Annotated in this window: 56 protein-coding genes (2 of these 56 only partly in view); 23 read left to right on the forward strand and 33 right to left on the reverse strand. The window is 71.0% G+C overall.

The window, feature by feature from the left end:
- A protein-coding gene (locus tag IH26_RS0131345; protein ID WP_157437481.1) for a hypothetical protein crosses the window boundary here: on the reverse strand, window positions 1-44 show its 5' end (the start). The gene continues 418 nt to the left of window position 1, outside the view; 44 of the gene's 462 nt are visible here — the first part of the coding sequence; the start codon lies at window positions 42-44; its stop codon lies off the left edge, out of view.
- A gap of 181 nt (window positions 45-225) precedes the next feature.
- Window positions 226-1080 carry a S1 family peptidase gene (locus IH26_RS0131350; RefSeq protein WP_030439863.1) on the reverse strand — a complete coding sequence of 285 codons (855 nt, stop codon included), beginning with the start codon at window positions 1078-1080 and terminating at the stop codon, window positions 226-228.
- Window positions 1081-1259: 179 nt separating this feature from the next.
- Between IH26_RS0131350 and IH26_RS0131355 the strand changes: the two genes are divergently transcribed.
- The 5 genes from IH26_RS0131355 to IH26_RS0131375 are packed head-to-tail and all read left to right on the forward strand — an operon-like array spanning window position 1260 to window position 8965.
- The gene (locus tag IH26_RS0131355; protein WP_245665693.1) at window positions 1260-2564 is read left to right on the forward strand and encodes a hypothetical protein; all 1305 of its coding nucleotides are present in this window, start codon (window positions 1260-1262) and stop codon (window positions 2562-2564) included.
- Window positions 2565-2581: 17 nt separating this feature from the next.
- A complete protein-coding gene (locus IH26_RS54215) occupies window positions 2582-3733 on the forward strand; it encodes a sensor histidine kinase (RefSeq protein ID WP_051808817.1) in 1152 nt (383 codons plus the stop codon).
- Complete coding sequence (locus tag IH26_RS0131365) at window positions 3730-4155, forward strand: response regulator (protein WP_030439866.1); 426 nt, start codon at window positions 3730-3732, stop codon at window positions 4153-4155. The genes IH26_RS54215 and IH26_RS0131365 overlap by 4 nt, the downstream gene beginning before the upstream one ends.
- A gap of 5 nt (window positions 4156-4160) precedes the next feature.
- Window positions 4161-6041 carry a hybrid sensor histidine kinase/response regulator gene (locus IH26_RS0131370; protein ID WP_030439867.1) on the forward strand — a complete coding sequence of 627 codons (1881 nt, stop codon included), beginning with the start codon at window positions 4161-4163 and terminating at the stop codon, window positions 6039-6041.
- Between the two features lie 32 nt (window positions 6042-6073).
- Window positions 6074-8965, forward strand: a complete 2892-nt coding sequence (locus IH26_RS0131375) for a beta-galactosidase (RefSeq protein ID WP_051808850.1) — start codon at window positions 6074-6076, stop codon at window positions 8963-8965.
- On the opposite strand, the gene IH26_RS0131380 is transcribed toward IH26_RS0131375, so the two are convergent.
- The 3 genes from IH26_RS0131380 to IH26_RS0131390 all read right to left on the reverse strand — a co-directional run bounded on the left by IH26_RS0131380 (window position 8962) and on the right by IH26_RS0131390 (window position 12317).
- Window positions 8962-10761, reverse strand: coding sequence for an L-lactate permease (locus IH26_RS0131380; RefSeq protein WP_245665695.1), 1800 nt, complete (start codon window positions 10759-10761; stop codon window positions 8962-8964). The genes IH26_RS0131375 and IH26_RS0131380 overlap by 4 nt on opposite strands.
- A 126-nt stretch (window positions 10762-10887) precedes the next feature.
- Window positions 10888-11172 (reverse strand): hypothetical protein, encoded by a 285-nt coding sequence (locus tag IH26_RS0131385; protein WP_030439870.1) that lies wholly within the window; start codon window positions 11170-11172, stop codon window positions 10888-10890.
- Window positions 11172-12317 (reverse strand): WXG100 family type VII secretion target, encoded by a 1146-nt coding sequence (locus IH26_RS0131390; RefSeq protein WP_051808820.1) that lies wholly within the window; start codon window positions 12315-12317, stop codon window positions 11172-11174. Before IH26_RS0131390 ends, IH26_RS0131385 begins: the two co-directional genes overlap by 1 nt.
- A 122-nt stretch (window positions 12318-12439) precedes the next feature.
- On the opposite strand from IH26_RS0131390, the gene IH26_RS0131395 reads away from it, so the two are divergent.
- From IH26_RS0131395 to IH26_RS0131410, 4 genes are read left to right on the forward strand one after another with little or no spacing between them, the layout of a single operon-like run.
- On the forward strand, window positions 12440-13510 hold the full coding sequence (locus IH26_RS0131395; protein WP_034216350.1) for an ABC transporter substrate-binding protein: 1071 nt from the start codon (window positions 12440-12442) through the stop codon (window positions 13508-13510).
- Between the two features lie 2 nt (window positions 13511-13512).
- A complete protein-coding gene (locus IH26_RS0131400; RefSeq protein ID WP_245665696.1) occupies window positions 13513-14292 on the forward strand; it encodes an ABC transporter ATP-binding protein in 780 nt (259 codons plus the stop codon).
- Window positions 14289-15029 (forward strand): ABC transporter permease, encoded by a 741-nt coding sequence (locus IH26_RS0131405; protein WP_030439874.1) that lies wholly within the window; start codon window positions 14289-14291, stop codon window positions 15027-15029. The genes IH26_RS0131400 and IH26_RS0131405 overlap by 4 nt, the downstream gene beginning before the upstream one ends.
- Complete coding sequence (locus IH26_RS0131410) at window positions 15026-15820, forward strand: ABC transporter permease (protein ID WP_034216377.1); 795 nt, start codon at window positions 15026-15028, stop codon at window positions 15818-15820. Before IH26_RS0131405 ends, IH26_RS0131410 begins: the two co-directional genes overlap by 4 nt.
- A 5-nt stretch (window positions 15821-15825) precedes the next feature.
- Here IH26_RS0131410 and IH26_RS0131415 read toward each other — a convergent pair whose 3' ends face one another.
- From IH26_RS0131415 to IH26_RS0131480, 14 genes are read right to left on the reverse strand one after another with little or no spacing between them, the layout of a single operon-like run.
- Window positions 15826-16380, reverse strand: coding sequence for an isochorismatase family protein (locus IH26_RS0131415; protein WP_030439876.1), 555 nt, complete (start codon window positions 16378-16380; stop codon window positions 15826-15828).
- A 10-nt stretch (window positions 16381-16390) separates the two neighbouring features.
- Entirely contained in the window at window positions 16391-17143 is a 753-nt protein-coding gene (locus IH26_RS0131420; protein WP_211268784.1) for a DUF6390 family protein, read from the reverse strand.
- Window positions 17118-18161 carry a hydrogenase expression/formation protein HypE gene (hypE, locus tag IH26_RS0131425; protein ID WP_030439878.1) on the reverse strand — a complete coding sequence of 348 codons (1044 nt, stop codon included), beginning with the start codon at window positions 18159-18161 and terminating at the stop codon, window positions 17118-17120. The genes IH26_RS0131420 and hypE overlap by 26 nt, the downstream gene beginning before the upstream one ends.
- Window positions 18158-19261: a hydrogenase formation protein HypD gene (gene hypD / locus IH26_RS0131430; RefSeq protein ID WP_030439879.1), complete on the reverse strand. Its 1104-nt coding sequence runs from the start codon at window positions 19259-19261 to the stop codon at window positions 18158-18160. The genes hypE and hypD overlap by 4 nt, the downstream gene beginning before the upstream one ends.
- Window positions 19245-19499: a HypC/HybG/HupF family hydrogenase formation chaperone gene (locus IH26_RS0131435; RefSeq protein WP_030439880.1), complete on the reverse strand. Its 255-nt coding sequence runs from the start codon at window positions 19497-19499 to the stop codon at window positions 19245-19247. Before IH26_RS0131435 ends, hypD begins: the two co-directional genes overlap by 17 nt.
- Window positions 19500-19507: 8 nt before the next feature.
- Window positions 19508-22012 carry a carbamoyltransferase HypF gene (gene hypF / locus IH26_RS0131440; protein ID WP_084599203.1) on the reverse strand — a complete coding sequence of 835 codons (2505 nt, stop codon included), beginning with the start codon at window positions 22010-22012 and terminating at the stop codon, window positions 19508-19510.
- 1 nt (window position 22013) lies between these two features.
- A complete protein-coding gene (locus IH26_RS0131445; protein ID WP_030439882.1) occupies window positions 22014-22478 on the reverse strand; it encodes a hydrogenase maturation protease in 465 nt (154 codons plus the stop codon).
- Window positions 22475-22597, reverse strand: coding sequence for a DUF6893 family small protein (locus IH26_RS64030; protein ID WP_030439883.1), 123 nt, complete (start codon window positions 22595-22597; stop codon window positions 22475-22477). Before IH26_RS64030 ends, IH26_RS0131445 begins: the two co-directional genes overlap by 4 nt.
- Window positions 22598-23842, reverse strand: a complete 1245-nt coding sequence (locus tag IH26_RS0131455; protein WP_030439884.1) for a hypothetical protein — start codon at window positions 23840-23842, stop codon at window positions 22598-22600.
- A complete protein-coding gene (locus tag IH26_RS0131460) occupies window positions 23839-24465 on the reverse strand; it encodes a DUF6084 family protein (protein WP_030439885.1) in 627 nt (208 codons plus the stop codon). The genes IH26_RS0131455 and IH26_RS0131460 overlap by 4 nt, the downstream gene beginning before the upstream one ends.
- The gene (locus IH26_RS0131465; protein WP_030439886.1) at window positions 24462-25028 is read right to left on the reverse strand and encodes a DUF5947 family protein; all 567 of its coding nucleotides are present in this window, start codon (window positions 25026-25028) and stop codon (window positions 24462-24464) included. Before IH26_RS0131465 ends, IH26_RS0131460 begins: the two co-directional genes overlap by 4 nt.
- The gene (locus tag IH26_RS0131470; RefSeq protein ID WP_051808824.1) at window positions 25025-25471 is read right to left on the reverse strand and encodes a hypothetical protein; all 447 of its coding nucleotides are present in this window, start codon (window positions 25469-25471) and stop codon (window positions 25025-25027) included. The genes IH26_RS0131465 and IH26_RS0131470 overlap by 4 nt, the downstream gene beginning before the upstream one ends.
- 2 nt (window positions 25472-25473) lie before the next feature.
- The gene (locus IH26_RS0131475) at window positions 25474-27225 is read right to left on the reverse strand and encodes a nickel-dependent hydrogenase large subunit (RefSeq protein ID WP_030439888.1); all 1752 of its coding nucleotides are present in this window, start codon (window positions 27223-27225) and stop codon (window positions 25474-25476) included.
- Entirely contained in the window at window positions 27222-28232 is a 1011-nt protein-coding gene (locus IH26_RS0131480) for an NADH-quinone oxidoreductase subunit B family protein (protein WP_030439889.1), read from the reverse strand. Before IH26_RS0131480 ends, IH26_RS0131475 begins: the two co-directional genes overlap by 4 nt.
- A gap of 140 nt (window positions 28233-28372) precedes the next feature.
- Here IH26_RS0131480 and IH26_RS0131485 point away from each other — a divergent pair, with 140 nt between their 5' ends.
- Both IH26_RS0131485 and hypB read left to right on the forward strand, forming a co-directional pair.
- The gene (locus IH26_RS0131485; protein ID WP_030439890.1) at window positions 28373-28702 is read left to right on the forward strand and encodes a hydrogenase maturation nickel metallochaperone HypA/HybF; all 330 of its coding nucleotides are present in this window, start codon (window positions 28373-28375) and stop codon (window positions 28700-28702) included.
- Window positions 28703-28737: 35 nt separating this feature from the next.
- Window positions 28738-29370, forward strand: a complete 633-nt coding sequence (gene hypB / locus IH26_RS0131490) for a hydrogenase nickel incorporation protein HypB (protein WP_245665698.1) — start codon at window positions 28738-28740, stop codon at window positions 29368-29370.
- A gap of 3 nt (window positions 29371-29373) precedes the next feature.
- Here the strand turns inward: hypB and IH26_RS0131495 are convergent, their stop codons facing one another.
- Both IH26_RS0131495 and IH26_RS0131500 read right to left on the reverse strand, forming a co-directional pair.
- Complete coding sequence (locus IH26_RS0131495; RefSeq protein WP_030439892.1) at window positions 29374-29904, reverse strand: hypothetical protein; 531 nt, start codon at window positions 29902-29904, stop codon at window positions 29374-29376.
- A gap of 297 nt (window positions 29905-30201) precedes the next feature.
- On the reverse strand, window positions 30202-31194 hold the full coding sequence (locus IH26_RS0131500; protein WP_030439893.1) for an NADH-quinone oxidoreductase subunit B family protein: 993 nt from the start codon (window positions 31192-31194) through the stop codon (window positions 30202-30204).
- A 141-nt stretch (window positions 31195-31335) separates the two neighbouring features.
- On the opposite strand from IH26_RS0131500, the gene IH26_RS0131505 reads away from it, so the two are divergent.
- Together IH26_RS0131505 and IH26_RS0131510 are read left to right on the forward strand one after the other, a co-directional pair.
- A complete protein-coding gene (locus tag IH26_RS0131505; protein WP_030439894.1) occupies window positions 31336-31872 on the forward strand; it encodes a helix-turn-helix domain-containing protein in 537 nt (178 codons plus the stop codon).
- A gap of 41 nt (window positions 31873-31913) precedes the next feature.
- Entirely contained in the window at window positions 31914-33041 is a 1128-nt protein-coding gene (locus IH26_RS0131510) for a type III PLP-dependent enzyme (protein ID WP_034216353.1), read from the forward strand.
- Here IH26_RS0131510 and IH26_RS0131515 read toward each other — a convergent pair.
- From IH26_RS0131515 to IH26_RS0131525, 3 genes are all read right to left on the reverse strand, one after another.
- Window positions 33007-33855, reverse strand: coding sequence for a helix-turn-helix domain-containing protein (locus IH26_RS0131515; protein WP_051808826.1), 849 nt, complete (start codon window positions 33853-33855; stop codon window positions 33007-33009). The two genes, IH26_RS0131510 and IH26_RS0131515, sit on opposite strands and share 35 nt — an antisense overlap.
- Before the next feature lie 85 nt (window positions 33856-33940).
- Window positions 33941-34798: a helix-turn-helix domain-containing protein gene (locus IH26_RS0131520; protein ID WP_051808828.1), complete on the reverse strand. Its 858-nt coding sequence runs from the start codon at window positions 34796-34798 to the stop codon at window positions 33941-33943.
- A gap of 201 nt (window positions 34799-34999) precedes the next feature.
- Window positions 35000-35872, reverse strand: a complete 873-nt coding sequence (locus IH26_RS0131525; protein ID WP_030439898.1) for a helix-turn-helix domain-containing protein — start codon at window positions 35870-35872, stop codon at window positions 35000-35002.
- 203 nt (window positions 35873-36075) lie between these two features.
- Between IH26_RS0131525 and IH26_RS0131530 the strand changes: the two genes are divergently transcribed.
- Genes IH26_RS0131530 through IH26_RS0131540 form a run of 3 tightly spaced genes read left to right on the forward strand, consistent with a single transcriptional unit; the run spans window position 36076 to window position 37162 of the window.
- Entirely contained in the window at window positions 36076-36279 is a 204-nt protein-coding gene (locus IH26_RS0131530) for a DUF397 domain-containing protein (protein ID WP_030439899.1), read from the forward strand.
- A gap of 5 nt (window positions 36280-36284) precedes the next feature.
- Window positions 36285-36494 carry a DUF397 domain-containing protein gene (locus IH26_RS0131535; protein WP_030439900.1) on the forward strand — a complete coding sequence of 70 codons (210 nt, stop codon included), beginning with the start codon at window positions 36285-36287 and terminating at the stop codon, window positions 36492-36494.
- 11 nt (window positions 36495-36505) lie between these two features.
- The gene (locus IH26_RS0131540) at window positions 36506-37162 is read left to right on the forward strand and encodes a phosphotransferase (RefSeq protein ID WP_051808831.1); all 657 of its coding nucleotides are present in this window, start codon (window positions 36506-36508) and stop codon (window positions 37160-37162) included.
- Window positions 37163-37166: 4 nt separating this feature from the next.
- Here the strand turns inward: IH26_RS0131540 and IH26_RS0131545 are convergent, their stop codons facing one another.
- From IH26_RS0131545 to IH26_RS64035, 5 genes are all read right to left on the reverse strand, one after another.
- Entirely contained in the window at window positions 37167-38150 is a 984-nt protein-coding gene (locus IH26_RS0131545) for a pectinesterase family protein (RefSeq protein WP_030439902.1), read from the reverse strand.
- 100 nt (window positions 38151-38250) lie between these two features.
- Window positions 38251-39327 carry a DNA glycosylase AlkZ-like family protein gene (locus IH26_RS0131550; protein WP_030439903.1) on the reverse strand — a complete coding sequence of 359 codons (1077 nt, stop codon included), beginning with the start codon at window positions 39325-39327 and terminating at the stop codon, window positions 38251-38253.
- Window positions 39328-39338: 11 nt separating this feature from the next.
- Window positions 39339-41036 carry a RiPP maturation radical SAM C-methyltransferase gene (locus tag IH26_RS0131555; protein WP_030439904.1) on the reverse strand — a complete coding sequence of 566 codons (1698 nt, stop codon included), beginning with the start codon at window positions 41034-41036 and terminating at the stop codon, window positions 39339-39341.
- Window positions 41033-41344 carry a hypothetical protein gene (locus tag IH26_RS0131560; protein WP_030439905.1) on the reverse strand — a complete coding sequence of 104 codons (312 nt, stop codon included), beginning with the start codon at window positions 41342-41344 and terminating at the stop codon, window positions 41033-41035. Before IH26_RS0131560 ends, IH26_RS0131555 begins: the two co-directional genes overlap by 4 nt.
- A gap of 44 nt (window positions 41345-41388) precedes the next feature.
- Window positions 41389-44151, reverse strand: coding sequence for an AfsR/SARP family transcriptional regulator (locus IH26_RS64035; protein WP_030439906.1), 2763 nt, complete (start codon window positions 44149-44151; stop codon window positions 41389-41391).
- A 116-nt stretch (window positions 44152-44267) separates the two neighbouring features.
- Between IH26_RS64035 and IH26_RS0131570 the strand changes: the two genes are divergently transcribed.
- Window positions 44268-44621 carry a hypothetical protein gene (locus IH26_RS0131570; RefSeq protein ID WP_030439907.1) on the forward strand — a complete coding sequence of 118 codons (354 nt, stop codon included), beginning with the start codon at window positions 44268-44270 and terminating at the stop codon, window positions 44619-44621.
- Between the two features lie 17 nt (window positions 44622-44638).
- Here the strand turns inward: IH26_RS0131570 and IH26_RS0131575 are convergent, their stop codons facing one another.
- On the reverse strand, window positions 44639-44854 hold the full coding sequence (locus tag IH26_RS0131575) for a hypothetical protein (RefSeq protein WP_211268785.1): 216 nt from the start codon (window positions 44852-44854) through the stop codon (window positions 44639-44641).
- 101 nt (window positions 44855-44955) lie between these two features.
- On the opposite strand from IH26_RS0131575, the gene IH26_RS0131580 reads away from it, so the two are divergent.
- Window positions 44956-45795, forward strand: coding sequence for a helix-turn-helix domain-containing protein (locus IH26_RS0131580; protein ID WP_030439909.1), 840 nt, complete (start codon window positions 44956-44958; stop codon window positions 45793-45795).
- Between the two features lie 9 nt (window positions 45796-45804).
- Window positions 45805-45993 (forward strand): DUF397 domain-containing protein, encoded by a 189-nt coding sequence (locus IH26_RS0131585; RefSeq protein ID WP_030439910.1) that lies wholly within the window; start codon window positions 45805-45807, stop codon window positions 45991-45993.
- Here the strand turns inward: IH26_RS0131585 and IH26_RS0131590 are convergent.
- Both IH26_RS0131590 and IH26_RS60185 read right to left on the reverse strand, forming a co-directional pair.
- Entirely contained in the window at window positions 45990-46442 is a 453-nt protein-coding gene (locus IH26_RS0131590; protein ID WP_030439911.1) for a DUF6232 family protein, read from the reverse strand. The genes IH26_RS0131585 and IH26_RS0131590 overlap by 4 nt on opposite strands.
- 974 nt (window positions 46443-47416) lie before the next feature.
- Window positions 47417-48517: an RICIN domain-containing protein gene (locus IH26_RS60185; RefSeq protein WP_030439912.1), complete on the reverse strand. Its 1101-nt coding sequence runs from the start codon at window positions 48515-48517 to the stop codon at window positions 47417-47419.
- 169 nt (window positions 48518-48686) lie between these two features.
- On the opposite strand from IH26_RS60185, the gene IH26_RS0131600 reads away from it, so the two are divergent.
- Window positions 48687-51329, forward strand: a complete 2643-nt coding sequence (locus IH26_RS0131600) for an exo-rhamnogalacturonan lyase family protein (protein WP_030439913.1) — start codon at window positions 48687-48689, stop codon at window positions 51327-51329.
- Here the strand turns inward: IH26_RS0131600 and IH26_RS0131605 are convergent.
- Window positions 51297-54059: an ATP-binding protein gene (locus IH26_RS0131605; protein ID WP_030439914.1), complete on the reverse strand. Its 2763-nt coding sequence runs from the start codon at window positions 54057-54059 to the stop codon at window positions 51297-51299. The two genes, IH26_RS0131600 and IH26_RS0131605, sit on opposite strands and share 33 nt — an antisense overlap.
- A gap of 90 nt (window positions 54060-54149) precedes the next feature.
- Here IH26_RS0131605 and IH26_RS61525 point away from each other — a divergent pair, with 90 nt between their 5' ends.
- The 3 genes in view from IH26_RS61525 to IH26_RS0131620 are tightly spaced (each overlapping or abutting the next) and all read left to right on the forward strand, a layout consistent with a single transcriptional unit that may run on beyond the window.
- Entirely contained in the window at window positions 54150-54671 is a 522-nt protein-coding gene (locus tag IH26_RS61525) for an SAM-dependent methyltransferase (protein WP_030439915.1), read from the forward strand.
- A complete protein-coding gene (locus tag IH26_RS0131615) occupies window positions 54599-54979 on the forward strand; it encodes a hypothetical protein (RefSeq protein WP_169789848.1) in 381 nt (126 codons plus the stop codon). Before IH26_RS61525 ends, IH26_RS0131615 begins: the two co-directional genes overlap by 73 nt.
- Window positions 54976-56217, forward strand: partial view of an aminotransferase class V-fold PLP-dependent enzyme gene (locus tag IH26_RS0131620; RefSeq protein WP_051808832.1) — the 5' portion only. The gene runs 108 nt beyond the window's last position; the window shows 1242 of its 1350 coding nt (coding positions 1-1242); it begins with the start codon at window positions 54976-54978; its stop codon lies off the right edge, out of view. Before IH26_RS0131615 ends, IH26_RS0131620 begins: the two co-directional genes overlap by 4 nt.

The following is a 56217-nucleotide window of genomic DNA, read 5'->3' on the forward strand; positions in this document are numbered from 1 at the left end:
ATCGCCATTCCGGTCATGACCAGCATACGAGTTGCTTTATTCATCGATTCACCTCTTCGTGTCCGGATATTGCCGATGTGAAGATCATAGGAAAAATGCGGCATTTGTCCGGTCGAAAACGCAAACACGATTAGGTGAAATGAGTGGGTGACATTTCGATTTACGGAAATGTAGTCCGGCGACAAAATGCCGCCGGACCTGCGGTGATTCGTCCGTTCGGACGGGTCAGGCTGCCGGTTTGGTCAGAAGACAGCCCGAGATGGTCAGATCGATCGTACGAGCCGAGTTCAGACATGTGGTGAACCAGTACGTCTCTTCGCCGTAGCTCTGTCCCTGGTACGCGTGGGTGGTCCCGTTCGCGTCCACCTCGCACGGGTTGTCCAGCGTGCACATCTCGCCGTCGTCGTTGCCGGTGTTGTTGATCCCGACGATCTGGCCGGAGGACGAGTCCACGATCGGCGAGCCCGAGGTGCCGTGGATCGTGTCGCAGTTCGCGTCGTACCGGATCGAGTCGTGCCAGGTCCACTGGTCCTCGCGGAGCGTGCTCACGAACTTGTCGATCTTGCAGTTCCAGATCTCTTTCCAGTAGCCCGACGGGATGTCGATGCTCGCCCCGGCGGCCGGGTGGGAGGCCGAGATGGTCAGCGCGGTGGCGCCGTAACGGCTGCTCAGCGTGGCGTAGGTGGAGGTCAGGCGGTACAGGGTGACGTCGGTGCCGGTCATCGTCGCGTACAGGACGCGGTCGGCGCGGACCGTGCCCAGCGATCGGCCGCCGGCGTTCAGCAGCGTGCCCGACCGGCTGCTGGACCGGTTCTGCAGCACCTGGCCGGCGCTGAGGAAGCCGCCCTCGTAGCAGTGCCCGTTGGTGAGCATCATGGCCCGGTCGCTGCTGACCGAGCTGGGGTAGCGCACGAGCGACGCCGAGCAGTTGCTCAGCGCGATGGTCGAAGCGAGTGTGGTGGCCGCCAGCCTGGGTATTCCTTGAGCTGGTGCGGCCTCGGCCGGGGCCGAGCCGGCGATGACGCCGGTGGCGGCCGCGAGCGCGGCGGCGCCGAGGGCGAGTGCCCGACGGAGACGCATGGGGGATCCCTTCTGCTGGGTGGCGGCAGGGGATCGCCCCGCCGCCGTGTGGGGTGGCCGGGCGTGCCGGGTCGGCGACACGCGTACACCGGTGCCCGTACCCTCGCATCGGTTTTCATCGATGTCAACGCTTAAGAATCCCGACCACCCGGTCGATAAGGGGGTAGGGGTGATTCGACTTGGATCTGCGGCAGGTGGGTGACTGGCTCGACGACGAGCTGCCCCGGCTGAACCGGGCGATCCTCTCCGGTGACGCCCCGCCCGGCACGCTCGCCGACCAGGCCCGCGACGTTCTTCCGCACCTCCCGGTGGTGGACCGGCTGACCACCGAGCAGGCGCGGCGGTTCGTGGTCCGGCTGGGCTTCGTCGGCGCCTCGGTGGCCCGCCACTATCAGGAGTGGAATCCGGGCGGCAAGGCCACGCCCGAGCGGGCCTTCGACGGCCTGTCCGCCGACGGGCGGCCGTTCCGCGACTATTTCGCGGCGCTGGCCGACCGCACCGGGCTCGGGCACTACAGCCGGGACAGTTACGCCTCGCTGGTGCGCTGGAACGTGGGCACGGTCGAGGTACGCCGCCGCGACGAGCTGATGTCCGTGCTGCCCGGCGTGTTCGACGACGGCCGGATCCGCAGCTACACCGGCACCCCCGGGGAGGAGCGCTTCTTCCTGCTGATCAAGCAGAGCGAGGCGATCGAGCTCGCGGTCAACGACGTGCTCGACCCGCTCGGCCGGGCCGGGAACGGCCTGCTCACCGAGGCGGCGATCGAGCGGGTACGGATCGCCACCGACCTGATCGACGCGATGCGCCGGCTGTTCCTCGCCTTCGCGTCGCTGCCCCCGGAGCAGACCATGCCGGCCGACCACTTCCTCGACGTGTTCCGGCAGTTCGCCGTGCACTGGACCCGCGACGACATCCCGCCCAGCGGCGCGCTCGACCCCGAGGCGCTCAAGCGTGACTTCCTGCTCGGCGTCGGCCTGCCCGGCTATGACCGGCACGTACGCCGGCTGTTCCCGGCCCTGCTGCGCCACGAGCGCGCCGCGCTGGAGGAGCTGATGACCCAGCCGACGCTGCCCGAACGGCTGCTCGCTGGCCTCGGCCGGGACGCCGCCGAACTGCGCGCGGACGCGGCCGGCGGCGGCGCCGAGCTGCGTCGGCTGATCGGGCAGCACCCGGCCCTCATCGACTGGTACCGGCTGCTGAACGCGCACGCCCGGGCGGCCGGCGCGCACCTGATGCTGAGCAAGAAGTTCCTGTTCAAGCCACAGCGGAGGCGCGACGAGGCCGGACAGGGCGACCAGCCGCTGGTGTCCAACCGGCGGGGCACCACCGGGATGAACGAGCTGTTCCTGGAGAGGCTGACCCGGGCCCGGCAGGAGCACGTGCTGGCGCCGCTGCGCGGGGTCCTCTCCGGCGAAACAGCCGAAAAGGTACCCGATGCGGAGGTACCGTCGGCCGCACTGGTCTCTGTCTCACTGATCGGGTGACGGGAGAGGAGTCGCGGGTGAGCACCGGCACCCGGCCGCCCGTTCGGGTCGGCCACGAGCAGCTGATGGCGCTGATCGACCACACCTCGGCGGTCATCTACATGCGCGACGTCGACGGCCACTACCTGCTGGTCAACCGCGAGTACGAGCGGCTGTTCGACCTGCACCGGGAGGACATCGTCGGGCTCACCGACCACGACCTGTTCGACGGGCCGATCGCCGACGAGTTCCGGGCCAACGACCTGGCGGCCATCGCCCGGGGCATCCCGCTGCAGGTCGAGGAGCAGGCGCCCGGCGAGGACGGCATGCACACGTACGTGACGGTGAAGTTCCCGCTGCACGACGAGGCCGGCCACGCGTACGCGATCTGCGGCATCTCCACCGACATCACCGCGCGCAAGCGGGCCGAGGAGGAGGTGCGCCGGCTCAACGACGAGCTGGAGCTGCGGGTCCGGCAGCGCACCGCCGAGCTGGAGGCGTCGACCCGGGAGCTGGACGCGTTCGCCTACTCGGTCTCGCACGACCTGCGCGCCCCGCTGCGCTCGCTGGAGGGCTTCAGCCAGGTGCTGCTCGAGGACTACGCCGGCGACCTGGCCGAGGAGGCGCAGGGCTACCTGCGGCGGATCCAGGCGAACACCGGCCGGATGGCGCAGATGATCGACGACCTGCTGCACCTGTCCCGGGCGACGCGCTCGCAGCTGCGGCGGGACCGGTTCGACCTGAGCGCGCTGGCCCGGGAGGTGGTCGCCGAGATCGCCGATCCCGAAAGATCGGTTACCTGGAACATTTCGGACAATATGGCGGCGCAGGGCGATCCGCATCTGGTGCGGCTCGTGCTGCAGAACCTGCTGGGGAACGCCTGGAAGTTCACCGCGCACACCCCGGAGCCGGTGATCACGGTGAGCGTGCACCCGCAGTCCGGGGTCGATGTCTTCGAGGTGCGCGACAACGGTGCCGGTTTCGATATGAAATATGCGGACAAGATGTTCGATCCGTTCCAGCGGCTGCACTCGGCCGGCGAGTTCGAGGGCACCGGGATCGGGCTGGCCATCGTGCACCGCGTGATCACCCGGCACGGCGGCCGGATCGTCGCCGAGGGAACGGTCGGCGAGGGCGCGGCGTTCCGGTTCAGCCTCACCCCGGCCCCGGCGGATTGGGAGCTGAGATGACCGAGCGGCCGATCCTGCTGGTCGAGGACAACCCGGACGACGCGCTGCTGACCGTCCGGGCCTTCACCAAGAACCGGATCCGCAACGAGATCGTCGTCGCCACCGACGGCGAGCAGGCACTCCTGCGCTTGCTGCCGGCCGAGGGCGAGGCGCTGCGGCCGGCGCTGATCCTGCTGGACATCAAGCTGCCCAAGATCGACGGACTGGAGGTGCTGCGCCGGATCCGCGACGACGAGCGCACCCGGAACCTGCCGGTGGTCGTGCTCACCACCTCCAACGAGGAGCGCGACGTCGTGACCAGCTACACGCTCGGGGCCAACAGCTTCGTCCGCAAGCCGGTGGTGTTCGAGGAGTTCGTCGCCGCGGTCAACGCCCTCGGCGTGTACTGGCTCATCGTCAACGAACCAGCCCCATTGGGGTGACTGCGATGCATCTGCTGATCATCGATGACAGCGATGACGATGCCGTGCTCATCGTGCGGCAGCTGATCAAGGCTGGCCTGCAGGTCAGCCACGTCCGGGCCGACACGCCGAGCGGCGTCGCCGAGGAACTCGCCCGCCGCGCGCCGGACATGGTCATCTGCGACTACAACATGCCGGTGTTCCGTGCCGAGGAGGCCCTCGACCAGGTCCGCGAGCACGACGCCGACATCCCGTTCGTGCTGGTCAGCGGCCAGGTCGGCGAGGAGGCCGCGGCCGCGATGATGCGGGCCGGGGTGCGCGACTTCGTGCTCAAGGACCGGCTCGCCCGGCTCGCCCCGGCCGTGCAGCGGGAACTGCACGAGGCGGCCGAGCGGCGGCAGCGGCGCCGGGCCGAGGCCGCGCTGCGGGAGAGCGAGGAACGGTTCCGGCTGATCGCCGAGCACGCCCAGGACGTCATCTTCCGCTACCGGCTGGCACCCGACCCGGCGATGGAGTACCTGAGCCCGGCGATCGAGGAGATCACCGGACGCCGGCCGGACGAGTTCTACGCCGACCCCGAGCTGATCTTCCGGACCGTCGACACCGAGGACCGGGCCACGCTCGAGGCGTCCTGGCGCTCCCACGAGCCCGGCACCTTGATCATTCATGTCCGCCACCAGGCCGGCCGGGCCACCTGGGTGGAGCAGCGGGCCAGCTCGATCTGCGACGACGCCGGCCGGGTGGTGGCGGTCGAGGGCATCCTGCGCGACATCACCGAGCGCACCCGGCTCGAGCAGCAGCTGCGCCAGGCCGAACGGCTCGACTCGCTGGGCCGGCTGGCCGGCGGCATCGCGCACGACTTCAACAACATCCTGGCGATCATCTCCGGGTACGCCGACATCCTCGGCGAGGAGCTCGCCGAGCACCCGTGCCGGCCCGACGTGCAGGCCATCGAGCAGGCGGCGGCGCGCGGCAGCGGGCTCACCCGGCAACTGCTGATCTTCAGCCGGCTCGAACCGTCCCGCCCCGAGACGCTCGACCTCAACACGGTCGCCGCGGACATGCAGCGGCTGCTCGCCCGTACGCTCGGCGAGGACATCGAGCTGACCACGATGCTCGCCCCCGACCTGCCGCCGATCACGATGGACCGCAGCAAGCTCGAACAGGTCCTGATGAACGCGGTGATGAACTCGCGGGCCGCGATGCCCTCCGGCGGCCGGCTGGCGATCGCGACCGGGGTCGAGCCGGGCGGCGACTTCGTCGGGCTGAGCATCACCGACACCGGCGTGGGGATGGCGCCCGAGGTGGCGGCCCGCGCGTTCGAGCCGTTCTTCACGACCAAGGGGCGGGGCAAGGGAACCGGGCTCGGGCTGGCGACGGCGTACGGGGTGGTCACCGACGTGGGCGGGACGATCACGCTGGAGTCGCAGCCCGGGCAGGGCACGACGGTCCGGGTACGGCTGCCGGTCAGCAGCGAGGCGCCGGCCGTGCCGGTCGCGGCCGGGTCGCGCGTCTCCTCCGACGGCGCCGGGCGGCGCATCCTCGTGGTCGAGGACGAGGACGGCGTACGGGACATCGTCTGCCGGATCCTCACCAAGGCCGGCTTCGAGGTGCACGCGGCCGGCGACCCGCAGGAGGCGCTCAAGCTGGTGCTGGACCGGGATCTCCAGGTGGACGCGCTGCTCAGCGACGTCATCATGCCCGGCATGTCGGGCACCCAGCTGGCGGTCGAGCTGCGCCGCAGCCGGCCGGACCTGCCGGTGCTGTTCATGTCCGGCTACACGAGCGGGCCGGCGCCGGGCGGGCAGGAGCTGCCGCCCGACGCGCCGCTGCTGCACAAGCCGTTCCAGAACGACCAGCTCCTGCAGGCGATGAGTCAGCTGCTCGACCGCTCGCGGGACGCTTGACGGGAGTTGCTCTCGCGCATCAGCATGTGTCGATGCGCTTGAACAGGGTAAGGGCTTTCCTAGGGGCTTGCGCCCTCGGGCTCGGCCTCGCCGCGGTCGTGCCCGCCGGGCCGGCCGCCGCGGCCGCACCGCGGCACACCATCGCCTTCGACCAGTACTCGATGATCATCGACGGGCAGCGGACCTACGTCTGGTCCGGCGAGATGCACCCGTTCCGCCTCCCCAGCCCCGCCCTGTGGCGCGACGTCCTGCAGAAGATGAAGGCGATCGGCTTCAACACCGTCTCCGTCTACTTCGACTGGGGCTACCACTCCCCGGCGCAAGGCGTCTACGACTTCACCGGCGTACGCGACATGGACCAGCTCCTCGACATCGCCGACGAGGTCGGGCTCTACGTGATCGCCCGGCCCGGCCCGTACATCAACGCCGAGACCGACGGCGGCGGCTTCCCGGGATGGCTCACCACGCAGGCCGGCCGGGCCCGCAGCGACGCAGCCGACTACCTGGCCGCCACCGACGAGTGGCAGTCGGCGATCGACGCGATCATCGCCCGGCACCAGCTCAGCAACGGCACCGGCTCGGTGATCCTCTACCAGATCGAGAACGAGCTCGCCGCGACCGGCACCGCGCAGCGCAACTATCTCCAGCACCTGCGCGACAAGGCTCGCGCGGACGGCATCCAGGTCCCGATCTTCCACAACGACCGGGGCCGCAACGGCTACTGGGTGCCCGCCTCGTCGACCGTGCCCGGCACCGTACCCGGCCCGGTCGACCTGTACGCCTTCGACGGCTACCCGGGCGGCAGCTGCCACACCGACGGCAGCGTCGGCTCGCCCAGCAACGCGCCCGACTGGGGCATCCAGGGCGCCGGCGGGGCGAAGGGCGGCGCCTCCGCGTCCAACACCACGCCCGGCTTCGCGGCCGAGTTCGGCGGCGGCTGGTTCGACTACTGGGGGAGCGTCGGGACCTACCCGTGCACCGCGGTCCGCGAGGGCCCCGGCTACGAGCGGGTCTTCTACGGCACCAACATCGCCAACCGGCTGACCATCCAGAACATCTACATGGTCTCCGGCGGCACCTCCTGGGGCTGGCTGCCGGCGCCGGTGGTGTACAGCTCGTACGACTACGGCGCGGCGATCGACGAGGGGCGGCAGCTGCGGCCCAAGGCGCAGACGCTGAAGACGCTCGGCTACTTCGTGCAGAGCGTGGCGCCGCTGACCAAGGTGGACAAGGGCGCCGACGTGGCGGCCTCGTCGCCGGCCGTACGGATCGAGCACACGGTCAACGCCGACACCGGCACCAACTTCTACCTGGCCGTGCACAACCCGTCGAGCGCGACCACCGACGACAGCTTCACCTTCCCGATCACGACCGCGGACGGGTCGTACACCGTGCCGCTGCGGCTCACCGGGCAGGACGCCAAGACCCTGGTCGCCGACTACGACCTGGAGGGCAACCACCTCGTCTACTCCACCTCGGAGATCGAGACGCACCTGCCCGGGGTGGCGCTGCTGCACGGGCGGGACGGCGAGGCGGGCGAGACGGTGCTGCGCTACCCGGCCGAGCCGGCGGTCCGCTTCCTCGCCGGGTCGGGGGAGTCCGCGTACGACCCGGCGACCGGGGACCTTCGGCTCACCTACACCCATCATGGGCTGATCAAAATCCAGATCACCGCTCCGGACGGCCCGGCGCTGACCCTGCTGATCGCCGACGAGGACACCGCGGCCCAGTTCTGGCGGGTCGACGACCTGCTGGTCCGGGGGCCGGAGCTGGTGCGGACCGCGAAGGTGCGCGGCGGGCGGCTGGCGCTCACCGGGGACACCAAGGCGGCCGCACCGCTGGAGATCTGGGGCGCGCCGGCCGTGCACCGGGTCACCTGGAACGACCGGCCGGTGGCGGTCCGGCCGGCGGTCGGGGGCTCGCTGGTCGCCGTACGGGATCTGGCCGGGGCGCGGCAGATCACCCTGCCGGAGCTGACCACCTGGCGGTATGCGGCCGAGTCGCCGGAGGCGACGCCCGGGTTCGACGACAGCGGCTGGCGCACGGCCGACCAGACCGTCACCAACAGCACCACCAAGCCGCCCGCCGGGCAGGTCGTGCTCACCGCCGACGACTACGGCTTCCACCACGGGGACGTCTGGTATCGCGGGCACTTCGACGGCGCCGCGCCGACCACCGCGAGCGTGACCTGGGGAGGCGGCGGCGCCGGCCTGATGCAGGCCTGGCTGGACGGCACCTACCTGGGGCAGAAGGTCCTGCCGAACGCCGTCGCCACGCCACCGACCCGCGCCACCGACACCTTCGCGATCCCGCCCGAGCTGCAGGTGACCGGCTCGCACGTGCTCTCGATCATGGTGCGGAACAACGGGCACAACGAGGACGGCGGGGTCAACGACGCGCACAAGGAGGGGCGCGGGGTGATCGGGGCGACCTTCGACGGGGTCGTACCGTCCTCGGTGACCTGGCGGATTCAGGGCGCGGCCGGGGTGGACCCGGTTCGTGGCCCGCTCAACAACGGTGGCCTCTACGGCGAGCGGAACGGGTGGTCACTGCCCGGCTTCAAGGATCGCTCCTGGTCGACCCGCTCGCTTCCCGACAACTCCGCTATTTCCGGCACGGCGTGGTATCGGACGACCTTCGGGCTGAAGATCCCGGCGGACATCGACGCGTCGCTCGGGCTGACCATCGGCGACCCGGCCGTGCCGCACAACGCCAGGCACTACCGTGTATTGATCTTCGTGAACGGCTGGAACATGGGCCAGTACATCGCCGACGTCGGCCCGCAACACACCTTCGCGCTGCCCACCGGCGTGCTCAACCCGCGCGGCCGCAACACCATCGCCCTCGCGGTGACCAGCGACGGCGGCGAGGCGAACGCGCTGGAGACGGTCCACCTCACCACGCTGGGGGTGGCCCGCCGCTAAGGGATCATCCAGCTCAGCACCGGGGTGCCCTGCAGCGTGACCAGCACGCACATGGCGGCCAGGAGGACGGCGCTCCACCCGATCACGCGGCGGAAGATGTCGCCCTCCCGGCCGGCCATCCCCACCGCGGCCGCGGCGATCGCCAGGTTCTGCGGGCTGATCATCTTGCCGAGCACGCCGCCCGACGAGTTCGCGGCGGCGAGCAGCAGCGGATCGAGCCCGGCCTTCGTCGCGGTCTGCACCTGCAGGGCCCCGAACAGCGCGTTGGACGAGGTGTCCGACCCGGTCACGGCCACCCCGATCCAGCCGAGGATCGACGACAGGAAGACGAAGAAGCCGCCCGCCTGCGCCAGGAACCCGCCGAGCGTGTTGGTCTGCCCGGACTGGTTCATGACGTAGGCGAGCGCCAGCACGGCCATCACCGTCACGATCGCGTGCCGCAGCGACCAGTAGGTCTCGCGGTACGCCTTGATCGCCCGCCCCGGCCGCACCCGCAACACGATCGCGGTCAGAATCCCGGCAATGATCATCAGGGTGCCGGCCGCGGGCAGCCACCCGAACGTGAAGGTGGTCGACGAGACCGGCTTGCCGGTGGCGCCCAGCACGTGCAGCCCCGGCCAGGCGAAGACGACGGTCCACGGCTCCTTCGCCAGGGCGGTCTTGATCGGCCCAAGATTCACGATCGAGAACAACAAGATCACGATCAAATACGGGGCGTAGGCGCGGAGGATCTCCGCGGGCCGGTCGCGCTGGTCGAGCATTCCACCACTTCGGCCGTACGTATCGAAGCCCTCCCCAACCGCAGGCTGTTCCGCCTCACCCCCACCCAACATTCCCGATTTATCCCCATTTTGCGGCGCGGTGTCGTCAGTGCCTCCGGCACCCTTACGCCCATTCCCCTCGACGGTCCGCCCGTCTCCGGTCGCCACCGTGCCGACCGTCGCCGCCGCCGGCTCGTGCAGCGGCGGCACCTCGCTCGGCCGCCAGACCCGCAGCAGCAACACCACGGCCGCCGCCGACGCGAGTGACGCGACGATGTCGGTCAGCGGCACCGAGATGTAGTTGGACGCGGTGAACTGCGCCCCCGCGAACACCACCCCCGCCACCGCCGCCGCCGGCCAGGTCTGCCGCATCCCCCGCCGCCCGTCGATGACCGCCACCAGCACCAGCGGCACGATCAACGCCAGCACCGGCGTCTGCCGCCCGACCATCGCCCCGATCGTCTCGGTGTTCAGCCGCGGATCCTCCGCCGCCCCCGACGCGACCGTCCCCAACGTCACGATCGGCGTGGCCAGCGCCCCGAACGCGACCGGCGCCGTATTGGCGATCAGCGCCACCGCCGCCGCCCGCACCGGCGGAAACCCGAGCGCCATCAACATCACCACGGTGACCGCCACCGGCGTCCCGAACCCGGCCAGCGCCTCGAGCAACGCCCCGAAACAGAACGCCACGATGATCGCCTGAATCCGCATGTCCGGACTGACCCGAGCCATCGACCGCCGCAGCACGTCGAAGTGCCCGCTCACCACCGTCAGGTTGTAGACCCAGATCGCATTGAGCACGATCCACAGAATCGGGAAGAAACCGAACGCCGCCCCCTCGGTCGCCGACAGCAGCGCCTGCCCCACCGGCATCGAGTACCCGATGATCGCCACCGCCAGGCTGACCACCAGCGAGATGACGCCGGCGAGCCACGCCCGCATGCGCAACACCCCGAGCAGCACGAACAACGTAAGAAGCGGCAACACCGCAAAAATGGCCGACAACGCCAGCGACCCACCCACCGGGTCAGTCACGATCCTGAACTGCTCAGCAAGCACAACAGCCACCCACTCAGCCACGCCTCAATCGATCACCTTCCATGAACCTAGCCCGCCCCCGGCACCACCGCACCCGCTGCGGCGATCGCACCGCCACAGAGCTCAGTAGACCAGCCGGAAGTTCGGAATCCTGGGCAGTCTCTCCTCGCGCGGGAGATGGATGTCCCGCGCGACCGCACCGTCGGGAATCGGGGCCTGCGAGATGCCGATTCCCAGCAGGCAGGTGTCGCACCAGAACGAGGCGTAGCCCACCGCGCGGTCGAGGTCACCGGTGAAGACCAGCCTCAACGTGTGATGCCCGCAGTTGGGGCAAGCGAGGTCGGCATCCCGCGGAATCGCCTCGTAGGCCTCCTCGTAGACGTCGAGCCATTCGTCAAAGGTCGCCATCACTTCGTCCTCGGCTCCGGCCGGATCGGCTGCCTGTCCCACCATTCGTTCTCGTAGGCGTAGGCCCGAGTCTCCCACTCTTCCCGTTCGTTTTCGTCGTACGGGAACGGCGCTCCGGCCGCGAGTTCGTCGTGGTGCAGCTTCTCGTGGACGAGGGTCCGGGCCAGGAGTTCCTCGCTCTGGAATCCCGGCGAGAACAGGACGATGCGCCCGTCCGGGAGAGTGTTCCCGCAGACGCCGCGCAGTCTGGTGGAGCCCAGCGTGATGGTCAGGCCGGAGATGTCGATGCCATATTTTTGGGCGATCGCCCGCACCGACTCGAGGCGGAAGAACTGCGGTTTGCCGGCGCCGCGTCCCTTGGCTCGTTCGAGGGCCACCTCCGCGGGCCGGTTCTGGAGGCGGCGGAGCAGGGCTTTGATCGCGTCGAGGGACTCGCGGAGGCGGTCGCCCAGGGCGCCCAGTCGCCGCAGGCTGGTCAGTAGGTCGCGGACCCAGTGGGAGATGCGCTGCGACCAGATTGAGCACAGGACTGCCGCCTGGTTGGCTACCACCGCTGTTGCGGCGCCGAGGCTGGCCAGTTCCTCGATCGCGTAGTCGATCAGGTGGGCGACCACGGTGGCGATGGCGTCGCGGACCATTTGGCGTACGCCGGCGATCAGGGAGGCGGCGGCGTCGGCCATCACGGCCATCGTGTCGGCGGCCTGGGCCAGGGCCGTGATGGTGTGCTGCTGGTTGGTGGACCAGGCGCGGTAGGCGTCGCCGGCCTCGCCCTCCCAGTCGGTGGTGTCCCAGCGGACCGCGCGGATCAGGGTGTCGGTGTTGTCGCGCAGGGCGGCGGCGATGTTGCGCCAGGTCTGCGTCTGGGCGGCGATCGCGTCCGGGTCGCCGGCCAGCCAGTCGAGCGCCTGGGCGAGCGGGCGCACGTGCTCCATCAGCCAGGCGACGCCGTACTGCAGCAGCGAGCCGAACGGGTCGGCCACGAATGAGAGCACGTCCATGCTCGCCGACGCGCCGGCCACCGAGAACTCCACCCAGCTGCGGTCCTGGACGGCGCTCCGGATCGACTCCACGTCCTCGGCCAGCCAGACACCCGCCCACGGGCTGACCGGGGAGTCCACGGTCGGTGCCACCAGCGGGTTGGTCATGCTCCCCAAACGACGCCGAAGCGTGTTGGGTTCAGCTCGCGGGAAGCCGCCATAAGCTGGCCATACAGCCGAAACACCGGGTGGTTAGCGTCGTGCCCTCTCCAGGGAAAGTGAGTCCACGCGTGACCCCCTACATAGATCGACGTTCCTTGCTTCGTGGCGGCGCCGCCCTCGGGCTGTTCGGGGCGACCTCCGCCGTGCTTGCCGCGTGCGGCGGCGGTGATGACAAACCGGCCACGTCGGCCAGCACGAGCAAGAGTTTCGGCGCGCTCAGCTATCAGCTCTCCTGGGTCAAGAACGTGGAGTTCGCCGGGGCCTATATCGCGGACACCAAGGGCTACTACACCGCCGCCGGGTTCGGCAGCGTCAACCTCATGGCGGGCGGCCCGAACGTCAGCCAGGACGCCGTGGTCGCCTCGGGCAAGGCGCTGCTGGGCATCTCGTCGCCGGACATCACCGCGGCCGCCGTTCTCAAGGGCGCCGATCTGGTCATCGTGGGTGCGCAGTACCAGAAGAACCCGTTCTGCATCATGAGCCTGGCGAGCGCGCCGATCAGCACGCCGCAGGAGATGATCGGCAAGAAGATCGGCGTGCAGGCGGTGAACGAGCCGGTGTGGAACGCGTTCCTCAAGGCCAACAGCATCGATCCGGCCAAGGTCACCAAGGTTCCGGCCCAGTTCGACCCGTCGCCGCTGGTATCGAAGGAGGTGGACGGCTGGTTCTCGTTCTTCACCAACGAGCCGAACCTGCTCAAGACCAAGGGCGTCGACACCACGATCATGCTGCTGAACGATCACGGCTATCCGATGGTCTCCGAGACGTACGCGGTGAAGAGGAGCACACTGACCGGCGACCGGGACAAGCTCAAGGCCGCCCTGATCGGCGACATCAAGGGCTGGACCGACTCGATCGCCGACCCGAAGCTCGGTGCCGGCCTCGCCGTCACCAAGTACGGCAAGGACCTCGGCCTGGACGAGGCGGAGCAGACGCTCGAGTCGACCGCGCAGAACACCGTGGTCTCGACCGCCGACACCAAGGCGAACGGGTTGTTCACGATCACCGATGAACTGATCGACGAGACGATCAAGACGCTGGCGCTGGGCGGCACGACGATCACCAAGGACAAGCTGTTCGACCTGTCCGTTCTCAAAGAGGTCTACGCCGAGAACCCGACCCTCAAGGGGGTGGCCTGACCGTGCCGGACCGGGGGATCGTCCTGAGCCGGGTGACCAAGCAGTTCACGATCCGCCGGTCCACCGTCACCGCGCTCGAACGGGTCGACCTGGACACCCCGGCCGGCGCGTTCGTCGCACTGCTCGGCCCGTCCGGCTGCGGCAAGTCGACGATCCTGCGCATCCTCGCCGATCTCGACAAGCCGACGAGCGGCGAAGCGTACATCCACGGCGAGGCGCCCGAGGTCACCCGTCGCAACCACCACCTCGGCATCGCCTTCCAGGACGCGGCGCTGTTGCCCTGGCGCTCGGTGACCGCCAACATCCGCCTCCCGTTGGAGGTCGGCGGGATCGAGGTGGACGACGCCGCGATCACCGAGCTGATCCGCCTGGTCGGCCTCGAGGGCTTCGAGCAGGCCCGCCCGGCGCAGCTGTCCGGCGGCATGCGGCAGCGGGTGGCGATCGCTCGTGCGCTCGTGGTGGAGCCACGCATCCTGCTGCTCGACGAGCCGTTCGGCGCCCTCGACGAGATGACCCGGCAACGGCTCAACCTGGAGCTGCAGCGGATCTGGACCGAGCGCTCCACCACGACGCTGCTGGTCACCCACTCGATCGCGGAGGCGGTGTTCCTCGCCGACACGGTCGCGGTGATGAGCGCGCGCCCGGGCCGGATCGTCGCCCGGGTGGAGATCGACCTGCCGCGTCCGCGTACGCCAGAGATGATGCGTACGGCTCGTTTCCACGAGCTCGAGGACGAGCTGAGCGCGCTCCTGTTCAGCAGCGAGCGGGAGACGGTCGGGTGAGGCGCGGCGCGATCGGCATCCTCGCCCTGCTCGTGCTCTGGGAGGTCCTGGGCCGTACGGTCTTCGCCGGTACCCGTGCCGTTCCGCCACCCACCGCGATCGTCCAGCAGCTGACCCGGGACGGCTTCGCGTTCTACTGGCCGAATGTGCGCACAACGCTGCGCGAGGCCGGCGAGGGCTGGCTGTGGGGCAACGCCATTGCGGTCGTGCTGGCCCTCGTGCTGATCCAGTTCCCGCTGATCGAGCGGGCCGGCATGCGGCTCGCCCTGGTCAGCTACTGCCTGCCGGTGATCGCGATCGGCCCGGTGCTGGCCGTGCTGTTCAGCGGCGACGCGTCCAAGGTGATCCTGGCTGCGATCTCGGTCATCTTCACCACCCTGGTCGGCGCGCTGGTCGGCCTGCGCAGCGCCGACCGCACCAGCCTCGACCTGGTCCGCGCGTACGGCGGCGGCAGGTGGACCCAACTGTGGCGGGTCCGTCTGCGGTTCAGCCTGCCCAGCCTCTTCGCCGGCCTGCGCATCGCCGCGCCGGCCGCGATGCTCGGCGCCATCATCGGCGAGTACCTCGGCGCCGAGTCCGGCCTGGGAGTGGCGATGATCAATTCGCAGCAGAGCCTGGCCGTCGAGCGCACCTGGGGAATCGCCCTGGTCGCCACGGCCCTCTCCGGCGCGGCGTACGGCCTGACCGCGCTGGTCGGGCGCGTGCTCACCCCGTGGGCCCCGCGAGCGTCCCGATGAGGGCGGCGTGGCGCCTGGCCAAAGGGATCGGTGGCGCGCTGCTCTCGGTGGCGGTGATCTGCGGCGTGTGGCAGTTGCTGGTCAAGGGCTTCCACCTGGATCCGTTCCTGACCCGCGGGCCGCTGGACGTGTGGCGTTACCTGACCGACCCCACGCACGGCGCCGAGCGCACGGTGCTCTGGCAGGCGAGCCGCACGACGGCCGTCGACGCCACGATCGGTCTGCTGGGCGGCACAGTGGCGGCGCTGGTCACGGCCGTGTCCTTCGCCCTCTGGCGCGGTGTCGAGCAGACCCTGCTGCCGATCGCCATGGCCCTGCGCGCCGTCCCGCTGGTGGCGATGACCCCGCTGATCGCCCTGATCTTCGGCCGCGGCCTGCTGGCGGTGACCGTCATCGCCGGCATCGTCACCTTCTTCCCTGTGCTGGTCAACGTCTCGCTGGCGCTCCGTGCCGTCCCACGCTCCTCGATGGACCTGATGCGCGCCTACGGTTCCTCGCCCTACTCCACCCTGCGCCGGGTGCAGCTGCCCGGTGCGTTTCCGGCTCTGTTCGCCGCGATGCGCGTCGCCGCGCCGTTGGCACTGGTCGGCGCGCTGCTGGCCGAGTGGCTGGCCACCGGCAAGGGCCTCGGCTACCTGATGCTCGCCTCGGTGACCACCTTCGAGCTGGACCGCATGTGGGCCGGCGTGACCATCGTGACCGTGGCGTCGATCCTGCTCTACACCCTGATCAGCTTCGTGGAGCAGCTCACCCTGGCCCGCTTTGCCCCCGAACAGACCCGCGCTCTTTGACCGCTTCAGGGTTTGAAGTCGATGTCGGCGGCGGTGACGAGACCGGCGGTGCGGCCGGGTGCGGTCGTGAACTCCCAATACATGTTGGTGTGGGCGATCACCTCGGCGGGGGCGGGCGCGCCGTACGGCCGGAGGTCTTCGGTGGTGTGCGCGTCGGAGACGAGGGTCGTGTCGTAGCCGCGGGTCAGCGCACCGTGCAGCGTGGCCCGGATGCAGGCGTCGGACTGGGCGCCCGACACATACAGATGCCCGACCTGCCGTGCGGCCAGCACCGCCTCGAGGTCGGTCGCCTCGAACGAATCACCATACGTCTTGCGAACCACCGGCTCGTCGACGGAGCGGCGGAGCTCGGGCACGATCTGCCAGCCCTCGCTGTCGATGGTCATGTGGTCGTCGCTGTGCTGCACCCAGACGACGTCGACCTCGGCGGCGCGGGCCTTGTCGATCACTTCGGCGATGGTGGCGACGATCCGGTCGCGGTCGTGCGCCTGGCCGACGACCGAATTCTGCACATCGATGACCAGCAGGGCGGACTTGGTGCGGCCTTCGAGAGTTGTCATGGCCCAGACGCTAGACCGGAGGTACGACACTTTCCGGCGAGGGAAACGACGCCCGCAGCTGCCGCTCCTCGAGCGCCTCGATCCGCCCCGCCTGGGCTGCGGTGATCACGTCGCAGACCCAGTCCCAATGCAGCGCGACCAGGTCGCCGGGGGAGAGGCCGGCCAGCAACGACCGCCCGCCCGCCGACCAGGCCACGCTCTCTTCCCGAGGAGGTCCCGGCGCCAGCGCCGAGCCATCCCAGACCAGGGGTCGCGACGTCACCCGGGCCGTCTCTCCCGCGACCGAAACCACTTTCCCCGTACGAATCCGGCAGCGATCAAGCACAGAGACGGCCGTCGGATTCCCGGTCCGCCGCAGCATCGCCGCCCACGGATAGACCTCGAAGACGTGAAAACTGTGGTGCGGCAACGCCCGCCCACCCGCCGATTCCCAGGTTCCGCCTCGCTGCCCCACGAACCGCGTCCCGAGAAATCCCAATAAATCCGAAAAATCGGACGTGGCGAGCAGATCGTTCCCGACCCAGTAAGCCTCCACAACCGCGGGGTCAAGCGGGTCACCAGGACTCAGATACTCGAGATACGCCCACGCCCCGGAAAACCCCCGAGCCCGCCGCGCGATCTCCCCCGGAAGATCCGCTCGCAACAGCTCCGCCGCGCCGGACGGCCCGCAATACCCCAGCTCATTGGGCGGATACGCATATCGGGCAAACAGCAACGCCCCCGAATCCGACATGACTTCAGCAGATCCGCGGAAGCTGCTCACCGATCGGCATGTTCACGATCCGCGTCCCGCCGAGCGCCGTCCGCGCCACCACCATCCCCGGATGCTCCGCCACACACCTGCCGATCACCCGAGCTCCACCGCCGAACGGATGCGCCCGCATCGCCGCCAGCACCGCATCGGCGTCGCCCGGCGGCACGAAGGCCAGCAACTTCCCCTCGTTGGCCACCTGCAACGGATCCAGCCCCAGCAAACTGCACGCGTCCGCCACCGGCTCCGGAATCGGCAACGACGGCTCGTCCACCGCGATCCCCACCTTCGCCGTCCGCGCGATCTCGTTCAGCGACGCCGCCACCCCGCCCCGAGTCGGGTCCCGCAGCGTGTGCACGTCCGCCCCGGTCGCCAGCATGGCCGCCACCAGCCCGTGCAGCGGCGCGCTGTCGCTCTTCACCGTCGTCTCGAACTCCATCCCCGCCCGCACGCTCATCACCGCGACCCCGTGCACCCCGATGTCCCCGCTGATGATCAGCACATCGCCGGCCGCCGCCCGCGCCGGCCCGATCTCCACGCCGTCGGGCACCACCCCCACGCCCGCCGTGTTGAGGTAGACCCCGTCCCCGCTCCCGTTGTCCACCACCTTGGTGTCCCCGGTGACCACCGAGACCCCCGCCGCGGCGGCGGCGGCACCCACCGCGTGCGCGATCCGCCCGACCGTCGCCAGCGGCGTCCCCTCCTGCAGGATGAAGGCGATCGTCAGGTACCGCGGCGTCGCCCCGGACATGGCCAGGTCGTTGATCGTCCCGTTGACCGCCAGGTCCCCGATCGAGCCGCCCGGAAAGACCATCGGCTTGACCACGTACGAGTCGGTGGTGAGCGCGATCCGCCCGCCGAGCAGCGGCACCACGGCGCTGTCCGCCGGTGACACCGCCGACCCGTACGCGGGCAGGAAAAGGTGCTCGACCAGCTCGCCCGACATCGCCCCGCCGCCGCCGTGCCCCATCACCACCTGCGGCGTGTCCCGGAGCGGAACCGGGCAGCTCCAGTTGTCGAAATCGATCATGAGAGTTGCACCAGGTCGAGCCGCCGGTACGCGTAGTAGGCAGCGCACGCGCCCTCGGCGGACACCATCGTCGCGCCCAGCGGGTTCCGCGGCGTGCACTGCTTGCCGAACGCCGCGCACTCGTGCGGCTTGATCAGGCCCTGCAGCACCTCGCCCGAGCGGCACAACGGCGATTCGTTCGTCTGAATGCCGGTGACCGCGAACCGGCGTTCCGCGTCGAATTCCCGGTACCGCGAGGAGAGCCGCCACCCGCTGCCGGGAATCATCCCGATCCCGCGCCACGTCCGGTCGGTCACCTCGAAGACGTCCTGCAGCATCGCCATCGCCGCCGGATTGCCCTCGTCGCGCACCGCCCGCGGATACGCGTTCTCCACGTCGTGCCGCCCCGCCTCGAGTTGCACGACCGTCCGTCGAATGCCTTCCAGGATGTCGAGCGGCTCGAATCCCGTCACCACGATCGGCACGCCGTAGCGGGCGGCGAGCGGCGGATATTCGCGGATTCCCATCACGCTGCACACGTGCCCGGCCGCGAGGAACGCCTGCACCCGGCAGGCCGGCGACTCCATGATGGCCGCGATCGCCGGCGGCACCAGCACGTGCGACACCAGCAGCGAGAAGTTCGTGACCCCGAGCCGCTTCGCCTGATAAACCGTCATCGCATTGGCCGGCGCCGTGGTCTCGAACCCTATTCCGAAGAACACCACCTGCCGGTCCGGGTTCTCCCGGGCGATCTTCAACGCGTCCAGCGGCGAATACACCACGCGGACGTCACCGCCCGCGCTCTTCACCCCGAACAGATCCTGCCCGCTGCCCGGCACCCGCAGCATGTCGCCGAACGAGCAGAAGATGACGCCCGGCTCGGCGGCGATCGCGAGCGCCTTGTCGATGATTTCCAGCGGCGTCACGCAGACCGGGCAGCCCGGCCCGTGAATCATCTCCACCCCGTCCGGCAGCAATTGGTCGATGCCGTGCCGGATGATGGAATGCGTCTGCCCGCCGCAGACCTCCATCATCGCCCACGGCCGGGTGGTCGCCGCGTGGATCTGCTCGACCAGGCGCTTGGCCAGCACCGGATTGCCGAATTCATCGAGGTACTTCACCGAACTCCTCCTCGAGGATGCCCATCTTCTCGAAGTTGGCCAGGGTCTGCCGTGCCGACTCCTCGTCGAGTACCTGAATGGCGAACCCGACGTGCACGACGACGTATTCGCCGGCCGTCGCGTCCGGCACGTACTGCAGGCAGACGTCCTTCCGCACGCCGCCGAAATCGACCTCCGCCATCGGCACGCCGTCGGCCTCGGCGATGCTGACAATGCGCCCGGGAACAGCCAGACACATGTGACCTCCTAAAACGATCCGACCATCAGCTGGCCCAGCGCGATACCGCCGTCGTTCGGCGGCAGCAATCGCGGGCGCAGCACGGTGAAGCCTCGTTCGCCCAGCTCGCGCACCGCCGCCGCGAGCAGCAGCGCATTCTGGAAAACGCCGCCGCCGAGCGCGACCACATCGAGCCCGGTCATTTCCCGGCCACGCTCGGCGAGCTCCCCGATCAGCGCGGCGACGGTGGCGTGGAACCGGGCCGCCACCGTCGGCGCCGGCACTCCGCCGAGCACGTCCCGCGCGATCTGGCGGATCAGCGGGCCGGCGTCGGCGACCTCCGGGCCGTCCTGGCTCGGGCACAATTCCAGCGCGTACGGGTGATCCAGCCCCGCCGACGCCGATCGCGCCAGTCCTTCGAGCACGATGGCCGCTTCCGCCTCGTATTCGACGGTCTGCCGCACCCCGCACAGCGCGGACACCGCGTCGAACAGCCGGCCCATGCTCGAGGTAGGCACGCACCCGGCCCCGCTTCCGAACTGCCGCGCGAGCAGCTCCCGCTCGGCCGGCGGGCAGGCGGCGACCGCGGGCAGGTCCGGGTGCCAGGGCACGCCCGCGGCGTGCAGATGCGCCAGGGCCATCCGGTACGGGCGCAGCACGCTCGCATCGCCCCCGGCCAGCGGCACGTACCCGAGCCGGGCCGCCCGCGTGTAGTCCCGATAGCCGGCGATCAGCATCTCGCCGCCCCACACCGCGCCGTCCGGCCCGTAGCCGGTGCCGTCGAACGCGATGCCGAGGACCCGCTCCTCCGCCCCGAGCCCGTGCTCGGCCATCACCGACGCGACGTGCGCATGGTGATGCTGCACCCGTTTGACGATCCGCCCGCCCGCGTGCCGCCGCGCCCACTCGCTCGACCGGTACCCCGGGTGCAGATCGGCGACGACGATCTCCGGTCGTACGCCGGTCAGTTCTTCCAGATGTTGTTCGGTACGGGTCAGCGCATCCACCGTGGACAGATCGTCCATGTCCCCGATGTGCTGGCTCAGCCACGCATACCGGCCGCTCGCCACCGCGCAGGTGTTCTTGAGATCCGCCCCGGCCGCGAGCATCGGCGGCACCTCGAACGGCAGCGCCAGCGGCAGCGGCGCATACCCCCGGGACCGCCGGATCGGCAGTTCGGCCCCCGCCACGTGCCGGCTCACCGAGTCGTCGCACGGTACCCGGATCGCCCGGTCGTGCCGCAGCCACGCGTCCGCCAGCGCCCCCAGCCGCTCGACCGCCTCCTCGTCCCCGGTCACGATCGGCTCTCCGGAGAGGTTCCCCGACGTCATCACCAGCACGTCCGGCCCGGCGGCATCGCCCGGAAGACCAAAGAGCAGGAAATGCAGAGGTGTGTACGGCAAGAGGACGCCCAAGTCGGGATTGTCCGGCGCGACCTCGTCGGCGATCGTCGCCCCGGCCCGCCGCGGCACCAGCACGATCGGCCGCCGGATGTCGGTCAGCAGCCGCTCGTCGTCCTCGCTCAGGTCGGCGAGCCCGCGGGCCGTCTCGACATCGGCCACCATCACCGCGAACGGTTTACCCCCACGCCGCTTCCGCCGCCGCAACTCGGCCACGGCCGCCGGGTTCCGGGCGTCGCACGCGAGGTGATAGCCGCCCAGCCCCTTGACCGCCACGATCTTCCCGTCGGCCAGCAGCCGCCGGCACTCCGCGACCGCATCCCCGTCGGCAGGTGGCTGGAGTTCCAGCGTCGGGCCGCAGCCGGGGCAGGCGATCGGCTGGGCGTGGAAGCGCCGATTCGACGGATCCAGGTACTCCGCCCGGCAGGCCGGGCACATCGGGAACTCCGCCATCGTCGTCGCCGCGCGGTCGTAGGGGAGCGACTCGATGATGGTGAATCGCGGCCCGCAGTTGGTGCAGGTGATGAAGGGGTGCCGATAGCGCCGGTCGGCCGGGTCGCGCAGGTCACGCAGGCAGTCGGCGCAGATGGCGACGTCCGGCGAGGCCAGGGTCCGGGCCTCGGCGCCGTCCTTGGACGCCTCGATCGTGAAGCCGGTGCCGCCTTGCAGCGGCACCTCCTCCGACTCGACCGCGATCACCATCGCCAGCGGCGGCGCGTCCGCCCGCAGCCGCCGGCCGTACTCGTCGACCGCCTCGGCCTCGCCCTCCACCTCGACCACCACGCCGTCGGGAGTGTTCGCCACCGACCCGGAGAGGGCGAGGGCGGCGGCCGTCGCGTACGCGAAAGGACGGAAGCCCACCCCCTGCACCAGGCCCGACACGGTGTACCGGCGGCGCAGCCGGCGGGCCTGACCGACCAGTTCGAGCCCGCTCATCGCCCGCGACGCCTCCCGCGCGTCGATGATCTCGACCGCGAAGCCCAGGTGGATCAGCACCCACGCGCCCGGGTCCGGCGGATCGTCGAGCATGCCGATGTTGACCCGCCGCCGGGCCCCCTCGACGTCGACCAGCGCGAGGTGGCCCGCATACCCGTCGACGATCTCGACGACCTGGCCGGGGATCCCGAGGCACATGTCAGGATCCCTCGAGGCTCAGGTCGATCAGTTTGTGCACCGCGTCGATCGCTCCGGGGACCGCCGCCTCGACCCGCGGGGTCAGGCCGATCTCCTCGAACGTGGTGTCGATCCGGCAGCCGACCAGGTACGTGGGCGGCAGCGGCTCGCCGATCCGCTCGAGCGTGCCGAGGATGGCGCCCGGGCTCATCTGGTGCGCGTCGAAGGGCGTGGGCTCGATGTCGCCCGGGCCGATCTCGAGCACCACCAACTCGCCCGGAGCGTTCTCGGTCGGCAGGGCGTCGACCAGGATCAGCCGGTCGGAGCCGTACATGTCGTAGGCGAGGTGCACGCCGCGGATCCCATAGTCGATGATGCGTACCCCGTCGGGCGGCGGCCCCTCGGCGAGCAGCCGCTTGATCACCTCGGGACCGAAGCCGTCGTCCCCGAGGAATATGTTGCCGATGCCGGCGACCAGGATTTTCACATCGATCGGATTCGCAGGTACCGCTGGATGTCGGGGAGCGACTCGACCACGAGCGTCGCGGCGTAGGCGGCGGCCGCCGCGGCCGCGATCGTGGTCACGGCGCCGATGAATCTGAGCATTCAGACCTCCTTGTCGATGGGCTCGAGTTCGTCGGGGGCGAAGTAGAAGTACCGGCCGTACCAGTCGTGCAGGTCGGCGGCCGGGTCGTCGACCAGCACCAGGGCCACGTGTGTCCCGCCGTCCACGTCGGACATGACGGCGGTCACCCGGGCCACCTGGCCGGCGAAGAACAGGTCCTGCGCGTCGGCCCGGCGGTTCGGGTGCACCCGCACCAGGCTGCCCTGGCCGACCCGGACCCCGTTGATCAGCACCGAGTCGGGGCCGGGGTCGTCGGTGGCCGGGTCCCACCAGGGCGAGTCGTCGAGCCGGGTGCCGTGCAGCCGCTGCAGCTCGCCGGGGGTGAGCGTGTCGCACCGGTCGACGATCGCGCCGGCCCGCGGGTCGGTGGCGCGGGCCTCGGCCTTTTCCTGGTCGGTCATTGTCATGACCCGCAGGGTGAGGATCTCGTCGATCTCGGTGGCGTCGAACAGGGCGCCCGGGCTCTGCGCGGCGACCGCCGGATTGTCGTACAGGATGATCGGCGCGCCGAGCAGCACCGTCTCCGACCCGGCGAGCACCGGCCAGCAGCGTTCCTGGTGGCAGCGGGCGGCGGCAGCGGCCGCGGCGGGCGGCGGGTCCTGCATGGAGACGAAGGTCGCGTCGTGCGCCTCGAGCAGCAGGTGCGCGCCCAGCAGGGAATGCCGGATCGCCTGGTCCTTGCTGGTCACCTCGTCCGGATGCTCGTTGGTCACCTCGATGCTGAGCCGGCGGAAGTCGTCGGCTTCCACCCGCACCCGTACCCGTGCGGTCAGCGGCCAGCGGCGACGCACGATCAGACCGTCGTCGCCCAGCGGCTCCTCGTCGACGCCCCCGGGGATGAAAACCGGAAAGTCGGATCTGTCGGATGCAAGCGACAGGCCGAACGTCAGCTCGTGCTCGACCGCCTCGTCCCAGCTCAGGACCGTCTCGTCGCGGTGGCGCAGGGAGGTGACCGCGCGGCAGTCCGCGTCCAGGACCTGGCGCGCCTGCAACTGGAGGAACCGCAGATGGATGGTGACGCTCCCCGGACGTACGGCCGAAGGAAGCAGGCACCGCATCGCCATGCGCGGGTCCTCGGCGAAGGCCGGCGAGGCCGCCGCCGGCGGGCCGAGCACGCCGAACTGCCAGCGCGACCGGTTCTTGGCCGCGCTCGCCCGATAGGGATAGAGCAGATAGCCCTCGTAGAGCACCGCATCGGCGACCGCCCGGGCCGCCTCGACCGTCATCGCCCCGCCAGCAGGCGGCGCATCGTCTCGTCCCAGCCGATCAGATCGTGCCGGGCGCGGTAGGCCGCCAGCTCCTTCAGGACGTCGCCGCTCACCCGGACGTAGCCGCTGTTCGGGAAAAACGCGTCGATCATCTCGCGCCAGACCCGCACCGGCAGGTGCCAGCGCGCCTCGCACGCCCACGGCACCTGCTCGACCTCGAAGCCGGTCGCGCCCTTCGTGAAGACCGTGCCGGAGAACAGCAGGTTGAGCGGCACGTCACCGGCGTCGAGCGCGTGCAGGTAGCGGGCGCCGATCACCTCGAGGTCGTACGTGCAGGGCAGCGCCAGCTCGGCCTCGGTCTCCCCGGTGAAGCCCTGCACGGTCGCGTTGGCCTGCATCCACTGGAACGCCTTGAGCGTCTCGCCCCAGCGCTCCGGCTCGCCGAACAACCCGCGCAGCGCGTCCTGCTCGGCCGGCTCGTACCGGCGGCGCTGCGGCTCTATCCGCACCTGGCAGCGCAGCGCGATCGCGTGCACCCGCCGGCCGGTGCTCTCCTCGATCCGCAGACGCGCGGTGAGCTGCGGCGACGCCGCGTACGGCTCGGCCGTCACGTCCAGCACGGAGAAGGTGTACGCACTCATCTCGCCCTCGCCCGGACCCGATCGAAGAGTTCCTCGACGGCGGCGTGCGCCTGCTGCCCGCCGTCGAAACCGCGCCAGAGGGTGCGCAGCCGCCCGACCAGCTCGTAGCAGACATCGATCGGCACCAGATAGCCGTCCTGGCCGCGCCGCAGCAGCAGCGCCTCGACATCCGGCCGCAGCTCCGCGGCGATCGGCAGATCCAACTCGGACTCGGTGGCCCCCGCCGGTCCGGGATAGAGGGCGACCATCCGGCCGAGCGCCGAGTTGTGGAACAGGAACGCCAGGCCGACGGGAATCTGGAGCTCGTCCCATGTCCTCTCGTCGAGGAAATTCCCGATACGTGCATATCGGTCGGGAATGGCCCTATAACGCAGATGTGCCTCGTCGTTCGTGAACAAGAGATAGCAGGGCCTGCAGGCGCACAACAGTTGCCGGGACTGCACGTCGACCACGTGCCCGTGGCCGGGCGCGATCTCTTCCGCGCACATCTCGCAGCGCTCGGGCCGTGGCCCGGTCGGCCGGTTGCGGACGACCCGCCGCAGAGTGGCCAGCGAGTCGCTCATGACGCGGGCCGGGTGAACAAAGCGGACACCGGGATGAGAGGCGTCGGCGCCTCCACGGAGACACCGGTGATCTCCGGGGCGGCCGCCTCGATCAACTGCTCGAGGCCGTGCGGTCGGCGACCCCGCAGCCGGCACAGGCCGTCCTCGGTGATCTCGATCAGCTCCACGCCGGTGCCCTTGATCGCGAGGGCGACCCGGGTGGCCGTGTCGTGCGGGTGCAGGCCGTGCACCAGCAGCAGGCCGGCGACCAGGTCGTCGCCGGCCAGCGCCTCGAGCGCCGCGTCGGTGAGCGCACCCCGCTCGTACAGCAGGTCGAGCATCCGCTCCAGGCCGGCGCCGTACAGGTCGGCCACGGTGCGGACCAGCTCCTCGCCGGTGTCGCCCGCGGCTGCCAGCAGCGTGTCGATGCGCGCGGCGGATTCCCGCCAGTCGGTGCCGGCCACGCTCACTCGGCCCCGGCGGACTGGGTGGGGGAGTGCAGCAACTCCAGCTTCTTGCCGCCGCCGAGATACATGTGCACGCCGCACGGCAGGCAGGGATCGAAGCTGCGCACCGTACGCATGATGTCGATGCCCTTGAAGTGCTCCCGGTCGTTCTCCTCGAAGATCGGCTGGCCCTGCACCGCGTCCTCATACGGGCCGGGCGTGCCGTAGCTGTCCCGCGGGTTCGCGTTCCACGGCGTCGGCGGGTACGGGTGGTAGTTCGCGATCTTGCCGTCCCGGATGACCATGTGGTGCGACAGCACGCCCCGGACCGCCTCGGTGAAGCCGCACCCGATGCCCTCGTCCGGCACCTCGAACGACTCCCAGGTCTTGGTGCGCCCGGCCCGGATCTCGGCCAGCGCCTTCTCCGCGAAATGCAGAGCACAACCGGCCGCGTACGCCTGGAAGTAGGTCCTTGCCCGGTTCCGCTCGATCGTGTTGCTCCACCGCGGGATCTTCCACTCGAACTCGACCGCGGGCTTTAGCGCCGTCTTCGGCAGGTTGATCTTGACACTGCTGCCGGTGGATTTGACGTAGCCGATGTCGACCAGGCCGGCCAGCGCGGTCGACCAGAGCCGGGCCAGCGGGCCGCCGCCGGTGTCCAGCGCCAGGTAGTTCTGCCCGTCGTACCAGCGCGGCGACATCACCCAGCTGTACTTGCCGTCGAGGTCGCGCTTCTGCGGGCGCGGGTTGGTGTGCTGGTTCCAGGGGTGCCGGCGGTCGACCGGGTTGCCCAGCGGGTCGCGGGTCACGAACATCTCCTGGCCGTCCCAGTCCTCGTAGTAGGACGAGCCGAGCAGGATCCGGATGCCCAGGTTGATCTCGACGAGGTCGGTGGTGATCAGGTTGCCGTCCACCACGATGCCCGGGGTCACGTACATCTTGCGGCCCCAGTCGGTCATGTCCTCGTACTTGAAGGTGCAGGCGTCCGGGTCCTGGAAGGAGCCCCAGCAGCCGAGCAGGACCCGCCGGTTGCCGACCTGCTCGTAGCCGGGCAGCGCCTCGTAGAAGAAGTCGAAGAGGTCGTCGTGCATCGGGACGACCTTCTTCATGAACTCGACGTACCGCATCAGCCGGGTGAGGTAGTCGGTCATCAGCTGGATCGTGGCGACCGTGCCGACGCCGCCCGGGTAGAGCGTCGACGGGTGGACGTGCCGGCCCTCCATCAGGCAGAACATCTCCCGCGTCATCCGGCTGACCTGCAGCGCCTCGCGGTAGAACTCGCCGGTGAACGGGTTCAGCGAGCGCATGATGTCGCCGATCGTGCGGTAGCCGTGCATCCCGGCGTGCGGCGCCTCGGTGCGGTTGGCCCGCTCGAGCACGCCCGGGTTCGTCTCGCCGACCATCTTCTCGCAGTAGTCGACCCCGACCAGGTTCTCCTGGAAGATGTTGTGGTCGAACATGTACTCGGCCGCCTCGCCGAGATTCACGATCCACTCACCCAGGTGCGGCGGCTTCACCCCGTACGCCATGTTCTGCGCGTAGCAGGAGCAGGTGGCGTGGTTGTCGCCGCAGATGCCGCAGATCCGGCTGGTGATGAAGTGGGCGTCCCGCGGGTCCTTGCCCTTCATGAAGATGGAGTACCCGCGGAAGATCGAACTGGTGCTCTTGCACTCGGCGACGACCTTGTTCGCGAAGTCGATTTTCGTGTAGATGCCGAGGCTGCCGACGATCCGGGTGATGGGATCCCATGACATTTCCACTAAATCGGTCATGCCCGGACCCTTCTGCGCCGCCACTTGGGTTCTTGATCAAGGGTGTGCGTGGTGATCTTTCTTAACCTGGAGATCGTCGTGCCGTACCAGCCGACGGCGGTGGTGGACAGCCGGCCGCCGGGCGGCTCGTCCATGAACGGCATGAACTTGTCGGGGAAGCCGGGCATCGTGCAGCCGATGCAGATGCCGCCCACGTTCGGGCAGCCGCCGACGCCGTTGAGCCAGCCGCGCTTGGGCACGTTGCACTTCACGACCGGGCCCCAGCAGCCGAGCTTCACGATGCACTGCGGCTCGCCGTACGCGGTGGCGAAGTTCGCCTGCTCGTAGTAGCCGGCCCGGTCGCAGCCCTCGTGCACGGTGCTGCCGAACAGCCAGGCCGGGCGCAGCGCGTCGTCCAGCGGGATCGCCGGCGCCTGGCCGGTCGCCTGGTAGAGCAGGTAGGTCAGCGTCTCGGCGAGGTTGTCCGGCTGGATCGGGCAGCCCGGCACGCACACGATCGGGATGCCCGCCTTCGACTTCCACTGCCAGCCCAGGTAGTCGGGGACGCCCATGGCACCGGTCGGATTCCCGGCCATCGCGTGGATGCCGCCGTACGTCGCGCAGGTCCCCACCGCCACCACCGCGGTCGCCTTGGGCGCCAGCCGATCCAGCCACTCGCTCGTGGTCATCGGCTGCCCGGTCGCCGGGTCGTTGCCGAAGCCGCACCAATACCCCTCGGCGTGCAGCGACTCGTCCGGGATCGACCCCTCCACCACCAGCACGAACGGCTCCAGCTCACCGCGGTCGGCCTTGCGGAACCACTCCAGGAAGTCGTCGGCGCCGCCGGTCGGCCCGCACTCGAAGTCGATCAGCGGCCAGTGCACGGCAATCCGCGGCAGGCCGGGCAGGGCGCCGAGCGCGATCTCCTCGACGCTGGGCTGGGTGGCCGCCGTCAACGCGACCGAATCGCCGTCGCAGCTGAGGCCCGCATTGATCCACAGGACATGGATGAGGGGATCGTCCGGCATGACGGACCCACCTTTCCGGGGTCGTCCGTGACCCCTGCGGCGGAGGGGTCGGCGCTCGGCCCTTCGGGTGAGGCAGATAACACAGTAGTCCTGCGCTGTGTGACAATGTCAATCCATTCAGTAGATCCGGGGCCTCTCCCATGCACGAGTTGGCGATCGCGGAAGACATCGTGGACGCGGTGTGCGCACGCGCCGACGGACGCGTTGTGCGACGCGTGACGGTCCGAATCGGAAAGTTGACCGCGGTCGTCCCGGCGGCGATGAGATTCTGCTTCGATCTCGCGGTCGAGGGCACCGTGGCCGAGGGCGCCCGGCTCGACATCGAGGAACGGGCCGGCGCGGCGCACTGCAACGAGTGCGGCGCCGAGGTCGAGCTCGCCGACCCGATTCTGCTCTGCCCCTGCGGCAGTGCGGACCTGGCCGTCACGGCCGGTCGCGAGCTGCAGATCGTCTCGATGGAGGTGGGCTGATGTGTGCGACCTGCGGCTGTGGGCACAGCCACGAGGTGATCACCCTGGAGCAGCGGGTGCTCGCCAAGAACGACGAGCTCGCCGCGACGAACCGGTCATTTCTCGAAATGAACGAGATAACGGCGATCAATGTGATGAGCTCGCCGGGCTCGGGCAAGACCACGCTGCTGGAACGCAGCATTCGCGATCTGCCCGGAAAGAGGATCGCGGTGATCGAGGGCGATCAGGAAACGACGCTGGATGCCGAAAGGATCAGGAGCACCGGCTGCCCGGTGGTGCAGATCAACACCGGGGCGGGCTGCCACTTGGACGCGGCCATGTTGCGCGACGCGATCGACCGGCTCCAGCCGGAGAGGCGGGCGCTGCTGTTCGTCGAGAACGTGGGTAACCTGGTCTGTCCGGCGTTGTTCGACTTGGGAGAGCGAGGGAAGGTCGTGGTCATCTCGGTGACCGAGGGGACCGACAAACCGTTGAAGTATCCATACATGTTCGCTACTGCCGATCTTGTGGTGGTGAACAAGGTGGACCTGATGCCCTACGTCGACTTCGACCTCGGCGCCTGCCGTGCGCAGGTCGCCTCGGTGAATCCGAAGGCGGAGGTCCTGGCTGTTTCCGCGACCCGGGGGGACAACCTCGACTCCTGGTACGACTGGCTCGCCGCCGCCTGACACCTAGTTCAGGCTCGGCTCGCGGCGGCGCTGCCAGACCTGGCACAGATCGGCGCCCTCGAGGGTGCGCAGCACCCGCAGCACCCGATCGGCCCGCAGGTAGCTGGCGATCTCCGCGGTCACGTCGAGCAGCGCCGCCACCGGGGTGACCACCACCGGCAGGCTGCCGGCGTCGAGCAGCCGCTCCACGATCGCCGCGTCCCGCAGCATCTCGCCGTGCCGGTGCCGCACCCGCATGGCGACGACCTCCTGCCGGGGAAGGCGGGCGCGCAGGCCGGCGGCCATCGAGTGCTGCACCGAGCGGACGTTCGAACCGAAGACCACCAACAGCTCCCGGTCGGCGGCGAGCGCGGCGAGCCGGGACATCACCATCTCCGGGTGCCACGCCGCGTCGCGCTCGCGGACCGCCGCCACGGTCACGCTCGACCCGGCCTGCCGGGTGCCGGCCTGCTGGGCCGCCCACCAGCCGGCCTCGGGCTCGCGAACCACCAGGGGGACGTGCGAGCGGGTCGCCGTGCCGCGGGTGCATTCCACCGGTATCGCCGTCAGCGCGCGTCGCGCCGTGAATCGTTGCCAGAGCAAGGCAGTCCCACCTCTTGAGTCGTCGGGGCCGGCGCGCCGGGTCGTCACGCCACGTAGCCGGGGGTGTCCGGCCCGGTCACCAGGCTGCATGACGGCGTGTCACCGGCACCAGACCCACTGCTGTCTACCCAGATGTGGTTCGGATCCGCTACCGGGTGATCATGCGAAGAGCCTGGTCACTGTGGTGACCGGACACTTGTGTCCGGGAGGTTGGCGCCGACTTCGTGCTTCTGGGGGATTCCCTGGTGCCTAGTGTCCATGCGTCGCGACCCGCAGCGTGAAACCACGAAGCGTACGAATCAATGGGGCATATCCGGCAGACGGCACGGCCTCGGCGGGGTTCGATTCCATGAACGGCATGAACTTGTCCGGGAAGCCGGGCATCGTGCACGCGATGCAGATGCCGCCCACGTTCGGGCAACCGCCCACCCCGTTGATCCAGCCGCGCTTGGCCACGTTGCACCGCACCACCTGGCCCCAGCAGCCGACCTTCACCAGGCAGTTGGTCGCGCCGTACTCGACGGCGAAGTCGCTCTGATCGTAGAAGGATGCCCGGTCGCAGCCGGAGTGCACGGTCGACTCGAACAGCCAGCGCGGGCGCAGCGACTCGTCCAGCGCCATCTCCGGCGACTGGCCGGAGACCTGGAAGAGCAGCTGCAACAGGGTCTCGGCGAGATTGTCGGGATGCGTCGGGCAGCCCGGCACGCAGACGATCGGCAGGCCGGCCTTCGACGTCCAGTCCCAGCCCAGGTAGTCGGGGACGCCCATGGCGCCGGTCGGGTTCCCGGCCATCGCGTGCACCCCGCCATACGCCGCGCAGGTGCCGACCGCCATCACCGCCGTGGCCTTCGGCGCCAGCCGGTTCAGCCACTCGCTCGCGGTGATCGGCTGCCCGGTCAGCGGGTCGTTGCCGAACCCGCTCCAGTAGCCGTCGACCTTGTTGTTCTCGTCGGCCACCGAGCCCTCGACGATCAGGATGAACGGGTCGAGCTCGCCCCGGTCGGCGCGGTGCCACCACTCGATGAAGCTGCTCGCGCCGCCGTCCGGGCCGCTGTCGAAGTCGAAATACGGCCAGTGCAGGGCGATCGGCGGCAGCCCGGGCAGGGCGCTGGCCACGATCTCCTCGATGCTGGGCTGGGTCGCCGCGGTCAGGGCCACCGACTCGCCGTCGCAGCTGAGGCCGCCATTCATCCAGAGGATGTGCAGCACCCGCTCATCCACGTTCGCGGGCGGGGTGTCCACCGGCCGTCACCATCCGATCAGCGCCGAGATGCGGGCGATGTTATGCAACTTGCGCGTGAGACGAAAGGCCTTCATCACTCGATCGAGTGTGTCCGGTCACCGTAAGCTCGCCATGATGGCATTGTCTCCCGCGGAGGCCGGATGGTGGAGCACATCGAGATCCTGCCCATCGAGGTGGTGGCGCAGGCCTTTCCCGCGCGTCCGGCCGCACTGCCCGACGTGCGCGACTTCGTACGCCGGCAGCTGATCGACACCCGGGTGTCCGACGACGACATCCGCATCCTCTGCGAGCGCGTCGCCGAGGTGCTGCTCGACGGCGCGGGCTCGGCCGGGAACATCCAGGTCTCCCTGCGGATCTTCCCGGACGCGGCCGAGGTCGACGTGCTCTTCGCGCCCGAGACGGCGCCGGTCCGGGTCCGCAGCACCGCGGCCGCGCCGCTGCCGATATCGGCGCCCCGGCAGCTCGCGGTGCCGATGTCGCCGGTGCCGGTCGAGCGCACCTCGTTCGCCACCTGGCTGGCCGGCCGGCTCCGCGAGGAGGGGCTGACCATGGAGGCGGCCGCCCGCAAGCTCGACGTCTCCACCAAGACGATCAGCCGGTGGGTGGCCGGCAGCACCGAACCGCGGATGCGTGACCTCTACCGCATCCGGGAGACCTTCGGCGAGCCGTTGCCCTGATCGAGCTGCCCTGATCGAGCTGCCCTGATGGAGTTGCCCTGATGGACACGCCATACCTGCTCATCGACATCGCGGTCGCGGCCGACCAGTACCGCCGGATCGCCGCGGCCTTTCCCGGCGTGCCGGTGTATTACGCGGTCAAGGCCAATCCCGAGCCACTGCTGGTGCGCGAGCTGGTCGAGGCCGGCTGCCACTTCGACGTCGCCAGCCGCAACGAGGTCGACCTCTGCCTGTCCGCGGGGGCCGATCCGTCCGTGTTGTCGTTCGGAAACACCATAAAAAAGGCCGAGGACATTGCGTACGCGTACGGCAAGGGTGTTCGGATTTTCGCCTTCGACAGCCTCGGCGAGGTGGAGAAGCTGGCCGAGCACGCGCCCGGGTCGACCGTGATCTGCCGGGTGCTCGCCTCGAGCCAGGGCGCGCGCTGGCCGCTGAGCCGCAAGTTCGGCTGCGCCCCCGAGATGGCCGCCGACCTGATCCGCTGGGCCGCCCGCAACGGCCTCGACCCGGCCGGGATCTGTTTCCACGTCGGATCGCAGCAGCTCGACCCGGGGCGCTGGGAGCCGAGCATCGCCGAGGCGGCCGCCCTGTATGCCCGGCTGCGCGCGGAGGGGATCGCGTTGCGGCTGCTCAACTGCGGCGGCGGCTTCCCGGTGGACTATCTCGCGCCGGCGCTGCCGATCCCGGCGTACGCGTCGGCGATCACCACCGCCGTCGACCGGCACTTCCCGGCTGCCCGGCCGAGCCTGATGATCGAGCCGGGCCGCTACATCGCGGCGCCCTGCGGGGTGCTGCACACCGAGGTGGTGCTGGTCTCCCGCAAGTCGTACGCCGACGAGCCGCGCTGGGTCTACCTAGACGTCGGGCGCTTCGGCGGCCTGGCCGAGACCGAGGACGAGGCGATCCGCTACCGGCTGACGACCCCGCACGACGGCGCCCGCACCGGCCCGGTCGTGCTGGCCGGCCCGACCTGCGACAGCGTCGACATCCTCTACCAGAACACGACCTACGACCTGCCGATGGCACTGCGCCCCGGCGACCTGGTGCAGATCCACGGCACCGGCGCCTACACCGCCACGTATGCCTCGGTCGGCTTCAACGGCTTCCCGCCGCTGCGCACGGTCGTGCTGCCGCCTACAGATCGCTCCGAACCCGGCGAATCTCCCTGATCGCCGCGTCCTTCGTCAGGCCCGAGTCGATCAGCGTGTCGGCGGCGTCGTGATAGCCGGCGATCACGTCCTTGTCGCGGATCAGCACGTTCCGCACCGGGGACTCGACGAAGACCACGTCCGGATCCTCCGCGCCGGCGAATTCCAGCAGCTCGAAGCCGCCGCCCGGGCCGGGCATCAGGCCGTGCCGCAACGGCACCACGACCAGCCGCACCTGCTGGTCGGCGACCACCTGCAGGAGCCGGTCGAGCTGCCCGCGCATCACCGCGGCGCCACCGATCCGGCGTTCCAGCACGGCGCCGTCGAGCACCGCGGTCAGCCGCACCCGCTTGTCCAGCTCGGTCTGGCGCCGCATGACCAGTTCCAGCGCGCTCTGCACCCGCGGGTCGTCGGGCTTCTTCCCGGCGGCGGCGGTGAGCGCCATCCGCGCGTACGCCTCGGTCTGCAGCAGGTCGGGAATGTGCAGCGCCTGGTACGCGGTGATCCGCGCGGCCGTGCTCTCGTACGCGACGAAATCCCGGACCTCGCTCTCCAGCTGGAACCCGCTCCACCACTGCCGGCGCCGGGCGGCGATCGCGAGATCGGTGAGCGCCGCGACCTCCCCCGGATCGTGGATCCCGTAGATCTGCAGCAGCGCCTGGGCATCCAGCGGCTGAACGGTGACCGCGCCGGTCTCGATCCGGTTCAACTTGGACAGCGACCAGTGCGTCCGCGAGGTGACCGCGTCGGGCGTCAGCCCGCTCAGCCGGCGCAACTCGACGAGCCGCGACCGCAGACGCTCCCGGGCGACCGCCTGGCCGACCTCATCCGGCATGGTGTCCGCCCCCGTCCGCCCACCCGACGCTCCCGGTTCGAACCACGTTACCCCGCCGTTCCCACCACGGCGCCGGCCGGCGTGGTCAACTTCCGATCTCGCCTTGAATCCGCCGCACCAGCGCGACGGCGTCGGCGCCGCGCAAGCCGGTCGCGAGCAAGGAGTCCAGGATGGGCCGGTAGACGTCGTGCACGTGGATGCCGCGCACGATCTGGTCGCGGATCGTCGACTCGAGCAGCACGGTGGTCAGACTCGGGTCGTTGCCGAACTCGAGCAGTTCGAAGATGCCGCCCAGGCCGGGATGTCCGCCCTCGCTGGTCGGCATGACCACCAGGGTCACCTTTCCGTTCTCCGCGGCGGAGGCGAGGTGGCCCAACTGTTCGGTCATCAGCTCCGGACCGCCGATCACGCGGCGTAGGACGATCTCGTCCACGATCGCCAAGAACTGGACGTCCGGCCGAGCCGCGATCCGGCTCCGCCGTTCGGCGCGCACCCGGACTCGTGCCACCACGACCGGATCGTCCTCGGGCCGGCCCAGGATGACCGCGGTCGCCGCTCGCGCGTACCGCGGGGTCTGCAGCGGACCGGGGACGACCAGGGGCTCGTAGATGCTGATTCGGGTGGCCTCGGCCTCGTAGGCGACGTAGTCCTGGTACTCGTCGGTCAGCCCGTGCAGCGCCCACCACGGACGCGACCAGGCGACCTGAGCGAGCAGCAGGAGCCGTTCCGCCTCGGGCCCGCTCACCTCGTACACGCCCAGCAGCGCGTCCACCTCGAGCGGCGGGAGCGGGAGGAGGCCGGACTCCACCTCGTCGATGGTCGACGCCGACCAGTTCAGTCGCTGCCCCACCTCGGCGGGTGCGAGGCCGCGGGATTCGCGGAGCTCCCGCAAACGTGCGCGGAGCCGATCGCGGGCGGCCGCCGGTCCGATGATCTCTGGCATGACGAGCCTCTCTGCGAGCGAGGTCCGACTTCGGCGTCGTCCTGAGGCGGGCTATGGATATGGAAGGAGAGGGGCTCCTCTCGAGGGATCAACAGCGAGTGACAACAACGATACCGAGAACGTTTCGAGCGGGAAGAGAAGCTCGACTGTCCTGGCCGGAAATGGACCATGACCGGTTTCGCGATGCGTGAAATCGGGTCGTTACTGTCGGAGGGCCTGCACGGCGTTGGCCACCGCACGGTCGAGGCTGTCGCCGGCCGCGTCGGTGGCGAGCAGTTCGTCCATGATCTCACGAAACGGCTCTGTTTCCTCCGCGTCGGCGAGGAGGAAATCGGCAGCGGGAGTCTCGATGAAGACCACGTCCAGGTCGTCGTCCTCGGAGAAGGTGAGCAGTTCGAAGGAGCCGCCGAGTCCGGGATGGACGCCGAGGCGGAAGGGCGTCACGACGATCTCGATGTTCGCCTGGGCGCTCATCGCCACCAGGTGGTCGAGCTGGGCGGCCATCACCTGATCGCCACCGACCGGCCGCAGCAGGACACCCTCGTCGATCACCTGGCTGACGTGTGGCGGGTTGTCGCCGGCCAGCCTCGCCCGCAACGTCTCCTGCCGCTTCAGCCGGACGTCGACGATCTTGCGCACCCGCGGGTCGCGGGCGGGCTTGCGGAGGATCGACGAGGTGAGGGCCATGGCGTACTCCGCCGTCTGCAGCGCGGCCGGGACGAAGGTGGCCTGGTAGCCGTAGAGGTGCGAGGCGTCGTTCTCGAAGGCGATGAAGTTCAGGAAGTCCTCACCGAGGTGCTCGTGCTCGTCCCGCCACCACATGCGCCGGCGGGAGGCCACCGAGAGCTCGACCAGCCGGCCGACCTCGGCCGGGTTGGTGAGGCCGTAGTGGCGGGCGAGCGCCTCCACCTCGATCGGCTGGATCGTGACCTTGTTGTTCTCGATCCGGTTCAGCTTGGAGAGCGACCAGTGCATCGCCCGGGCGACCTCGGCCGCCGGCCGGTCCTCGCGCATCTCCCGCAGCTGGTTGGAGAGCCGCATGCGAGCCAGCGCCGGTCCCACGCCTTCGGTCATGAGCCCTCCCTCCGTGATCGTCCCTAAACGTTAACTCAGGACCGGCCGCTGGATCTGCAAAGTGCAGTTAGGAAATTTCCTGGGGGTGGACTACCATCGCTGAGGTTCCCGTCCGGCTATGCTAAACCGGTCATAACGGGCATACTTCTCCCGGCCGCGTGCAACGGCGCCTCCGGCCGGTCTAGATAGGTGGTGAACTGGCCGTGGACGGTCACGAGGAAACGCCACGCTGGCGGACGAGCACGCGAAGCAGCGGTGGCGCCTGTGTCGAGGTGGCTCCCCAGCGGAAAACCATCCTGGTCCGTGACTCCAAGGACCGCGGCGGGCCGGTTCTCGCCTTTGACCGGGCCGTCTTCGCCGCCTTCATCGACGGCGTGACGCACGGCGAGTTCGACCTGCGGTCCTGACCGCGATGACCTCCGCCACGGACCTGTCCGGCGCGGTCTGGCGCCGCAGCCGCCGCTCGGCCGGTGACCAGGATTTCGTCGAGGTCGCCGACAACATCCCGGGCATCGTCGCCGTCCGCGACTCCCGAAACCCGGACGGCCCCGCCCTGGTCTTCAACCTGCGCGAGTGGGAGGCCTTCGTCGGCGGCGCCAAGGACGGCGAGTTCGACCTGTAGATTGGCCGCCGATGGAGGCCGTCGAGATCGGCGAGCCGTCCGCGCGCTTCCCGGACACCTGGTCGGTCAACCGGTGGGTGGCCGGGGTGGCGGCCGACCAGGAACCGATCAGCCGGCCGGATGCGGCCGACCGCCTCGCCGGCTTCCTGCGGGCGCTGCATCGCCCGGCGCCGGCGGAGGTGCCCACCAGCCCCACCCACGGCGGTCCGCTGACCGCGCACGCCGACGGCATCGAGAATTGGCTGTCCGTTCTCGACGGCGGGGAGCGCGCCGCGGCACGACGGGTCTGGGAGGACGCCGTGGGGGCGCCGGAGTGGGATCGCCCGCCGTTGTGGGTGCACGGTGACCTCCATCCGGCCAACGTCGTCGTCGCGGACGGGACGCTGAGCGGCGTGGTCGACTTCGGCGAGCTGAGCGCGGGGGACCCGGCCGCGGATCTCTCCGCCGCCTGGGTGCTGCTGCCCACCGGCGCGGCGCCGCGGTTCCTCGAGGCGTACGGCGTGGCCGACGACGCGACGATCCGGCGCGCCGGCGGCTGGGCGGTGCTGCGCGCCCTGGTCCTCATCAGCATCGGGCGGATGGGCGAGCGGGGCCTGCCCGGCGGCAAGCCGGCCTGGCTCCCGGCCGGCCGGGCGGCGCTGCGGCGGGTGCTCGCCGCAGCGCCGTGACGGGTTACTGGACGGGGTTCCAGCCGTCGGAGCCGGCCAGGTACTTCTGGGCGGTGTAGTTGGCCGCCGTGGCGGAGCTCATCTGCGGGCGGTCCGAGGTGCCCTGGGAGGCGCCGGCGCCCGAGTTGTTGTATTCGTTGAAGCGGCACGTCTTCCAGGAGAAGCCGCTCATGTCCTGCCACGCGCCGGCCTGGCGGATGTGGCCGCCCAGCGCGGAGTCGCGAACCAGGACCTGGCCGATCGAGTCGGCGGCGCCGCCGGCGTGCCAGCAGCGGCCCAGGGCGACCGTCTTGGCGGCGGCGCTGGACGACAGGGTCGAGCGGGTGATCAGGATGCCGTACGGGTTGGACGCGTTGGTCGCGGCGGCGGTGATGTAGCCGTTGTTGCTGCTGTTGAGGTTGAGCGAGTGGATCGTCGAGCTGTCGATCACCAGCGCCCCGTTGCCGTAGATGAAGTCGACCGCGCCCTCGATGTAGCTCTTGTAGACGTACTGCCGGACCTGCTTGCTGCCGGTCCCGCCCCAGGACAGGAAGGTGTCCTGGTAGCCGAGCAGCCGGACGTTGCGGTAGGTCTGCCGGTCGCCGCCGGCGTAGAGGGCGAGGGCCTGGCTGCCCGACCCGTACGTGTTGGCGATCGTCACCCCGGTGATGGTGGTGTTGGCCGCGAGGTTGAGCACCGTGGCGCTGACCGTCGGGCCGCCGCTGGACTGCGGGGTGTTCCCGGTGATGACGATGTCGGTGGCGGTGCCGGTGGCGCCCTTGATGGTGATGCCCGACTTGGCCGACGCGATCGAGACCTGGCCGTGGTACGTGCCGGCCTTCACCGAGATGGTGTCGCCGGACTTCGCGGCGGACAGCGCGGCCTGGATCGTTGTGTAGTTCCCGGAGCCGTCGGCGGCGACCGTGATGGTGGTGGCCGCGTGGGCCGGGGCCGCCGGCGCGAGGATCAGCGCGGCGGCGGCGAGCAGGGGGATCGTGGGGCGACGCATGGGGGACCTCCTCCACACCGGAGGTGTTCCCACGACATCACCCCGGTGATCGTTGTTGTCGTTGACGCGGGACGATAGCGATCGAGAGCGATCGATGCAATCAGGCGGCGATCGACCCCACCGGCTCCAGCCCGAGCCAGTCCGCGAGCTCGGCCAGCTCGGCGCCCACCGCGGCCTCGTCGAAGGCGATGTCCTCGTGGATCGCGTCCACCCGCAGCACGCCCGCCTTCCGGTCGGCCGTCGCGTCCACCTTGCCGACCAGCTGGTCGCCGACCAGGATCGGCAGGGCCCAGTAGCCCCATCGCCGTTGCTTGGCCGGCTTGTACATCTCCAGCTGGTAGTCGAACTCGAACAGGTCGGTCATCCGCTTGCGGTCGAAGACGAGCCGGTCCAGCGGGGACAGCAGCGCGACCCGCCCCTCGAAGGGCCGGTCCAGCTGGGCCGGATCGAGCCGCCACGTTCCCCGTACGCCGTCGACCACGGCCGGCTCGCCGACGAACGGCTCGACCTGGGTGGACCGCCCGCGGACCAGGCCCATCGAGGCCAGCTCCCGCTCGTCGCGGCGGCGCAGCGCCTCCTCGAGCGGGACCGCCGGCTCGTCCGGGTAGACCCGCTCGGCCAGGTCCCAGATCCGGTCGCCGCGCCGCCGGCCGGCCAGCGCCACCTCGCCGCGCTGCACCATCAGGTCGAGCAGCCGATCCAGGTTGCGATTGTTGTTCCAGCCGCTCGACCGCCACGGCACCGTGCACGTGTCCGGCAGCTCGCGCGTGGTCAGCGGGCCCTCCGCGTCGAGCCGGGCCAGGATGTCCCGGCGGCAGCCGTCGTTCGCCCGTACCCAATCCAGAAGGTTTTCCTGCCAGCGGAGGAGCTTGCCGCGGCCGGGCCAGGCGGCCATCTCGGCGCGGTAGAGCGCGATGTCCTCGGCCGGGCGGATCATGCCGCGCAGCTCGATCAGCGTGCGTTCGGCGAGCGCCGCGGTGAGATCGGCGGGGGAGTACGCCGAACCGATCCGGCTCCAGGCGACCAGGTGGGCGCTCGGCGCGACGGCGGCGGTCGGGTCGGCCTGCAGCAGGGTCAGCCCATGGACGGCGTCGAGCAGACTGTCGGGGCGCGCGGCGTCGAGCAGCTGGGCCCGGACCGCGATGCGCCTCGCCTCCGCCCGGGAGAGCTTGTGCATGGTCAACGAGCCTAACGGCCGGGGACCGCCGGGACGGCCAGGCCGATCGCGCGGTCCTCGTCGAGGAAGAGCAGGCCACGGGCCGCGAGCTCGGCAATGGCATTTTGTCCCATCTTCTCGGATACGCCGGCCTCGCGGGCGATCGCGGCAACGGAGCGTGGCCGCTCGTCGCAGGCGAGATAGATGGCCGCGACCGGGTCGGGAAAGGTATAGGTGCCACGGGGGAAAGCGGGGCGGCGGTCCTGGATCTGCAGCAGGCCGGGAATGGCGCGGTAGGTCAGCGTCGGCCGTTCGAGGGAAGCCCAATTGCTGTTCCAGAGGCCGACCGCGGAACGGACGCCGGTATACACCGCATCGTCGAGCGGGGACGGCCATTCGAAGAAATACGCGGCCCTCGAGAGGTCCACCGAGGACGGGTAGACGTAGCGGTAACTCGGCTCCGGCTCGGGCGAGACCGCCTCGGCGAAGAGCGGGCTGAAGCGTTCGAGCCAGATGCGGTCGGCCGAGCCGGGCGGTTGGAGGTGGGCGAGGCTCGGGATGGCGGCGGCCTGGGCGGAGTAGTCGTCGGCCGTCTCACCGGGAAAGCCCCAGAGCAGATTCCAGGCGATGTCGATGTCGTAGTAGCGGGCCCACTTCAGGAGGCAGACGTTCTGCGCGGCGCGTACGCCCTTGCGCATGAGCCGTAGCACCCGCGAGCTGAGCGATTCCAGCCCGGGTTGCAGCCGCCGGACGCCCGCCCGGGCCAGCAGGCGCAGATCGGCCCGGCTCAGGTTGGCCTTGACCTCGTAGAACAGGTCGTAGCCGGCCGAGGTGAGCGCGGGCATGACGGTGGTCAGATAGCGCGGGTCGAGGATGTTGTCGACCGCCTCGAAGCGGAAGGTCCGATAGCGCCGGGCCAGCGTGTCCAATTCGGCGAGGACCTGTTCCGGCGGCTTGCTTCGATAGCGCATGGTCTCGCCGTTGAGGCCGCAGAACGTGCAATGGTGTTTCTCGCCCCACCAGCAGCCGCGGCTCGACTCGTACGGGAGCAGCACGCTTTCCCGATCGAGCAGGCCGAGCCGCTCCGCCCGCTCGAAGTACTCATCGAAATCGGGAATCCCGGAAATGTCCGAAGGGGGCGCCCCGAGCAGCAACGGCAGAGCGGCCTCTCCCGGCCCGGAGACGAAGTGATCCACGCAGGACAGAGCACGGTGATACTCGGCCCCCATCACCCCGTCGAAGTTCGCCCCACCGAAGACAGTGACGATCCCCGGATACCGCTCCTTGAGCCGCCGTGCCAGCGCAAACGAGGCGACATTCTGCTGAAATGTCGTGGTAAACCCGACAAATTGCGCGGCGCGCCAAGCGGGATCACCGGCCAACGAGTCGAGAAAGGATGGCACCACCCGATCCCGCAGCTCCAGCAGATCGAGCGGCGGCACCTCGGAACCGAAATCCGCCACGATCGAGCCGGCCGGATCGGGCGCGCCGCGGCCGAATGCGGCAACCGAGAAGAGCCAGTCCCCGAACTGCCGCCCCCGGTGGGCCGCCAGCATCCGATACGCCGACATCCCGACCAAGGATGCGAAATCCAGAGAAGCGTGCATCGTTCGTACGGCAAATCCCGCTTTTTCCACCGCGACCTTGAGCAGGCCCAGCTGCAGCGACGGCCGATCGGCATCCGCGAACGGCATCGAGACCAGCACCACCGAGGCGCCGGCCGGGCTCACCGCCCGATCTTCCCCAGCTGCACCTTGACCGTGTCGTCCGACCCGCCGCCGCCCCCGTCCGCGGTCAGCGCCGGCGCGAACGCCTGGTCGAAGATGGTGGACAGGTCGGGCAGCTCCGCACCGTGGGCGACCGTCACCCCCGGCACGCTGCGAACGACCCGGGTGTCGGGCAGGGTGCGGCCGAGCGCGTCGGCCGCGATCGCGAAGAGGGCCAGCAGCACCGTCTGCTCCTGCTCGCTGAGCTGGACGGTGGCGAGCTTCTCGGCCAGGGAGTCGAGGTCTTGCCGGGTAATGGTCGTGGTCGTCATCGTGACCTCCGGCCACCCATGCTCGGCGCGCCCGGCCGCCCGGGTCAAGGCGCCGTCAGCAATCGGTCACGCACCGCCGCCGTCTCCGGATGCTCCAGGAACTCGAAGATCTCCAGCGCCTCCCGCCAGCAGTCCCGGGCCGCGCCGAGCCGCCCGTCCTCCCGGCACGTGTCGCCGAGCGAGACCAGCGTGTCCGCCTCGTTGAACCGGTCGCCGAACTCGCGGTAGAGCCCGGCCGCCCGCCGGTAGTGCACCTCGGCCGCCGGGTACGACCCGAGCCGCCGATGGATGTACCCGAGGCTGTCCAGCGTCTCCGCCTCGCCGAACCGGTCGCCGATGCGCCGCTGCCGGTCGAGCGCCGCCGCGCACCGGGCGAGGGCCCGCCGATGGTCGCCGAGCCGGGCGTGGAACCAGCCGACCGCGTTGAGCGCCCGGCCCACGCCCGCGTCGTTCCCGGCCTCCCGATGCGACGCCAGGGCCAGCCGGGCGCGGTCGAGGGCTTCCCGGTCGCGGCCCTGTCGTTCCAAAACCCAGGCGGCCGTACGGTGCACCCGAGCCCGGCCGCCCGGATCCCCGAGCCGCGCGAAGAGCGCCAGCGCCGACTCCAGCTCCGCGGCCGCCTCGCCGAACCGCCCGAGCCGCACCAGCGCCGAGCCCAGCATCCGGCGCGTCTCGGCCCGCAGCGACGGGTCGTCCAGCCGGGTCGCCGCCGCCAGCGCCGAGGTCAGCACGTCCACCTTGTCCTGCCAGTGCCCGGCGTAGTCCAGGAACGACACCATGGTCCAGGCCAGCCGCACCACCTTGTCCTCGTGGCCTCGGTGCCGGGCCATCGCCAGCAGTACCGGGCGCTCGCCGGCCAGCCACCCCGCGGCCTCCCGCCGGTCCGCGAAGGCCGCGACCGTCACCCCGGCCGCCGCCCCTTCCACCGGGGAACGGTCGTCGCGATGCGGCTTGAGCAGCATGTCCGCCTCGTGCGCCGAGTGCAGGTAATGATCGAGCAGGCGGATGCTCGCGGCCTCGCGGTCCGCCACCGGGTCCTCGTCGCGGTGACGGCCGATCGCGTACGCCCGAAGCAGGTCGTGCAGCTCGAACCGCCCGCCGGCCCGCTCCCCGATCAGGTGTGCCCCGGCCAGCTCGGCCAGCGCCCGCCGGGTCGCGGCCACCGGCTGGGCGGCCAGGCTGGCCGCGGCCGCCACCCCGAAACCCGGCCCGGGATGCGGCCCGAGCAGCCGGAACAACCGGGCCGTCGGCGGGCTCAGCTGGCGGTACGACCAGTCGAACGCGGCCCGCACGTCGGCCGACCGGTCCTCGACCGAGGCCACGAAGGCCGGCGCCGCGAAGCCCTCCCGCACCTCCTCGGCCACCTGGCCGAGCGACAGCCCCGGCCGGGTCACCGCGCGCGCCGCCACCACCGCGAGGGCCAGCGGCAGCCGCGCGCACGCCCCGATCAGCGTGGTCACCGCGCCGGGCTCGGCCGCGACCCGCTCGGCGCCGAGCCGGGCGCGCAGCAACAGCCGGGCCGCGGCGTACCCGGGCAGGTCGAGCGCGACCGGCCGGGCGCCCTCGGCCACCACCAGGCCGGTCAGGTCGTTGCGGCTGGTCACCAGCGTCAGGCAGCCGGGGGTGCCGGGCAGCAGCGGGCGCACCTGTTCGCTGCTGCGCGCGTTGTCCAGCAGCACCAGCATCCGGCGGCCGGCGAGCAGGCTGCGGTAGAGGGCGGTCTGGCCGGTCAGCGCGGGCGGCACGGCGTGCGCGGGGACGGCCAGCGCGATGAGGAAGTCGCGGACCACCTCGCCGGGGTCGGCCTGCTCGCCGTCCGGGTCGAAGCCGCGGAGGTCGGCGTAGAGCTGCCCGTCCGGGAAACGGGCCCGGACGCCGTGCGCCCACCGTACGGCCAAACTGGTCTTGCCCACGCCCGCGGTGCCGGCCAGCACCGCCACGGTCGCCCTGTCCCGCCCGTCGACCAGCGCGTCCAGCCGGTCCAGCTCGTCCGCCCGGTTGACGAACTCGGGCAGCCCCGGCGGCAGCTGCGCGGGCGCGACCCGGGCCGCCGCCGGCGCGTCGAGGCCGGGATCGGCGTCCAGCATCCGGCGGTGCAGGCGTTGCAGGGCGGCGGTCGGCTCCACCCCGAGCTCGTCCCGCAGCAGCCGGGTCAGCCGGCGGAACTCCGCCAGCGCCGCCTCCCGCCGGCCGTCCCGGTAGAGCGCGAGCATCAGCAGCCCGCGCAGCCGCTCGTCGGCCGGGTGCTCGGCCACGATCGGGCGCAACTCGTCGATCTCCACCCGGCCGTGCAGCTCCAGTTCGGTCTCGACCCGGTCGGCCGCCAGCGCGAGCCGCAGCTCGTCCAGCCGGTGTCGCTCGGCCGCCAGGTACAGTCCGGGCAGACCGTCGCAGAACGGCCCGCGCCACACGTCGAGGGCGGCGCGCCAGGCGGCGAGTGCGCCGGCCAGGTCGCCGTCGCGGCGCAGCGCCCGGCCGGCCGCGACCTGGCGTTCGAACTCGTCGAGGTCCCGGCGCCCGGGCGGGACGGCCAGCACGTAGCCGTGCTCGGTCCAGCTCAGCAGGCGGTCCGGAGCCAGGGCCGAGCGCAGCGCGGAGACGTGTTTCTGCAGCTGGTTCACGGCGTACGCGGGAGGCTCCTCGCCCCAGACGGCCCGGATCAACCGATCCCGGCCGAACGGCCGGTTGGGCCGCAGCAGCAGCGTGGCGAGCACCGCCTGGCGCTGCGCCGAACCGAGCCGGACGACGCTCTCGCCCCGACGGGCCCGCAGCGGCCCGAGCAGCTCGAAGCGCAGGGCCACGTCCATCCGGCCTCCCGTGGGGCGTCGCGCTCAGATTAGCCCGGTCCAGGCCGCGTTCCAGCGGTCGTTCCAGCGGGCCGGGCGACGCTCGGGACAGCAAGCCAACGAAACGAGGAGGACCAATGCCCAACCTGACCGATTACGCCGTCGTCCAGGACACCTCGGTGAAGCTGCCGAAGTCCAACGGGGACATCGACCACGACTACCCGAAGTTCGGCGCGGCCGGCCTGGCCGCCGGGCGCTCGATCCTGATGTTCAAGATCAACCCGGAGGGCACCGCCGAGCTGAAGGTGACCCTGAACAACTCCGACGTGCTGACCTCGACCTTCAGCACCGACCCGACCCGCACCTGGCATGAGATCATCGACGACGGCGTGCTCAAGGAGAGCGACAACGTCCTGACCATCACCCGCAACGACGGCGACGGCTCGCTGGAGGTCTCCGACGTCCTGGTGATGTACCAGCACGAGGTCTGATCGGGGCGGCCCGCCGGTCAGTGTGTCCAGCGGATGAACCGGTCGAACATCTCGGCCGGCGGGCCGGTCGGCTGGTCGCCGAAAGCGTCGTCCAGCTGCGCCCACATGTGGGTGGCAAGGGCCGCCTTGTCCAGCCGCGCCGCCAAGTGGTGGCGCGCCGGTGCGCAGGGCCACGGGTTGCCGCAGGAGCGGCAGCGCCACGACGGCCGGTCGGGGATGTGGTCGGTCGCCACGGCGTCAGTTTGCGCGCGCACTTTTACCCGGTCAACTACGCAACCACGGGTACGTCACCGCAAAGAGTGAACCCTCCGCATCGATCAGGCACAATGCGGCCGTGGACAGTCCCACGTTCGTGAGGTTCCAGCTCGGCGCCCAGCTGCGCCGGCTGCGCGACGAGGCCAAGATGCCGACCGAGCGCGCCGCCGACGTCATCGAGGTGTCCGCGAGCACGCTGCGCCGGATCGAATCGGGCCGGGTCGGCATCAAGGGCCCGGCGCTGACCGCGCTTCTCGACGAGTACGGCGTGCGGGACGCCGCGCTGCGCGAGACGCTGCTGTCGATGGCCCGGGAGGGCAAGCGCCGCGGCTGGTGGGCCAAGTTCGGCGACCTGCCGCCGGCGTACCGGCAGTACATCGGCCTCGAATCGGCGGCCGACCAGATGCAGAACTTCGAGACCATCGTGGTGCCCGGCCTGCTGCAGACCGAGGCGTACGCCCGGGCGATGACGAACTCCGACGCGTTCAAGCCGACCCCGTCCGCGATCGAGCAGCGCGTGACGGTCCGGATGGAGCGGCAGAAGCTGATCAAGGAGGACCGCTTGCAGCTCATCGCGGTCATGGACGAGGCGGTGCTGCATCGCCAGATCGGCGGCCCGCGGGTGATGCACGACCAGCTCACCGCGCTGCTGGAGGCGGCCGAGCTGTGGAACGTCACGCTCCAGGTGATCCCGTTCCGGGAGGGGGCGTACGCCTCGATGCTCTCGTCCTTCGCGATCCTCAGCTTTCCCGACCACGAAGGAGTGGTTTACATCGAGGGTCTGACCGGAGACCTTTACGCTGAGGGTGTTGACGTCAACCGATGCACGACCGTCTTCAACGACCTCCGGTCGTCCGCGTTGTCGCCGTCCGAGTCGATCGCGATGATCACGCAGATTCGCGATGCCCAGCAGGCTTAGGAGTCAGGGATGCTCGACCAGAGTTGGCGCAAGAGCACGCGCAGTGGCAGCAACGGCCAGTGCGTCGAGGCCCGCCGGATGGGCGACACGATCGAGCTGCGCGACAGCAAGGACCGCTCGGGCCCGGTGCTCTCCTTCACGCTCGGCCAGTGGACCGCGTTCACCGCCGGCGTGAAGGGCGCCGAGTTCGACCGCTAGTCGTAGGGGCTCAGCTGACGGTTGTCCTCGACCGCGCGGACCAGCGCGCGCCAGACGAACCCGAAGATCCGATGGTCCCGCGTGCCGAACAGCACGACCCGTCGGCCGCGCAGCGTCGCGTGGATCTCCTGATATCGCGGGTTCTGGTGGAAGTCGTTGAGCGCACCCACCGCCATCCCGCACGCGGAGAGCAGCCCCACCCCGATCATCAGGGCCGACCCGTAGAAGACCGCGAACGGCGCCGCGATCGCCACTTCCAGCCCCGCGGTGATCGCCGCAACCCGGACCGTCGGGTAGCTGTAGGTCAGATGCCGCTCCGCGGCCCACAGCTCCGAGACGTTGATCCGCAGCCCGTCCACGTGGATGTGCCAGCTCGTGATGGTGATCTCGTCACTCTGATAGAGGACCCGAAAGACCGGTTTCGGCCGGCTCGCGCTGCTGGTGGACATCTGTGACCCCTTCGTGACCCCGTCCCTCCATTAGACGCGGCGCACGCTACTTGCAGGTAGCCAAAAGTCAACAGCGAATCACGATGTGCGAAAACCAATCTGCAAAGTGCAGATAGCCGATGGCGGCTACGCGAGGTGGACCTTGCCTCCGTTCTACCCGAAACCCGAAATTCACCACATCACGTGTACGCGTGACCCAGTCCCGAACCGCAGCCGGGACCGCCCCGCCTCATCAGGCGGCCTGGCTGCAACGACAGCCTTTGCCGCCCGCGCCGGGCTGAGCTGCCACTCCCGCCGCCCCGCCGACACAGCGGCCCCACCACGCCCCCCGCCCCGCCGGCCAACGGCCCGCCCCGCCCCGGGCGGCTGCTGCTTCGGCCGGCTGCTGCTTCGGCCGGCTGCTGCTTCGGCCGGCTGCTGCTTCGGCCGGCTGCTGCTTCGGCCGGCTGCTGCTTCGCCGGACCCCGCTGCGGCGCCGACCGTCCGGGCGACCGCCGCGCGCCGTGTCGGTAGCCCGGCCGATCTTGAAGACGCGGCGTTCGGCGCGAACGGAAACTCTTCGTCGTTGCGTTCGCCCAGCTGAAGAGTGGTGGTTTCCGTTGGCTGTGAACGCCGCGTCCTCAAGATCTAACTGGCACGCGACCGGCGGCCCTAGGCGGCGCGGCACGGCGCCCTGTCTTGCTCTGCGCACTGTGGCGGGCCCCGCTCTGCGCACTGTGGCGGGCCCCGCTCTGCGCACTGTGGCGGGCCCCGCTCTGCGCACTGTGGCGCGGCCCGCTCTGCGCACTGTGGCGCGGCCCGCTCTGCGCACTGTGGCGCGGCCCGCTCTGCGCACTGTGGCGGGCCCCGCTCTGCGCACTGTGGCGCGGCCCGCTCTGCGCACTGTGGCGCACCCCCGGGTTCGGCCCGACGGCGGGCGCGGGCGCGGCGGGAGCGCCAGGAGAGGTGGCTGCGGGAGAGCTTCCGCGCTTTCGTCAGGGGAGGGTCCAGCTTTGGGCGGTCGCGCCGGTGCACCTGGTCGTCTTGGCGGTTGCGCCGGCCGTGCCCGGGTCGGTCAGGCACTCGTTGGTGGACGGGTTGACCAGCGTGTGCGACGGGCCCGCTCGCCACTGCTGCGTCGCCGTGCTGCCGCAGCCCTCGATGTGGACGGTGGCGTCGCCGGTCACCTGGGCGCAGCGGCCCGATACCCGCAGCGTGCCGTCGGGCGTCAGGGTGAAGCTCTGGGCCGGCAGGTTTACGCAACCGGTCACCACCAGCGGGCTGCCGTCCACGCCCAGCAGTCCACCCAGCGCCAGGCAGCGGCCGCTCGCCGCGGTCATCTTGCCGGTCCGGTCGGCGGACGGCGGCGCGGCCAGCGTCGACGAGGGGGAGGGCGACGCGGTGGCCGAGGCCGATTCGCTGGCCGAAGCCGACGGGGAGGCACTCGACGAACTCGGCGACGGCGAGGCGCTGTGCGACGCCGACGGCCGGGCCGAGGCCTTGACCGGGTCCGCCGGCAGCGTCGTGGTGAACTTCGGCAGCACCGCGCCCGGCTGGCTCGTGTGCTTCTCCGGGGCGAAGACCAGCCACCCGACGATCGTCAGCGCCACGGCCAGCCCGCCGGCCAGGATCAGCAGGCGCAGCGGCACCCCGAGGCGGGGCCGGCGCGGCGGCGCGGGTGGCGGCGTCGCCGGCTCGTCGACGATCACGGACTGGATCAGCACCGTGGGCGCATCCGCGGGCCCCCGGCTCGGCTGGTCCGGCACCGGTCCGATGTAGGGCCGGACCAGGACCGGGTCGGGCCGCTCGGACCTCGACACAGCCGTGTCGGGCCGCACCCGGTCGGCGCGGCCGGTGGCGGGCTGGCCGGTCGGGGGCTGGCTGGTGGCGGACCGGGCGGTGGCGGGCTGGCCGGTCGGGGGCTGGCCGGTGGCGGGCTGGCCGGTGGCGGACCGGGCGGCGGCGGGCTGGCCGCTCGGGGGCTGGCCGGTGGCGGACCGGGCGGCGGCGGGCTGGCCGCTCGGGGGCTGGCTGGTGGCTGGTTGAGCCGTGGCGGGCTGGGCGGTGGCGGGCCGGTCGTCGTTCATGTCGGTCATGTCGGGCCTCGGTCGACGGGGAGGACAAGCAGGTGACCATACGCGAAAAGGGACTCGAAGGGATCAACGGCGGCCGCCCGCATCGTAAGGTAAGCGCTTTCCGCATCATGAGCGCGATCACCAAAACATCGATTGACATGGATCACTGCGACCGCGTACCGGTAGGCCCATGACACCACCGCTGACCCGCCGGACCCTGCTCGCCGGCTCGCTGGCCGCCGCCGCCCCGCTTCCCACCCTGCACTTCGAGGAGGACGCATTGCCCGAGGCCGAGCTGCACTGGCTCGACGGCCCGCCGCGGGAGACGACCGGCAGCGCCTGGGGTGTCCCGTGGCCGCGCGGCCGCCTGGCCCGCGACACCGAACTCGCGCTCACCACCGCCGATGGCACCCCGGTCCCGGTCCAGTCCTGGCCGCTCGCCTACTGGCCCGACGGCACCCTCAAGTGGACCGGTCACGCGATCGCCCCCGGCGCCGAGGCCGCCGCGTACCGCCTGACCCCCGGAAACCCCGCAAATCCCGAAACCCCGATTGCCGTACGCCGGGACGGCAGCGACCTGATCCTCACCAACGGCGTCCTCGAGGTGCGCCTGGCGACCCGCGGCGACGTCCCGATCCGCGCGATAACCCGGGCCGGCCGGAGCACGGCGACGGGCGGCCGCCTGGTGCTCGACCTGCAGGACCGGCCCGACGACGACGCCGGCACGCCGGTGCGGACGGCCTACCGCGCGACCATCGAGAAGGCCACCGTCGAGCAGTCCGGTCCGGTCCGAGCCGTCGTCAAGCTCACCGGCGCGTACCACCGCGGCGGCCGGCGCATCCTGCCCTGGACGCTGCGGGTCTACCTCGCCGCCGGCGCCGAGGCGATCCGCCTGGTGCACAGCTTCACCTGGGACGCCGACCCGGCCCGTGACTTCATCCGCGGCCTCGGCCTGCGCTTCGACGTCCCGATGACCGACGCCACCCACGACCGGCACATCCGCTATGGCGTCGCCGGGGGCGGCGTCTGGGGCGAGCCGGTCCGGGTGCTCACCGGCCTGCGCCGCGACCCCGGCGCCGCAGTCGACGCCGCCCAGGTGGCGGGCACCCCGACCCCGCCGGTCGCCGAGTGGAACACCCAGGTCAGCGCCGGCTACCAGCAACTGGCCGAGTGGAACGACTTCCGGCTCACCCAGGATTCCGCCGACCACTTCACCGTCGCCAAGCGCACCTCGGCCGCCGGCAGCTGGCTACGGCACGCCGGCCGGGGCAAGCGGGCCAGCGGCTTCGGCTACTGCGGCGGCGTCTCCGGCGGGCTGGGCTTCGGGCTCACCGACTTCTGGCAGCGGTTCCCGCGGGCGCTCGACATCCGCGGCGCGGCCGGCGCCACCGCCGAGGTGACGCTCTGGTCGTGGTCGCCGTACGCGCCGGCGATGGACCTGCGGCACTACGACACCGGCGCGCACGGCCTGGACCTGGCCTACGAGGACGTGCAAGCGGGCTTCAGCACCCCGGAGGGGATCGTCGGGTCCACCGAGATCATCGTGTGGGGCTTCGACCGTACGCCCGCAAGGAATCGCATCGCGGCGCTCGAGGCCGCACTCACCGCAACCCCGCAGGTGGTCGCCGCCCCGCAGTGGTATCACGCGGCCGCCGTCTTCGGCCGGTGGAGCCTGCCCGACCGCACCACCCCGGCCCGGGTGACGCTGGAGAACGCGCTGGACAACGAGATCGCCTTCTACGCCGGCCAGGTCGACCAGCGGCAGTGGTACGGCTACTGGAACTACGGCGACGTGATGCACACCTACGACCTGGACCGGCACGAGTGGCGGTACGACGTCGGCGGCTACGCCTGGGACAACGGCGAGCTCGGCACGGACGCCCTGCTCTGGTACGCGTTCCTGCGCTCCGGCAGGTCTGATTTCTTCCGCTCGGCCCGGGCGATGACCCGGCACATCAGCGAGGTCGACACCCACCACGCCGGACGGTTCGCCGGGCTCGGCTCCCGGCACAACGTCTCGCACTGGGGCGACGGCGCGAAGGAGGCCCGGATCGGCGAGTCGTTCACCAAGCGGTTCGCCTACTACCTGACCGCCGACGAGCTGCTCGGCGAGCTGATCCGCACCTCGCTGCGGGCGGACCGGACGCTGCTGACGGTGGAGCCGCTGCGCGAGGTGCTGCCGCCGCAGACGCTGGCGCCGACCCGGCTGCGGATCGGGCCGGACTGGTATGCGTTGGTCAGCAACTGGCTCACCGAGTGGGAGCGGACCGGCGACACCCGCTGGCGGGATCGGATCGTCACCGGCATGACCGACATTTCGGCATTTCCCGCCGGGCTGTTCACCGGCGAGGCCGGGGGAGCGGTCGGCTTCGACCCCGCGACCGGCCATCTCACCAACTTCAACAAGGGCGACTACACCGGCGGCTACAACCTGGCGATGGCCTTCGGCGGCGAGCAGATCCTGTGGGAGGCGCTGGACCTTGTCGACGTGCCCGCCTTTAAAGCGAAATTTCTGGAATACGCCCGATACGTGCAGGCGCCGAGCGCGGAGAAGATCGCCCACTTCGGCTTCGACTTCAACCCCGGAGTCTTCCCGACGATCTACTCACGAGTGACGGCCTGGGCCGGCGAGCAAACAGACGACGCCGTGGTGAAAAAGCGCGGCTGGACCCAGTTCCTCAACGACCCATCCGGCAAACCCTGGCCGGCCCCCATCACCGTCGACGGCGTCCAGGAGATCCCGACCGCCGCCGACTTCGCCACCAACGACTTCGCCCAGCGCGGCCTGGCCATCATCTCGCTACTGGCGATCGCTCCCGGCGAGGCCCCGTGACAGCTGCGCGCGGGTTTCGCACCCGAGCTTCTGGAACACATGCGTGAGATGGGTCTCGACGGTGCGCCGCGTGACGTACAGCTGCTGGGCGATCTCCCGATTGCTCAGCCCGCGCGCGGCCATCGTCGCAACCCGGTGCTCGGCCGGGGTCAGCGCCAGCGAGTCCGCCGACCGCGGCCGGGCCCCCGCCGCCCGCAGTTCCTCGCGGCAGCGCCGGGCCAGCAGCCGCATCCCGCCCGGCTCGGCCAGTCCCAACGCCTTCGCGAGCGGCTCCCGGGCGGCGGCCCGATGGTTGGCCCGCCGCAGCGTCGCCCCCAACGTGACCAGCACCCGCACGTACTCCAGCCGGCACGGCGAATCGGCCAGCAACAGAGCCGCCTCCCGCAACACTTTGATTGCCTCGTCGTGCCCGAGCGTCCCGGCCAGCGCCCGCAACCCCGCCCCGCGCGGCCCCGGCAGCCCGAGCCGCTCGGCCAGCTCCAGATGCTCCTCGGCGAGCAGCCGCGCCGCCCGCACGTCGCCGAGCTGAACCAGCGCCCGCGAGTCGTCCACCCGCCACGCCGCCATCCCCGGGTGGCTCGCCTCCAGCTGCTTCCACGTCTCGGCCGCCGCGGTCAGATCCGCGTGCGCGTCGGCCGGCCGGTGCTGGGCCAGCCGCAGCCGGGCCCGGCGTTCCAGCAGCAGGCCGGTCGCGATCCAGCCCTCCGGCGGCGACGGGTTGGCCGCCAGCACCGCCTCCGCCTCGGCCGGCTCGTCCAGCTCGGTGAGCGCCTCGACCAGCGGAAAGATCGACCAGAGCAGCGCCGCGGGCGGGCTGTTGGCCTTCTTGAAGTCGTACGCGATCCGCGCGTCCGCCTCCGCGTCCCGGATCCGTCCCGCCTGCAGGTGCGCCATGGCCCGCAGGAAGCTGCCGTGCGCCAGCGCTATCCGCCAGCCGCGCGGCCGGGCCAGGTCGATCAGCGCCGTGCACCGCTCCCGGGCCGCCTCCGGCTCGCCGTAGACGATCAGTGAGAACTTCGCCAGGGTGGCCACGATCGAGTCGTTGTCGTCGGGCTCGATCGGCGTGGCCAGCCAGGCGCGCGGCTCCGCGGCCGGCCGGCCGTCGCAGAGCGCCTCCCAGGCCAGGCAGATCGGCCGCAGCGGCAGCTCCGGCGGCAGCCTTCGGACCAGGTCGTGCGCCTCGGCCGCGCCGCCCGCGCGCAGGCAGACCTCGCCGATCAGCTCGGCCTCGAGCCGGGCCAGCACCTCGGGGTCGGCGCCGGACGGCTGGGCCAGGCCGAGCCGGCACATCCGCACCGCCTCCTCGAAGTAGCCGGCCAGCCCGAGCGCCCGGCCGCCGGCCAGCGCGAGCCGGGCCCGCTGCCGCGGGTCGGCGGCCATCTCGACGGCCGAGCGGAGCAGGCCGGGCGCGTCCGGGCCGGCCTGGGCGGCGAGCACCAGCCCGAGTCGGCTGCGTACGTCGGCCTCGTCGGCGCGCTCCGGCGGCGGCTCGGCGAGCGCCCGGCGCAGGAAGGCGGCCGCGCTCTCCGGCGCTCCCCGGCGACCGGCGCCCTGGGCGGCCTCGCGCAGCGTCCGCACCGTCTCGGCGTCCCGGGCCGGCTCGCTGTGCAGCAGGTGCAGGGCGACCGCCTCCGGGTCGGCCCGCTCCCGGGCGAGGATCGCCGCCGCCCGGCCGTGCCACTGCGCCCGCTGGCTGGCCGGCAGCCCCTGGTAGAGCGCGGCCGCCGCCATCGGGTGCACCAGCTCGCGGTAGTTGAGCAGCCCGGCCGTCCGCAGCCGGTCGGCCAGCCGGGCCGCGACCGGCGTCTCCAAGCCGGCCAGCTCGGCGGCGTGCCGCAGCGGCGCGCCCCGGCCGAGCACGGCGAACGCCCGGGCCAGCGTCTCGGCGCCGGCCGGCAACCGGCACAGCTGGCGCTCGATCGCCCGGGCGACCTGTTCCGGGCCGAACGAGCTGAGCCGGGCGGCGACCTGCTCGGTCGGGTCGATCCGCTCGGCTCGCAGGTGGGCGAGCAGGGCCCCGAGCAGGAACGGGTTCCCGGCCGTCGCGGCGTGGCAGGACTCGGCGAAGCCGGGCGCGGCGCCGGGCAGCCGGTCGTCGACCACCGCCGCCACCGCGGCCGGGCCGAGCGGGGCCGGCCGCACGGGCGGCTCGGCGGTCGCCGCGAGCAGGTCGGCCACCAGCGCGGGCTCGGCCGGTGGCTCGCCGGAGCGGGCCGCGCACAGGATGCCCAGCGGCAGGTCGGCGGACTGCCGGACGAGCTGGATCAGCCAGCGCAGCGAGGGCGCGTCGGCCCAGTGCACGTCGTCGACCACGAGCAGCGCCGGGCCGCGCTCGGCCAGCCCGCAGGCGAGCCAGACCAGGCCGTGCGACGCGGCGTGCATGGCCTCGCCGTCCAGCGCCGGCTCGGCGCCCGCGCCGTCCAGGGCGCGGCGGGCCAGGGCGGCCGCGCCGACGGCCAGCGACTCCCACTCGGCGCCGACGCGCAGCGGGGCGAACAGCTGGCGGGCGATGCCCCAGCCGGCGTCGTGCTCGAGGGGACCGCCCCAGGCCCGCAGCACCCGCATCCCGGCCGCGGCGGCGGCCCGCGCCGCGGCGGCGATCAGGCTGGACTTGCCGATGCCGGCCGGACCCTCGACGAGGATCAGCCGGCCGGCGCCCGCGCGCACGTCGCCGAGCTGGGAGTCGAGGGCGGCCATCTCGGCGTCGCGCTGCAGCAGCAGGCGAGGCATGGTCCGACGGTAGGCCCGGCGGGGGCACCGCGAAACCTCGTGGTCGGATCCACGATTCAGCAATCGTCCAGGCAACCGAGCATCGTGGTCATGACTACCACCGAGAGCACCGCCTATTACGCGCTCCGCCGGACGCCGGAGGAGTACGAGCGACTGCGTCTCCAGGCCCGCGTGTGGGAGGAGGCGACCGGCCGGCTGCTGGACCGGGTCGGGCTGGCCGCCGGTGCCCGATGTCTGGACGCCGGGTGCGGGCCGGGCGAGACGATGCGGCTGATGGCGCTGCGGGTCGGCCCGGCCGGCCGGGTCACCGGGATCGACGCCGACGCGCCGCTGGCCGCGCGGACCGAGCGGATGCTGCACGACGGCGGGCATCGCCAGTGCCGGGTGATCGCGCACGACCTCACCGCGTACGAATCGGTCCCGGGCGGCCCGGCCCGTACGACCTGGTCTTCGCTCGTCTGTTGTTGTTCCACCTGCCCGAGCGGGTCGCCGTGCTGCGCCGGCTGTGGCAGTCGGTCGCCCCGGGCGGTCACCTGCTGGTGCAGGACTACGACCTGGACACGGTCGGGGTGCTGCCGCCGTCGGCCGCGCTCGACGAGGCCGGCCGGCTGATCATGGACACCTTCGGCGCGGTCGGCTGCGACGTGCGGGTGGGCGCCACGCTGCCGGCCCTGTTCGCCCGGGCCGGGGTGGGTGTGCCGGACGGCACCGACGTGGCCGGGCGGATCGAGCCGTACGGCAGCGGCCGCCGGATGATCTCGAGCGTGCTGCGCAGCCTGCTTCCGGCCGCGCTCGGGCACGGCGTCGCGACCGCCGGCGAGATGGAGGCCGCGATGGCCGCGCTGGAGGCCGACGCGACCCGGCACCCGGACCGGCCGATGACCTGGCCGCTGATGATCGGCGCCTGGAAACGGCGATGAACGCCCTCGATGTCGACCGCATCCGCGCGCACTTCGACTTCCCGGCCGCCCAGCGGGTGGTCACCAACAACGCGGCCAGCACCCAGCCGCCGCGCGAGCTGATCAAGCTGATGGAAACCCTCGCCCCCGGGTACGAGAACGTCCACCGGGGCCAGTCGGCGGCGTCCCGGCACACCACCGCGCTGTTCGAGGCCTCCTTCGCCACCATCGCGGCCTGGCTGAACGCGCCCAGCCGCCGCTGCGTGGCCACCTACCGCAACACCACCGAGGCGATCAACGCGGTGATGTACTCGCTGCTCACCGACTTCCGCGACGGCGACAACGTGGTCACCACGATGCTCGAGCACAACTCGAACTACGTGCCCTGGCACGCGCTGTGCCGGGAGATCCTGCCCCGCCTCGGCCGCCGGGTGGAGTGCCGGCTGGCCCGCTTCGACGACTCGGGCCGGCTCGATCTCGACCACCTCGCGTCCCTCGTGGACCGTCGCACCAAGCTGGTCTGCTGCACGGGCGCCTCCAACTTCTTCGGCAGCAAGCCCGACCTGGCCCGGGTGCGAGCGATCGCCGACGCCGGCGGCTACCCCCAGCCGACCGGCGAGCGCCGCGCGTTGCTGCTGGTGGACGCCGCCCAGCTGGCCCCCACCAGCGCGCTCGACGTGCGGGCGATGGATGTCGACTATCTGGCCTTCTCGTTCCACAAGATGCTCGCGCCGTTCGGCGTCGGCGTCCTCTACGCCAAGGAACACCTGCTCGAGCACGCGCTGCCGTTCCTCTACGGCGGCGACATGATCGCCGAGGGCCGGGTCACCCCGGAGACCGTCGACTGGAACAGCCTCCCCTGGAAATACACCGCCGGCACCCCGAACATCCTCGGCACGATCGTCTCGGCCCAGGCCCTGCGCCTGCTGATCGACCTCGTCATGCCGACGACCTTCTTCGGCAGATCCGGCCCGATCCCGCGGATCGCGATCGAGGAGGCGATGGCCCGCATCGGCCGGCACACCGCGAATCTGACGGCTCGCTGCCTGGCCGGCCTCTCTCAGATCAAAACCTTGCGGGTGTACGGGCCGGAGCACCGCACTCCCCTGATTGCCTTCAACGTCCCCGGATTCAGCCCGTTCGCCCTGGCCGAGTCCCTGGACCGGCGCGGCGTCGAGTCCCGGGCCGGCTGCCATTGCGCGACCCTGGCCCACCATGCGCTCGGCCTCGACCCACCGGCGAGTTGCCGCCTGAGCTTC

Origin of the sequence: Actinoplanes subtropicus, from assembly GCF_000721705.1 — a bacterium.
Classification (GTDB): domain Bacteria; phylum Actinomycetota; class Actinomycetes; order Mycobacteriales; family Micromonosporaceae; genus Actinoplanes; species Actinoplanes subtropicus.

Bases quoted from the DNA above. Each gene is read 5' to 3' on its own strand.
- IH26_RS0131350 (WP_030439863.1), bottom strand. From the start codon at position 1,080: ATGCGTCTCCGTCGGGCACTCGCCCTCGGCGCCGCCGCGCTCGCGGCC.
- IH26_RS0131365 (WP_030439866.1), top strand. From the start codon at position 3,730: ATGACCGAGCGGCCGATCCTGCTGGTCGAGGACAACCCGGACGACGCG.
- IH26_RS0131370 (WP_030439867.1), top strand. From the start codon at position 4,161: ATGCATCTGCTGATCATCGATGACAGCGATGACGATGCCGTGCTCATC.
- IH26_RS0131375 (WP_051808850.1), top strand. From the start codon at position 6,074: ATGCGCTTGAACAGGGTAAGGGCTTTCCTAGGGGCTTGCGCCCTCGGG.
- IH26_RS0131385 (WP_030439870.1), bottom strand. From the start codon at position 11,172: ATGGCGACCTTTGACGAATGGCTCGACGTCTACGAGGAGGCCTACGAG.
- IH26_RS0131390 (WP_051808820.1), bottom strand. From the start codon at position 12,317: ATGACCAACCCGCTGGTGGCACCGACCGTGGACTCCCCGGTCAGCCCG.
- IH26_RS0131410 (WP_034216377.1), top strand. From the start codon at position 15,026: ATGAGGGCGGCGTGGCGCCTGGCCAAAGGGATCGGTGGCGCGCTGCTC.
- IH26_RS0131415 (WP_030439876.1), bottom strand. From the start codon at position 16,380: ATGACAACTCTCGAAGGCCGCACCAAGTCCGCCCTGCTGGTCATCGAT.
- hypE (WP_030439878.1), bottom strand. From the start codon at position 18,161: ATGATCGATTTCGACAACTGGAGCTGCCCGGTTCCGCTCCGGGACACG.
- IH26_RS0131435 (WP_030439880.1), bottom strand. From the start codon at position 19,499: ATGTGTCTGGCTGTTCCCGGGCGCATTGTCAGCATCGCCGAGGCCGAC.
- hypF (WP_084599203.1), bottom strand. From the start codon at position 22,012: ATGTGCCTCGGGATCCCCGGCCAGGTCGTCGAGATCGTCGACGGGTAT.
- IH26_RS64030 (WP_030439883.1), bottom strand. From the start codon at position 22,597: ATGCTCAGATTCATCGGCGCCGTGACCACGATCGCGGCCGCGGCGGCC.
- IH26_RS0131455 (WP_030439884.1), bottom strand. From the start codon at position 23,842: ATGACGGTCGAGGCGGCCCGGGCGGTCGCCGATGCGGTGCTCTACGAG.
- IH26_RS0131460 (WP_030439885.1), bottom strand. From the start codon at position 24,465: ATGAGTGCGTACACCTTCTCCGTGCTGGACGTGACGGCCGAGCCGTAC.
- IH26_RS0131465 (WP_030439886.1), bottom strand. From the start codon at position 25,028: ATGAGCGACTCGCTGGCCACTCTGCGGCGGGTCGTCCGCAACCGGCCG.
- IH26_RS0131475 (WP_030439888.1), bottom strand. From the start codon at position 27,225: ATGACCGATTTAGTGGAAATGTCATGGGATCCCATCACCCGGATCGTC.
- IH26_RS0131480 (WP_030439889.1), bottom strand. From the start codon at position 28,232: ATGCCGGACGATCCCCTCATCCATGTCCTGTGGATCAATGCGGGCCTC.
- IH26_RS0131485 (WP_030439890.1), top strand. From the start codon at position 28,373: ATGCACGAGTTGGCGATCGCGGAAGACATCGTGGACGCGGTGTGCGCA.
- IH26_RS0131505 (WP_030439894.1), top strand. From the start codon at position 31,336: ATGGTGGAGCACATCGAGATCCTGCCCATCGAGGTGGTGGCGCAGGCC.
- IH26_RS0131510 (WP_034216353.1), top strand. From the start codon at position 31,914: ATGGACACGCCATACCTGCTCATCGACATCGCGGTCGCGGCCGACCAG.
- IH26_RS0131515 (WP_051808826.1), bottom strand. From the start codon at position 33,855: ATGCCGGATGAGGTCGGCCAGGCGGTCGCCCGGGAGCGTCTGCGGTCG.
- IH26_RS0131520 (WP_051808828.1), bottom strand. From the start codon at position 34,798: ATGCCAGAGATCATCGGACCGGCGGCCGCCCGCGATCGGCTCCGCGCA.
- IH26_RS0131525 (WP_030439898.1), bottom strand. From the start codon at position 35,872: ATGACCGAAGGCGTGGGACCGGCGCTGGCTCGCATGCGGCTCTCCAAC.
- IH26_RS0131535 (WP_030439900.1), top strand. From the start codon at position 36,285: ATGACCTCCGCCACGGACCTGTCCGGCGCGGTCTGGCGCCGCAGCCGC.
- IH26_RS0131540 (WP_051808831.1), top strand. From the start codon at position 36,506: ATGGAGGCCGTCGAGATCGGCGAGCCGTCCGCGCGCTTCCCGGACACC.
- IH26_RS0131545 (WP_030439902.1), bottom strand. From the start codon at position 38,150: ATGCGTCGCCCCACGATCCCCCTGCTCGCCGCCGCCGCGCTGATCCTC.
- IH26_RS0131550 (WP_030439903.1), bottom strand. From the start codon at position 39,327: ATGCACAAGCTCTCCCGGGCGGAGGCGAGGCGCATCGCGGTCCGGGCC.
- IH26_RS0131560 (WP_030439905.1), bottom strand. From the start codon at position 41,344: ATGACGACCACGACCATTACCCGGCAAGACCTCGACTCCCTGGCCGAG.
- IH26_RS64035 (WP_030439906.1), bottom strand. From the start codon at position 44,151: ATGGACGTGGCCCTGCGCTTCGAGCTGCTCGGGCCGCTGCGGGCCCGT.
- IH26_RS0131570 (WP_030439907.1), top strand. From the start codon at position 44,268: ATGCCCAACCTGACCGATTACGCCGTCGTCCAGGACACCTCGGTGAAG.
- IH26_RS0131585 (WP_030439910.1), top strand. From the start codon at position 45,805: ATGCTCGACCAGAGTTGGCGCAAGAGCACGCGCAGTGGCAGCAACGGC.
- IH26_RS0131590 (WP_030439911.1), bottom strand. From the start codon at position 46,442: ATGTCCACCAGCAGCGCGAGCCGGCCGAAACCGGTCTTTCGGGTCCTC.
- IH26_RS60185 (WP_030439912.1), bottom strand. From the start codon at position 48,517: ATGACCGACATGAACGACGACCGGCCCGCCACCGCCCAGCCCGCCACG.
- IH26_RS0131600 (WP_030439913.1), top strand. From the start codon at position 48,687: ATGACACCACCGCTGACCCGCCGGACCCTGCTCGCCGGCTCGCTGGCC.
- IH26_RS0131605 (WP_030439914.1), bottom strand. From the start codon at position 54,059: ATGCCTCGCCTGCTGCTGCAGCGCGACGCCGAGATGGCCGCCCTCGAC.
- IH26_RS61525 (WP_030439915.1), top strand. From the start codon at position 54,150: ATGACTACCACCGAGAGCACCGCCTATTACGCGCTCCGCCGGACGCCG.